The 49,447-nt window shown below is 72.1% G+C and carries 46 protein-coding genes; 21 read left to right on the top strand and 25 right to left on the bottom strand.

Going from position 1 to position 49,447, the window contains the following annotated elements; translation table 11 throughout:
* Positions 1-53: 53 nt before the first annotated feature.
* Entirely contained in the window at positions 54-1,583 is a 1,530-nt protein-coding gene (locus ACFXAE_RS29465) for an aldehyde dehydrogenase (NADP(+)) (protein ID WP_384720346.1), read from the bottom strand.
* A gap of 142 nt (positions 1,584-1,725) precedes the next feature.
* Here ACFXAE_RS29465 and ACFXAE_RS29460 point away from each other — a divergent pair, with 142 nt between their 5' ends.
* The 10 genes from ACFXAE_RS29460 to ACFXAE_RS29415 all read left to right on the top strand — a co-directional run bounded on the left by ACFXAE_RS29460 (position 1,726) and on the right by ACFXAE_RS29415 (position 11,654).
* Positions 1,726-2,499, top strand: a complete 774-nt coding sequence (locus ACFXAE_RS29460) for an IclR family transcriptional regulator (protein ID WP_384720343.1) — start codon at positions 1,726-1,728, stop codon at positions 2,497-2,499.
* 3 nt (positions 2,500-2,502) lie between these two features.
* Entirely contained in the window at positions 2,503-2,976 is a 474-nt protein-coding gene (locus ACFXAE_RS29455; RefSeq protein WP_384720340.1) for a GNAT family N-acetyltransferase, read from the top strand.
* Positions 2,977-3,057: 81 nt separating this feature from the next.
* Positions 3,058-4,071: a hypothetical protein gene (locus ACFXAE_RS29450; protein WP_384720337.1), complete on the top strand. Its 1,014-nt coding sequence runs from the start codon at positions 3,058-3,060 to the stop codon at positions 4,069-4,071.
* Complete coding sequence (locus ACFXAE_RS29445) at positions 4,068-5,366, top strand: sensor histidine kinase (protein ID WP_384720334.1); 1,299 nt, start codon at positions 4,068-4,070, stop codon at positions 5,364-5,366. The genes ACFXAE_RS29450 and ACFXAE_RS29445 overlap by 4 nt, the downstream gene beginning before the upstream one ends.
* The gene (locus tag ACFXAE_RS29440; protein WP_384720331.1) at positions 5,363-6,025 is read left to right on the top strand and encodes a response regulator; all 663 of its coding nucleotides are present in this window, start codon (positions 5,363-5,365) and stop codon (positions 6,023-6,025) included. Before ACFXAE_RS29445 ends, ACFXAE_RS29440 begins: the two co-directional genes overlap by 4 nt.
* A 141-nt stretch (positions 6,026-6,166) precedes the next feature.
* The gene (locus tag ACFXAE_RS29435) at positions 6,167-6,406 is read left to right on the top strand and encodes a hypothetical protein (RefSeq protein WP_384720357.1); all 240 of its coding nucleotides are present in this window, start codon (positions 6,167-6,169) and stop codon (positions 6,404-6,406) included.
* Positions 6,407-6,730: 324 nt separating this feature from the next.
* Positions 6,731-7,336 (top strand): SigE family RNA polymerase sigma factor, encoded by a 606-nt coding sequence (locus ACFXAE_RS29430; protein WP_384720328.1) that lies wholly within the window; start codon positions 6,731-6,733, stop codon positions 7,334-7,336.
* Positions 7,333-8,190, top strand: a complete 858-nt coding sequence (locus ACFXAE_RS29425) for a hypothetical protein (protein ID WP_384720325.1) — start codon at positions 7,333-7,335, stop codon at positions 8,188-8,190. The genes ACFXAE_RS29430 and ACFXAE_RS29425 overlap by 4 nt, the downstream gene beginning before the upstream one ends.
* Before the next feature lie 85 nt (positions 8,191-8,275).
* The gene (locus tag ACFXAE_RS29420; RefSeq protein ID WP_384720322.1) at positions 8,276-9,106 is read left to right on the top strand and encodes a pectate lyase; all 831 of its coding nucleotides are present in this window, start codon (positions 8,276-8,278) and stop codon (positions 9,104-9,106) included.
* A 340-nt stretch (positions 9,107-9,446) separates the two neighbouring features.
* Positions 9,447-11,654, top strand: coding sequence for a family 43 glycosylhydrolase (locus tag ACFXAE_RS29415; protein ID WP_384720319.1), 2,208 nt, complete (start codon positions 9,447-9,449; stop codon positions 11,652-11,654).
* Here the strand turns inward: ACFXAE_RS29415 and ACFXAE_RS29410 are convergent.
* The 15 genes from ACFXAE_RS29410 to ACFXAE_RS29340 form a co-directional block, all read right to left on the bottom strand.
* Complete coding sequence (locus tag ACFXAE_RS29410; protein ID WP_384720316.1) at positions 11,635-12,711, bottom strand: dienelactone hydrolase family protein; 1,077 nt, start codon at positions 12,709-12,711, stop codon at positions 11,635-11,637. The two genes, ACFXAE_RS29415 and ACFXAE_RS29410, sit on opposite strands and share 20 nt — an antisense overlap.
* Positions 12,695-13,816, bottom strand: coding sequence for a pectinesterase family protein (locus ACFXAE_RS29405; protein WP_384720313.1), 1,122 nt, complete (start codon positions 13,814-13,816; stop codon positions 12,695-12,697). The genes ACFXAE_RS29410 and ACFXAE_RS29405 overlap by 17 nt, the downstream gene beginning before the upstream one ends.
* Before the next feature lie 98 nt (positions 13,817-13,914).
* Positions 13,915-15,249 carry a polysaccharide lyase family 1 protein gene (locus tag ACFXAE_RS29400; protein WP_384720310.1) on the bottom strand — a complete coding sequence of 445 codons (1,335 nt, stop codon included), beginning with the start codon at positions 15,247-15,249 and terminating at the stop codon, positions 13,915-13,917.
* 32 nt (positions 15,250-15,281) lie between these two features.
* A complete protein-coding gene (locus ACFXAE_RS29395; protein WP_384720307.1) occupies positions 15,282-16,019 on the bottom strand; it encodes a rhamnogalacturonan acetylesterase in 738 nt (245 codons plus the stop codon).
* A gap of 212 nt (positions 16,020-16,231) precedes the next feature.
* Entirely contained in the window at positions 16,232-17,590 is a 1,359-nt protein-coding gene (locus ACFXAE_RS29390; RefSeq protein ID WP_384720304.1) for an ABC transporter substrate-binding protein, read from the bottom strand.
* A 72-nt stretch (positions 17,591-17,662) separates the two neighbouring features.
* Positions 17,663-19,228 carry a family 43 glycosylhydrolase gene (locus ACFXAE_RS29385; protein ID WP_384720301.1) on the bottom strand — a complete coding sequence of 522 codons (1,566 nt, stop codon included), beginning with the start codon at positions 19,226-19,228 and terminating at the stop codon, positions 17,663-17,665.
* Positions 19,225-20,070 carry a PmoA family protein gene (locus ACFXAE_RS29380; RefSeq protein WP_384720298.1) on the bottom strand — a complete coding sequence of 282 codons (846 nt, stop codon included), beginning with the start codon at positions 20,068-20,070 and terminating at the stop codon, positions 19,225-19,227. The genes ACFXAE_RS29385 and ACFXAE_RS29380 overlap by 4 nt, the downstream gene beginning before the upstream one ends.
* Positions 20,067-21,248: a Gfo/Idh/MocA family protein gene (locus tag ACFXAE_RS29375; protein WP_384720295.1), complete on the bottom strand. Its 1,182-nt coding sequence runs from the start codon at positions 21,246-21,248 to the stop codon at positions 20,067-20,069. Before ACFXAE_RS29375 ends, ACFXAE_RS29380 begins: the two co-directional genes overlap by 4 nt.
* Positions 21,245-22,141, bottom strand: coding sequence for a carbohydrate ABC transporter permease (locus tag ACFXAE_RS29370; RefSeq protein ID WP_384720292.1), 897 nt, complete (start codon positions 22,139-22,141; stop codon positions 21,245-21,247). The genes ACFXAE_RS29375 and ACFXAE_RS29370 overlap by 4 nt, the downstream gene beginning before the upstream one ends.
* Positions 22,138-23,070, bottom strand: coding sequence for a carbohydrate ABC transporter permease (locus tag ACFXAE_RS29365; RefSeq protein WP_384720289.1), 933 nt, complete (start codon positions 23,068-23,070; stop codon positions 22,138-22,140). The genes ACFXAE_RS29370 and ACFXAE_RS29365 overlap by 4 nt, the downstream gene beginning before the upstream one ends.
* 95 nt (positions 23,071-23,165) lie before the next feature.
* The gene (gene araD, locus ACFXAE_RS29360; protein WP_384720286.1) at positions 23,166-24,887 is read right to left on the bottom strand and encodes an L-arabinonate dehydratase; all 1,722 of its coding nucleotides are present in this window, start codon (positions 24,885-24,887) and stop codon (positions 23,166-23,168) included.
* The gene (locus tag ACFXAE_RS29355; protein ID WP_384720283.1) at positions 24,884-25,792 is read right to left on the bottom strand and encodes a dihydrodipicolinate synthase family protein; all 909 of its coding nucleotides are present in this window, start codon (positions 25,790-25,792) and stop codon (positions 24,884-24,886) included. Before ACFXAE_RS29355 ends, araD begins: the two co-directional genes overlap by 4 nt.
* On the bottom strand, positions 25,789-26,475 hold the full coding sequence (locus tag ACFXAE_RS29350) for a GntR family transcriptional regulator (protein ID WP_384720280.1): 687 nt from the start codon (positions 26,473-26,475) through the stop codon (positions 25,789-25,791). The genes ACFXAE_RS29355 and ACFXAE_RS29350 overlap by 4 nt, the downstream gene beginning before the upstream one ends.
* A 148-nt stretch (positions 26,476-26,623) precedes the next feature.
* On the bottom strand, positions 26,624-27,382 hold the full coding sequence (locus ACFXAE_RS29345) for an MBL fold metallo-hydrolase (protein WP_384720277.1): 759 nt from the start codon (positions 27,380-27,382) through the stop codon (positions 26,624-26,626).
* A gap of 93 nt (positions 27,383-27,475) precedes the next feature.
* Positions 27,476-28,069 (bottom strand): TIGR03086 family metal-binding protein, encoded by a 594-nt coding sequence (locus tag ACFXAE_RS29340; RefSeq protein ID WP_384720274.1) that lies wholly within the window; start codon positions 28,067-28,069, stop codon positions 27,476-27,478.
* A 132-nt stretch (positions 28,070-28,201) separates the two neighbouring features.
* Here ACFXAE_RS29340 and ACFXAE_RS29335 point away from each other — a divergent pair, with 132 nt between their 5' ends.
* Positions 28,202-29,401 (top strand): MFS transporter, encoded by a 1,200-nt coding sequence (locus tag ACFXAE_RS29335; protein WP_384720271.1) that lies wholly within the window; start codon positions 28,202-28,204, stop codon positions 29,399-29,401.
* A 203-nt stretch (positions 29,402-29,604) separates the two neighbouring features.
* Here the strand turns inward: ACFXAE_RS29335 and ACFXAE_RS29330 are convergent, their stop codons facing one another.
* A complete protein-coding gene (locus ACFXAE_RS29330) occupies positions 29,605-30,768 on the bottom strand; it encodes a hypothetical protein (RefSeq protein WP_384720268.1) in 1,164 nt (387 codons plus the stop codon).
* Entirely contained in the window at positions 30,765-31,724 is a 960-nt protein-coding gene (locus tag ACFXAE_RS29325) for a 5-dehydro-4-deoxyglucarate dehydratase (protein WP_384720265.1), read from the bottom strand. The genes ACFXAE_RS29330 and ACFXAE_RS29325 overlap by 4 nt, the downstream gene beginning before the upstream one ends.
* Before the next feature lie 237 nt (positions 31,725-31,961).
* On the opposite strand from ACFXAE_RS29325, the gene ACFXAE_RS29320 reads away from it, so the two are divergent.
* The 8 genes from ACFXAE_RS29320 to ACFXAE_RS29285 all read left to right on the top strand — a co-directional run bounded on the left by ACFXAE_RS29320 (position 31,962) and on the right by ACFXAE_RS29285 (position 39,785).
* The gene (locus ACFXAE_RS29320) at positions 31,962-32,771 is read left to right on the top strand and encodes an NAD-dependent epimerase/dehydratase family protein (RefSeq protein ID WP_384720262.1); all 810 of its coding nucleotides are present in this window, start codon (positions 31,962-31,964) and stop codon (positions 32,769-32,771) included.
* Between the two features lie 287 nt (positions 32,772-33,058).
* On the top strand, positions 33,059-33,829 hold the full coding sequence (locus tag ACFXAE_RS29315) for a DeoR/GlpR family DNA-binding transcription regulator (protein ID WP_384720259.1): 771 nt from the start codon (positions 33,059-33,061) through the stop codon (positions 33,827-33,829).
* Between the two features lie 93 nt (positions 33,830-33,922).
* Positions 33,923-35,293: an ABC transporter substrate-binding protein gene (locus ACFXAE_RS29310; protein ID WP_384720256.1), complete on the top strand. Its 1,371-nt coding sequence runs from the start codon at positions 33,923-33,925 to the stop codon at positions 35,291-35,293.
* Positions 35,290-36,231: a carbohydrate ABC transporter permease gene (locus ACFXAE_RS29305; RefSeq protein ID WP_384720253.1), complete on the top strand. Its 942-nt coding sequence runs from the start codon at positions 35,290-35,292 to the stop codon at positions 36,229-36,231. Before ACFXAE_RS29310 ends, ACFXAE_RS29305 begins: the two co-directional genes overlap by 4 nt.
* Positions 36,228-37,079, top strand: a complete 852-nt coding sequence (locus tag ACFXAE_RS29300; protein ID WP_384720250.1) for a carbohydrate ABC transporter permease — start codon at positions 36,228-36,230, stop codon at positions 37,077-37,079. Before ACFXAE_RS29305 ends, ACFXAE_RS29300 begins: the two co-directional genes overlap by 4 nt.
* The gene (locus ACFXAE_RS29295) at positions 37,076-38,065 is read left to right on the top strand and encodes a zinc-dependent alcohol dehydrogenase family protein (RefSeq protein WP_384720247.1); all 990 of its coding nucleotides are present in this window, start codon (positions 37,076-37,078) and stop codon (positions 38,063-38,065) included. Before ACFXAE_RS29300 ends, ACFXAE_RS29295 begins: the two co-directional genes overlap by 4 nt.
* A 213-nt stretch (positions 38,066-38,278) precedes the next feature.
* Positions 38,279-38,503 (top strand): hypothetical protein, encoded by a 225-nt coding sequence (locus tag ACFXAE_RS29290; protein ID WP_384720244.1) that lies wholly within the window; start codon positions 38,279-38,281, stop codon positions 38,501-38,503.
* An 85-nt stretch (positions 38,504-38,588) separates the two neighbouring features.
* Positions 38,589-39,785 carry a TerD family protein gene (locus ACFXAE_RS29285; protein ID WP_384720349.1) on the top strand — a complete coding sequence of 399 codons (1,197 nt, stop codon included), beginning with the start codon at positions 38,589-38,591 and terminating at the stop codon, positions 39,783-39,785.
* Positions 39,786-39,837: 52 nt separating this feature from the next.
* Here ACFXAE_RS29285 and ACFXAE_RS29280 read toward each other — a convergent pair whose 3' ends face one another.
* From ACFXAE_RS29280 to ACFXAE_RS29270, 3 genes are all read right to left on the bottom strand, one after another.
* On the bottom strand, positions 39,838-40,392 hold the full coding sequence (locus ACFXAE_RS29280; protein WP_384720241.1) for a TetR/AcrR family transcriptional regulator: 555 nt from the start codon (positions 40,390-40,392) through the stop codon (positions 39,838-39,840).
* Positions 40,393-40,502: 110 nt separating this feature from the next.
* Positions 40,503-41,960: an alkaline phosphatase PhoX gene (locus tag ACFXAE_RS29275; RefSeq protein ID WP_384720238.1), complete on the bottom strand. Its 1,458-nt coding sequence runs from the start codon at positions 41,958-41,960 to the stop codon at positions 40,503-40,505.
* Positions 41,961-42,105: 145 nt separating this feature from the next.
* Complete coding sequence (locus tag ACFXAE_RS29270) at positions 42,106-43,536, bottom strand: hypothetical protein (protein WP_384720235.1); 1,431 nt, start codon at positions 43,534-43,536, stop codon at positions 42,106-42,108.
* A gap of 185 nt (positions 43,537-43,721) precedes the next feature.
* On the opposite strand from ACFXAE_RS29270, the gene ACFXAE_RS29265 reads away from it, so the two are divergent.
* Positions 43,722-45,536, top strand: a complete 1,815-nt coding sequence (locus ACFXAE_RS29265; RefSeq protein ID WP_384720232.1) for an endonuclease/exonuclease/phosphatase family protein — start codon at positions 43,722-43,724, stop codon at positions 45,534-45,536.
* A 193-nt stretch (positions 45,537-45,729) separates the two neighbouring features.
* Here the strand turns inward: ACFXAE_RS29265 and ACFXAE_RS29260 are convergent, their stop codons facing one another.
* Both ACFXAE_RS29260 and ACFXAE_RS29255 read right to left on the bottom strand, forming a co-directional pair.
* Positions 45,730-46,092 carry a DUF3618 domain-containing protein gene (locus tag ACFXAE_RS29260; protein WP_384720229.1) on the bottom strand — a complete coding sequence of 121 codons (363 nt, stop codon included), beginning with the start codon at positions 46,090-46,092 and terminating at the stop codon, positions 45,730-45,732.
* Positions 46,089-46,505 carry a phage holin family protein gene (locus ACFXAE_RS29255; protein WP_384720227.1) on the bottom strand — a complete coding sequence of 139 codons (417 nt, stop codon included), beginning with the start codon at positions 46,503-46,505 and terminating at the stop codon, positions 46,089-46,091. Before ACFXAE_RS29255 ends, ACFXAE_RS29260 begins: the two co-directional genes overlap by 4 nt.
* A gap of 131 nt (positions 46,506-46,636) precedes the next feature.
* Here ACFXAE_RS29255 and dapA point away from each other — a divergent pair, with 131 nt between their 5' ends.
* On the top strand, positions 46,637-47,533 hold the full coding sequence (gene dapA / locus ACFXAE_RS29250; protein WP_384720224.1) for a 4-hydroxy-tetrahydrodipicolinate synthase: 897 nt from the start codon (positions 46,637-46,639) through the stop codon (positions 47,531-47,533).
* Here dapA and ACFXAE_RS29245 read toward each other — a convergent pair.
* On the bottom strand, positions 47,530-48,753 hold the full coding sequence (locus ACFXAE_RS29245; protein ID WP_384720221.1) for a WD40 repeat domain-containing protein: 1,224 nt from the start codon (positions 48,751-48,753) through the stop codon (positions 47,530-47,532). The genes dapA and ACFXAE_RS29245 overlap by 4 nt on opposite strands.
* Entirely contained in the window at positions 48,750-49,310 is a 561-nt protein-coding gene (locus ACFXAE_RS29240) for a SigE family RNA polymerase sigma factor (protein WP_384720218.1), read from the bottom strand. Before ACFXAE_RS29240 ends, ACFXAE_RS29245 begins: the two co-directional genes overlap by 4 nt.
* Positions 49,311-49,447: the final 137 nt, after the last annotated feature.

The raw sequence follows: 49,447 nt of genomic DNA, 5'->3' as shown, positions 1-49,447 counted from the left end.
GCCCCGGAGCGGGTCCGGGGCCACGGCCCGACCGGGCGCGGGGCGAGCGGCCTCTAGCGCTCCAGCCTGCCGTTGAACCTCCGGGGCAGCCCCAGCGGGTTGTCGTCCTTCAGCTCCGCGGGCAGCAGGGCCTCGGGCGTCCCCTGGTAAGCGACCGGCCGCATCCACCGCTCGATGGCCGTGCCGCCCACCGACGTGGACGTGGAGGTCGTCGCCGGGTACGGCCCACCGTGGTGCTGGGCCGGGGCGACCGCGACCCCCGTCGGCCAGCCGTTGACCAGGACGCGCCCGGCCAGCGGCGTCAGCTCCGCAAGGATCTCCGCGCCACGCCCCTCCCCGGCCGCCTCCTCGGCGGACAGCTGCACGGTCGCCGTGAGGTTGCCCGGCAGCCGCGACAGCACACCCCGCACCTCGGCGTCGTCCTCGTAGCGGGCCACGACGGTGACCGGCCCGAAGCACTCCTCGAGCAGCAGGTCGTGCTCGCCCTCCTGGGCCAGCCGGCTCGCGGGGACGGTGAGGAAGCCCGCGCTGACGGTGTGCTCGCCGCCCGCGCCCGGGGTGACCGGGGACTCCACGTCGGGCAGCTGGGCGCGCTCGGCAACCCCGGCGACGAAGTTGTCGCGCATGCGGTGGTCGAGCAGGACACCGGCGTCGGTGTCGCTGACGGCGTCCGTCAGCGACTTGACCAGCGCGTCACCGGCCGCGCCGGCCGGCGCGAGGACGAGGCCCGGCTTCACGCAGAACTGGCCGACGCCCAGCGTCATCGAACCGGCGAGCCCGGCGCCGATCGCCTCGCCGCGCTCGGCGGCGGCGGCCTCGGTGACCACGACCGGGTTCAGGGAGCCCAGCTCACCGTGGAAGGGGATCGGGACGGGCCGGGCGGCGGCCGCGTCGAAGAGGGCGCGGCCCCCGCGGATCGACCCGGTGAAGCCGGCCGCCGAGACCAGCGGGTGCCTGATGAGCTCGATGCCGGCCTCGAAGCCGTGTACCAGGCCGAGCACGCCCTCGGGGAGGTCGTGGCGGGCGGCGGCCCGGCGCAGGACCTTGGCGACCAGCTCGGACAGTCCGGGGTGGTCGGGGTGGGCCTTGACGACGACCGGGCAGCCGGCCGCGAGGGCGCTCGCGGTGTCGCCGCCGGCCACGGAGAAGGCGAAGGGGAAGTTGGACGCCGAGTAGACGGCGACGGCGCCCAGCGGGATCTTGTAGCGGCGCAGGTCCGGGACGGGCGGGGTGGCGGTGTCGTCGGGGTGGTCGATGACGACGTCGAGGAAGGCGCCCTCCTCGACGATGCCCGCGAAGGCCCGCAGCTGGTAGCAGGTGCGGGCGAGTTCGCCGGTGAGCCGGACCGGGCCGAGCGCGGTCTCCGCGTCGGCGACCTCGACGAGCTGGTCCCTGGCCGCTTCCAGCTCGTCGGCGGCCGTGCGCAGGAAGGCCGCGCGGACGGTGCGGTCCGTCAGCGTGCCGCGCGCGTCGTGCGCGGCACGGACGGCGGCGTCGACCTCCTGGGCTGTGGCCTCCACCGCAACCTGTTCACGCTGCTTCCCGGTTCGGGGGTCGACACTCCAGACTGGTGCTGCTGCCACCGCGGGTCCCTCCACTTGATTGCCGCATGCAATGCCGCAGTATGTACGTCATCCACCAGGGTTGTTCGATATACTGAACGCTGTCTCTGTCGGTGAATGTGCTTCGGAGACTATTTCCAGGCGAACGAAGGGGTCAAGGGCGATGTCGGCTGGCGAGACGGGCGGCGGGGCACAGGTCAAGTCCGCGGTACGGACCGTTGAACTGCTCGAATACTTCGCCGGGCGCCCCGGTATGCACTCCCTGGCGGCGGTCCAGGAGGCCGTCGGCTACCCCAAGTCGAGCCTCTACATGCTGCTGCGCACCCTCGTGGACCTCGGCTGGGTGGAGACGGACGCGACGGGCACCCGGTACGGCATCGGCGTGCGGGCGCTGCTGGTGGGCACGTCGTACATCGACGGCGACGAGGTCGTCGCGGCGTCCCGCCCCACCCTGGACCGGCTCTCCGACGACACCACGGAGACCATCCACCTCGCCCGGCTCGACGGCACCAACGTGGTCTATCTCGCCACCCGCCAGTCGCAGCACTACCTGCGCCCGTTCACCCGGGTCGGCCGCCGGCTGCCCGCGCACTCGACGTCGCTGGGCAAGGCGCTGCTGAGCACGTACCCGGACGAGCAGGTGCGCAAGATGCTCCCTCAGACGCTGCCCGCGCTGACCGAGCACACCATCACGGACCGGGAGAAGCTCATCGAGGAGCTGCACCTGGTGCGGGAGCAGGGCTTCGCCGTGGACCGCGAGGAGAACACGCTGGGGCTGCGCTGCTTCGGTGTGGCGATCCCGTACCGCACCCCCGCGCGGGACGCGATCAGCTGCTCGGTGCCGGTGGCGCGGCTCACGCCCGCGCACGAGCAGATGGTCAAGGACGCCCTGTTCGACGCGCGCGACCGGCTGACCCTGGCCACCCGGAGGCTCTGACCCGTGGACATCGCCCTGCGGCCGGTGCACGACAGCGACCTGCCGGTCTTCTACCGGCAGCTGAACGACCCGGAGGCGCTGCGCATGGCGGCCTTCACCCCCGACGACCCCGCCGACCGGGCCGGCTTCGACGCCCACTGGGCGCGCATCCGCAGCTCGCCGGGGATCGTGGTGCGCACGGTCCTAGGCGACGGCGACGTGGTGGGGCACGCGGCGGTGTACGGGGAGCCGGGCGAGCGCGAGGTGACCTACTGGGTCGACCGCGCCTACTGGGGCAAGGGCATCGCCACCACCGCGCTGCGCGGGCTGCTGGCGGAGGTGGGCGAACGCCCGCTGTACGCGCGCGTGGCCGCGGACAACGCGGGGTCGCGGCGGGTGCTGGAGCGGTGCGGCTTCGAGGTCTCCGCGCGGGCCACGGCGTACGCGCCCGCGCGGGGTGCGGAGATCGACGAGCTGGTGCTCACGCTGGACGGGTGACCCGGTCCTCCCCCGCGCGGCGGAGGCGGATCGTCGCCGTGCAGGATGTGCGGGCAGATCGCCGCGCGGGAGTGTGAGGGCATGTCACAGACACTCGCCTCCGCCGTCGTCACCGGCGGCCCCGCGCTCCCCCGCTCCCGCAGGCTGCTGCGTGCCGTCGCCGTCGTGGCCTGCCTGCCGTACATCGCTCTCAAGATCGCATGGGTGGCGGGCAGTCACGTAGGCGTGCCGGAGGGCAGCCCGCTCCTCGACCACCCCACCGCGATGGCCGTCGCCAACATCCTCACGGTACTGATGGACGGCGCGGTGATCGTGCTCGTGCTGCTGCTGACCCGGCCGTGGGGCCGCGCGGTGCCCGCCTGGCTGCTCGCGGTGCCGATGTGGGTGGCGACGGGGCTGCTGGCGCCGGTCATGGCCGGTTATCCGGTCCAGATGCTGGTGCGCGCGTTCGGCGGGAGCGCCGCGGGCACCTCCGGCGGCGAGGGCGAACCCTTCCTGCGCGAGTGGGTGTTCGCCGTCGTCTACACCGGGTTCATCGTCCAGGGCCTGGCGCTGGGCGCGCTGTTCGTGCTGTACGCCCGGGACCGCTGGGGCCGTCTGTGGCGCGGCCGGATGTGGGACCTGCCCGCCCGTCCCGCGGGGACGGCGCAGCGGGCCCCGGCGGTGGCGGCCGCCGTGCTCGCGCTGTTCCCGCTGACCCTGCGGACGGTGTGGGCCTGCGGTGGCACCACCGGGCTGCCCGAGGGCGTCGTCGCGGACCGGGGCAGCGACTTCCATGTACTGGAGTCCCTGTACGTCGGCTTCCTCCTGGCCGCGGTCGCCGGGGGCGTGGTGCTGGCCTTCCGGTGGGTTCCGGCGCTGCCGGTGCGGGTGCCGCTGGCCCTCGTGGGAATCGGTTCGGGTGCCGTCGCCTGCTGGGGCGGCTGGATGGCGGCCGCCGCGCTGCTCTCCGGTGGGGATCCCGCCGACCGGCCGACAGGGCTGATGCTGCTGACCTACGCTGGCCAGATGATCGTCGGCCTCCTCGTCGCCACCGTCGGCGCCCGCTTCCTCGCGGCGCGGTCCGCCGGGGCCGCGCGGCAGCCGGTGGCGTGAGGGCGTTCCTGCGGCCGCTGTTCGGCCGGCGGGCGCGGCCGCGCTGGATCCATCTGATCCTGGGCGGCGCGCTCGCCATGCCGTACGTCCTGGTCGGCGCGGTCGTCGTCGGCCCCGTGACCGGCTCCACCGAGGTCTTCTCGTCGATCGCCCTCCAGCTCGCCTCCTTCGCCCTGGGTCTGCCGCTCGCCGCCGTCTCCTCGCTCTTCCCGCTGACCCGGCCGCTGGAGAGCGCCGCCGTGCGCTGGCTGTGCGGAGTGGACGGCGCCCTGCTCGCCGACGGCCCCGCCCGCGGCCGGGCGGCCAAGGGCCGTACGGCGTTGTGGTTCACGCTGCACCTGGGGGTCGGCGGGATCGTCGCCGGGATGTCGCTGGCGCTGCCGCCGTTCGCCGCCGTGCTGATCGTGCTGCCGCTCGCCGCGGGGCTGCGGGACACCCGGCTCGGACTGCCGGACGTCTTCGAGCACACGTGGGCACTGGCGCTCGCGCCTGTCGCGGGCGTGGCGTCGCTCCTCGCGCTGGCGGGCTGTGCGGCGGGGGCGGGCGCGCTGCTGGCCCGCTGGGCGCCCGCGCTGCTCGGTCCGACCCCCGAGGACCGGCTCGCCGCCGCCGAGGCACGCGCCGCCGACCTCGCCGTACGCAACCGGCTGGCGCGCGAGTTGCACGACTCGGTGGGGCACGCACTGAGCGCGGTGACCCTGCAGGCGAGCGCGGCCCGCCGGGTCCTCGGCACCGACCCGGAGTTCGTCCGGGAGGCCCTCGCCGCGATCGAGGAGACCACCCGGCGCACGGTCGGCGAACTCGACGCGGTGCTCGGTGTGCTGCGGGACGGCGACGCGCCCGGTACGGCTCCGGCGCCCACGCTCGCCGCCGACCTGGACGGCCTGCTGCGCCGCACCCGGGCCGCCGGGCCGACGGTGACGGCCACGATCGGCGCGCCGCTGGAGAGCCTGCCGCCGGTGCTCTCCCGCGAGGCCTACCGCATCGTCCAGGAGGGCCTGACCAACGCCCTCAAGCACGCCGGTGAGAGGGTCACGGTGACCGTACGCGTCGAACCGCGCGCCGGCCACCTGGAGATCACCGTCGAGAACCCCCTCACGGCACCTCCCGCGGCCCGCCCCGGCGGCGGCCACGGACTGACCGGCATCGAGTCCCGCACCCGCCTGCTGGGCGGCACGGCACGGGCGGGCCCGGCGGACGGCACCTGGCGTCTCCGTGTACGGCTGCCCCTGACGCCCCCGTCGGCCGCACCCGGTCCTCCCGGACCGCGTCACCCTCTCGAGGAGCCCTCATGACCGGCCCCGCCCCGATCCGTGTCGTCCTCGCCGACGACGAGCGCATGGTGCGCACCGCCCTGCGGGCCATCCTGTCCGCCGAGCCGGATCTGGAGGTGGTCGGTGAGGCCGCCACGGGGGCGGAGGCGGTGGCCGTGGTGCGGGAACAACGGCCGGACATCGTGCTGATGGACGTACGGATGCCGGAGATCGACGGCATCCGCGCCACCGAGCAGATCCTCGCCGGTCTCGACGAGCCGCCCCGGATCGTCGTCGTCACCACCTTCGAGAACGACTCCTACGTGTACGACGCCCTGCGCGCCGGAGCCGCCGGGTTCCTCCTCAAGCGGGCGCGGGCCGACGCGTTGATCGGGGCGGTACGGCTGGTGGCCCGCAGCGACACGCTGCTGTTCCCGGCGGCGGTCCGCGCCCTCGCCACCGAGCACGCGCGCGCGTCCCCCGCGCCTCCCCCGTGGGTGGCGCGGCTGACCGGGCGGGAGAGCGAGGTGCTGCGGCTCATGGCGGCCGGGCTGACCAACGCGGAGATCGCCCGGCGGATGGAGGTCGGCGCCGCGACGGTGAAGACGCACGTGGCCTCGGTGCTGGCCAAGACGGGCGCCCGGGACCGCACCCAGGCCGTCATCGCGGCGTACGAGTCGGGCTTCCTGCGCGACACATGACTCCGTGTCCGGCGCGGGGCCGGCTTGGTGAACGCCCGATGAGAAACCGGGCGGAAGGGAACGATCCGACGCCTCCCGTCCGTCTGCCCGAACGGAACGAACAGGACGATCGGGCGTGCCTCCGTCTTCACGCCGCTCCTGGTGTTCGCCCTGCCGGTCAGGGTGACCCAGGTGCAGTTCCACGAGGGCCGGGCGCTCGCGGACGACAGTGACAACCGGCGCAACGCGAGCGAGACGTACGCGAAGCCGGACTCCTCGGGCGCGGAGGTCGCCGTGGCGGTCGTGGTGGAGCAGTCCGACGCGGCCCGCTCGGAGGTCGGCGGCAACGGTCCGGCGGCCCCGGTGGCCAAGGCGGCGATGGAGGCGGCGCTGCGGGACTGAACCTTGCCCGCCGAAAGGCCGTCTGTACGGACGGGCCGCCCCCTCCCCCCGGGGGCGGCCCGTCTCCTCGCGCGGACGGCTGTTTCACGCCGATCGTCCGTCCGGCCGGATCCGCGTTGAACCCCCCTTTGCCACGGCTCGTGTTACGGATGCGCACGCCGACCGGTCAGACGCCGTTCGACCCTCCGCACCGGGCTGTGAATGATCACTGCTACGCTCCGGAACTCACGCCGGTCACTCCGGATTTTCACGTGTCATCTACATGACACACATTGTCACCGGTGCCCGTCGGGCGCCCGACGTCACTGCGAGGGGAGGTCGCCCGTGGGCACCGTCGTCGACGACGCCGCCTCCGTGGAGTTCCACGCGTTCTTCGAACGCCACTACGCCGAACTGTCCCGGCTGGCACATCTGCTGACGGGTGAGGCGGACGCCGCCGACGATCTGGCGGCCGACGCGCTGCTGGCGCTGTGGCACCGCTGGGACCGGGTGCGCGCCGCCGACCATCCGGCGGCCTACGCCCGGGGCGTGGTGGCCAACCTGGCCCGTACCCGGATCCGCAGCGCGGTGCGCGAACGGCGGCGGATCGCGCTGTTCTGGTCGCCGCGCGAGGAACGGATCGAGAACCCCGACGTGCCCGGGGTGGTGGACGTGCAGGAGGCGCTGCGCCGGCTGCCGTTCCGCAAGCGGGCGTGCGTGGTGCTCCGACACGCCTTCGACCTGTCCGAGAAGGACACCGCGCTGGCTCTGGGCGTCTCGGTGGGTACGGTGAAGAGCCAGACCTCGAAGGGGATGACCGAACTGCAGCGGCTGCTGGGCACGCGGGAGGTACCGCGTCAGGTGCACGCGGCGGTGGCGGCGACCGCGGGCGGGGAGACGGCCGGGAACGTGCGCAAACGCCCCGGCAGGGCCACGGGAAGGAACCGATGACGATGCGGCGGGACGTGCACGAGGAGCTGCGCGCCCGGCTGCACGAGGCGGCCGGGGCGCACGAGCCCGACCGGGAGCGCATGCTGGCCCGGGTGGAGCGGGGCATGGCCGGACCGGCCCGCCCGGAGCACCGGGCCACGCGTCCGCCGGTGTTCGGCTGGTTCCGGGTGGCGGGCGCGACGGCCGCGGTGGCCGGGGTACTGGCGGTGGGCGGCTACGCGGTCGCGTCGTCGGTGCAGGACGAGAAGCCGCCGCAGCGGCAGGTGGCCGTCTCGCCGACGCCCACGCCGTCCCCGGAGGCGACGAGCCGGCCGCCCGAGCCGTCGGTGGACCCCGTACCGGACGCCCCGGAGCGGCCCCGGAACACGGCCACCCCGCCCGCGGGGACGCCGAATCCGTCCGGCGGCTCCGCCCGGCCGCCGGCCGGGGTCGAGGACGGGCCGCTGTGGTCGGACGGCTCGGTGGACCCGCACAGCAACGAGTTCTGGGCGCAGAGCAACGTCACCCTGAAGACCACCGAGCGGCTGACCTCGCTCACCGTGGAGCTGCGGATCGCGCAGACCGGCGGGGTGACCTCCACGGGTGCCTGGCGCTCGCTGCCCGAGGACGAGTTCGAGCTCTCGGTGGACGAGCGGGACGGCTTCCTCGTCTACGTCTGGACGCTCAAGGACGGCCGCACGATCGAACCCGGCGAGTGGGTCTTCGCCGGGCAGTACGACCACGAGCGGGGCGGCCGGGACGCCGGGGAGGACACCTACACGGCGAGGGCCGGCACCGGCTCCGAAGAGCTCGCGGTCGGCGGTGACTTCGCGGCGCAGGACGACGAGGACGCGGCGGACGACGAGGAGTCCTGAAAAAAGATCGTCAAAGACGGCAACCCTTTCCGGGGCGGCGGCGACCAGGAGACGCAAAGACCCTCTCCACACAAGGACATCGCGCATGACTGCACGACCCGAACAGCCCGCCTCCCACCGCCGCCGGACCACCAAGCGGCGGGCCCTGATCGCCGGTGTCTCCGCGCTCGGCGTCACGGGCGCGGCGATCGTCACCACGACGATGCTCTCCACGGCGGGCGCCGCGTCGTCCTGGCCCTCCGACACCGGCAGCAAGCCGGTGTCCAAGACCGTTCCGGTCTCCGGAACGTACGACGGCGGCATGAAGAAGTTCTACGGCACCGGCGCCCTCGGCGGCGACAGCCAGGACGAGGGCCAGGACCCGGTCTTCGAGCTGGCCGACGGCGCCACGCTGAAGAACGTGATCATCGGCACCCCGGCCGCCGACGGCGTGCACTGCAAGGGCAGCTGCACGCTGCAGAACGTGTGGTGGCTGGACGTCGGCGAGGACGCCGCCAGCTTCAAGGGGAAGTCCTCGTCGGCCCAGTACAAGGTGATCGGCGGCGGCGCGAGGAAGGCCGACGACAAGGTGCTGCAGTTCAACGGCGCCGGCACGCTGACCGTGAGCGGCTTCCGGGTCGAGGACTTCGGCAAGCTGGTGCGCTCCTGCGGCAACTGCTCGACGCAGTACAAGCGCACGATCGTGCTGAAGGACATCGACGTCGTCGCGCCCGGCAAGTCGCTCGTCGGCATCAACACCAACTACGGCGACACCGCCACGCTGTCGCAGATCCGCATCCAGGGCGACAGCAAGAAGAAGATCAAGACCTGCACCCGCTTCCAGGGCAACAACACGGGCAAGGAGCCGAAGGACCTCGGCTCCGGTGCCGACGGGAAGTACTGCAAGTTCTCCTCCTCGGACATCACCTACAAGTGATCCCTCCGGGCCCATGACCCCGGGCCGCCGTCTCGACGTCCGGCGGCCCGGTGACCGGTACCGTCCGAGCCCCCCTCGGACGGCCGGTGACCGGTCTCGCCCGAGCCCCCCTCGGGCGGCCGGTGCCCCCGGCGGTCCGGACCCCCATCCGGACCGCCACCAGGACGCCCCGCCGGCTCACCTCCGGCGGGGCGTCCGCCGTTCGTCCGAGGCCCCGAACAGCGAAAACACCCGAAAACTTTCGGCGCTCTCCGTCCCACTCGCAGCTGTTGACGCCCCGCACTCCACTGGTGACACTCCGAGAAACAACAGAATCCCTCAGACTCCGACAGGAAGTGTCATGCGCCGCCCCACTGCCCGTCGCACGCTTCTCGTCCCGTTCCTCGCCCTTCTCCTCGCCCTGCTCGCCGCCCCGCCGGGCACCGCACACCCCGGAGCACCGCCCGTGAAGAAGTCCCCGTACGCCGGTTACCTCTTCGCCTACTTCACCGGCGAGGGCACCGCCGACGGCGAACAGATCCGCTACGCCCTCAGCCGCGGCAACGACGCCCTGCACTGGCGCGAGCTGAACGCGGGCAAGCCGGTGCTGACCTCCACGATCGGCGAGAAGGGGCTGCGCGACCCGTTCGTGATCCGCTCCCCCGAGGGCGACAGGTTCTACATGATCGCCACCGACCTGCGGATGTACCGGAGCAGCAGCGGCAGCTGGGACGAGGTCCAGCGGCACGGCAGCAAGTCGATCATGGTGTGGGAGTCCACCGACCTGGTCCACTGGACCGACCGGCGCCTGGTGAAGGTCTCCCCGGACAATGCGGGCAACACCTGGGCGCCGGAGGCCTACTGGGACGACGAACTCGACGCGTACGTCGTCTTCTGGGCGTCCAAGCTGTACGCCGACGACGACCCGGACCACACCGGATCGACGTACAACAGGATGCTGTACGCGACCACGAAGGACTTCCGCACCTTCAGCGAGCCGAAGGTCTGGAACGACCCGGGCTACTCGGTCATCGACTCGACCGTCGTCGAGCACGAGGACACGTACTACCGCTACACCAAGGACGAGCGCGACCCGTCCTCCGGCTCGCCCTGCTCGAAGTTCGTCACCGGCGAGAAGTCGGCGTCGCTGACCGACACCTCCTACGACTTCGTCTCCGACTGCATCGGCAGCGGCGCGATGAGCCGGGGCGAGGGGCCGACGGTGTTCAAGTCGAACACCGAGGAGAAGTGGTACCTGTTCATCGACGAGTACGGCGGCCGGGGCTACCTCCCCTTCGAGACCACCGACCTCGACTCGGGCGAGTGGACCCCGTCGACGGACCACCAGCTGCCCGCGAGCCCGCGGCACGGCACCGTCATCCCGGTGACGCAGGCCGAGTACGACCGGTTGCTCGCCGCGTACCCGGAGAGCCCCGCGTCGCTCGTGGACGCCACGGCCCCCGGCCAGAAGGGGTACGCCGTCGTCAGCGAGGAGACGGGCAGGGTCGTGCTGCCGATGGAGCCGGACGCGGACCTGCGGCGCCTCGCGCCGAAGCTGTGGCCGGCCGAGGGCGCGACGGTCGGCCCGAGGTCCGGCGCGCGCCGTGACTTCCGCGAGCCGCAGGTATACACGGTGACGGCCGCCGACGGCACGAGGCGCACCTGGACCGTCGAGGCAGTGCCCACCCGCAGCCCCGTGCTGCCCGGCCTGTACGCGGACCCCGACGTGCGGTACATGGACGGCCGGTACTGGATCTACCCGACCACGGACGGTTTCCCCGGCTGGGGCGGGACACGGTTCAAGGCGTTCTCGTCGAAGGACCTGGTCCACTGGAAGGACCACGGCGTGATCCTCGACCTCGGGCCCGACGTGTCCTGGGCCGACAAGAACGCCTGGGCGCCCGCGATCGCGGAACGCGACGGGAAGTACTACTTCTACTTCTGCGCCGAACAGCAGATCGGCGTCGCGGTGGCCGACTCCCCGGCCGGCCCGTTCACAGACGCGCTCGGCAAGCCGCTGATCGGCAAGACGCAGTTCGGCGGCCAGATGATCGATCCGTCCGTGTTCACCGACGACGACGGCCGGTCGTACCTGTACTGGGGCAACGGCCACGGCTATGTGGTGCCGCTGAACGACGACATGGTGTCGTTCGACGCCTCCGAGGTGAAGGACATCACCCCGGGCGACTTCCGCGAGGGCTCCTTCGTGATCAAGCGCGACGGCACGTACTACTTCATGTGGTCCGAGGACGACACCCGCAGCGAGAACTACCACGTGGCCTATGCGACCGGCCCGTCCCCGCTCGGCCCCTGGACCGAGCGGGGCACGATCCTGTCCAAGCGCCCCGAGTACGGCATCCTCGGCACCGGTCACCACTCCGTGGTGAAAACCCCCGGCACGGACGACTGGTACATCGTCTACCACCGGTTCGCGCTGAACGGCCCCGGGAGGTCCGGCGGGGACGGCACGCACCGGGAGACCACCATCGACCGCCTGGAGTTCGCCGCCGACGGCACCATCGAGCCGGTCGTGCCGACCCTGGAGTCGGTCAGGCCGGCGCGGCGGTGACCGACTCCAGCCAGGCGTAGGCCTCGTCCTGCATCACGGCGTCGAAGACGTGGCCGCGCTCCGGCCACGTCTTCAGCCGCAGCCGCTCCCCGGCACCGCGCGAGCACCAGACGGCACGCAGCCTGTCGTACGCGACCCGCACCCCGTCGGCGGGGAACAGGGCGTCGAGCCCGCCGTGGAAGAACAGCATCGGCTTCGGTGCGGCGATGCTCGCCACGTCGGGGATGTCGAGGTGCCGGGCGAGCCCTGGGTGGAGCATGTGGAACGCGGACTGCCCGCGCAGGGTGTTGTTACCCGGCACCATCATCTCCTTGAGGCCGGTCATCCAGCACACGCTCGCCGCGGCCGCGATGTCGTCGCTGAGCGCGGCGGCCTGCCAGGCGCGGTAGCCGCCCATGGAGAAGCCGACGGCGGCGATCCGCCGGGCATCGACGCGGTCGAGGCCGGCCAGGAAGCCGGCGGCACGCACGTCCTCCCGGGCCAGCAGACCGGCGAGGGAGCCGCCGAGGTGGAAGAGGGTGCTCGCCAGGGCCTGCTGCCGCTCGTAGGTGAGCGGCTCACGGTCGCCCCAGCCGAGGGCGTCCGCGCAGAACACCACATACCCCCGCCGGGCCAGTTCGTCCCCGACGAAGCGCCCGCCGAAGTACCGGCCGGCCCACTCCTCGGCGGAGGCAAGGCGGGTGTCGTCGTACCAGGGCCAAACGCCCTTCTCCTTGCCGATGTCGAACCGGGACCCGTGGTCGTGCAGCAGCAGGACCGCCGGGAACGGGCCGGCGCCCCGCGGGGTGAGCAGGGCGCCGCGGACCCGCCCGTAGCGGGTGAGGGAGAGGGTGACCAGCTCCCGCGTGTACCCGTCGCCGTCCGCACGGGCGGTGAACTCCGGGGCGTACGGCGTCCCGTCCTGCCGGCCGACGAGGAGGTGTTCCTCGACCACCGCGCGGGCCGTGCGCCGCCACGCCTCGAAGTCCCGGACCGGCGAGGTGCCCCAGGCGAGCGGGAAGGTCAGCTCGCCCTTGAGCACCGGGTGGAAGCCGGGCAGGTCACCGGTGGCGGGCATACGGCCGCCAGTCGCCGAGGTACGTCTCCCGGGTGTGCGAGGCGGCCTGCGCGCGGGTGAGCTGGGGCCTGTTCCCGGGCACGGTGATCACCGCGCCGGGGCCGGTGTTGCGGTACTCGGCGAACCGCTGGTCCTGCCAGGGGTAGCCGCTGGCCATGTTGGTGTACGGCGCGACCGCGTCGATGCCGGCGCCGAGCCGGGTCTCCCGGACGGTGAGCATCGGGCGGGCGGTGCGGTCGGAGCTGGGCACCCAGGGGCGGGCCAGTTTGTAGTGGCCGTCGGGGGCCTCGCTGCTGATCCTGCTCCGGGTGACCAGGTAGCCGTGCGGGTTGGCGCCGGCGGTGGAGGGTGCGAAGACGAAGCCGTACGGCGCGGCCGTCAGGTCGGGGCGGACCAGGGTGCGGAAGTGACAGTGCTCGAAGACGGCGGTGGCCCGGCCGAAGACGAAGTCGACGTCGCCCTCGGCGTAGCAGTGGGCGAAGTACTGGCGGGCGAAGGTGTCCAGGGACAGGGAGTCGGCGTACAGGGTGTCCTGGTGGCCGAGGAACCGGCAGTGGGTGAAGGCGCTGCGGTCGCCCTGCACCTTGAGGGCGACGGCCTGGGTGCCGCTGGTGCCGGGGAGGTCGGTGCGCAGCCAGTCGTTGGCGAAGGTGATCCAGCGGGCGGTGAAGCCGTCGGGGCGCACGGTGGTGGTGGCCGAGCCGGAGGTGCCGTGGGTGCCGGAGCCGTCCGGCTTGGGGGTGCCGGCCGCGTTGTCGTAGACGATCACCACGTCACGGGGGTCCTCGGAGGCGCCGAGCCAGGTCATGCCGGTGCGGTCGGCGTCGACGGAGACCGTCTCGCGGTAGGTGCCCGGGGCGATGACGAGGGTGCGTCCGGTGCCGGTGGCGGCGGTGACGGCGGCCTGGACGGCAGTGAAGTCACCGGCGCCGCGCGGATGGACGTACAGGGTCCTGGGGGTGAGGCGGGCGGACGGTGAGCCGTACCGGCCGAACGGGCCGCGGGGCCGGTGGCCCGCCTGCGCCGGGGCGGCAAAGAGGGCGAGCGCGGCGGAGGCCGTGGCGCCGGTGAGCAGGAAGTTCCTTCTGGACAGGGGCGAGGACATGCGGAAACTCCTTCGGCGACGAGCGACGAGCGACGAGCGACGAGCGACGGGTGACGGGCCGGGGCGGGGCGGACCGCCCCGCCCCGTGCTCGCGGGTGTCAGCGGATACGGCCGGCGCCCGCGCCGTACTCGACCAGGAACGGGACGACCCGGGCCGGGTGGACGGCGGTGCGCAGGGTGGGGGTCCAGCCGGCGCCGGACCGCAGGGTCTCGGCCGGGATCTCCGCGTTGTGCACGGCGATCAGGTCGACCCGCTCGCCGTTGACCAGGTTGTGCCCGGCGGTGACCGGCGAGTCGTTCCACCGCTTGAGGATCTTCGCCGGGCTGATGCCCTTCGCCAGGGTGAACGCGTTGTGCTCGGCGACGAGCTGGGACTCCTTGCCGACGCCGAAGCTGTAGGAGTAGCCCTCGGTGGCCACGAAGTGGTTGTTGTAGACGTCGACCTGGCCGAAGCGGACGCGGGGCGCGCGCTCGACCAGGCCCGAGAACAGGTTGTGGTGGAAGGTCGCCTTCAGCTTGCCCCGGTCGCCGACGGCGGTGGACTCGCCGTCGCTGTTGCCGATGAGGATCGTCTTGTCGTGCTCGGTGAAGACGTTCCAGGAGGCGGTGACGTGGTTCGCGCCCCGGACGATGTCCAGCTCGCCGTCGTGCTGCTGGTACAGCATGCCGAAGTGGGTCGGGGCCGCGCTGTCGGGGTGGTCCCCGTCGGTGAAGGTGTTGTGGTCCAGCCAGACGTGCGTGGAGCCGTACACCACCGCGGTGTCGTACTCGGAGTTCCAGTTGCCCCGGCTGCCGTCGGTCGGGTCCCACTGCGGGAAGCAGTCGACCGGGCTCTCGAGGGTGAGGTTGCGGACGATGACGTTGTCCACGCCCTTGATCTGCAGGCTGGCGCCCTTGATGCCGGCGTTCCGGCCGACACCGATGATCGTGGTGTTGGAGGGGACGGTCGCCTTGATGGCGGTGTCCTGGGCGGCGGCGGAGGCCCTGCGCAGCCCCTCCGGGCTGTCGTCCGGCTCGGCGCTCAGGTCCTGCTCCAGGCCCCAGGTCTCCGGCGCGTACGTCTCGAGGTAGGCGTCGAAGTCGTAGCCGGGCGCGGCGAACGCCTCGCATCCCTCGGAGACCGCGTCGATGGTCCCCTTCACCTTGATGATCTTCGGGGCGTCCCCGCCGGCCGCCAGGGCCGCCTTGAACTCGGCCCAGGTGCGCACGGTGTGGACGTGCTCGCGGTCGGCGGCGGCGCCTCCGGTGGTGCCGGTGCCGTAGGAGGCCCAGCCGTCGCCCGCGCCCAGCGTCTGCCGGGCGGGGTCACGGTGGTGGTGCGACGGGGAGTGCGCCTGGGCGCCGGTGCCGGTCAGGGCCAGGACGAGGGCGGTGCAGCCGGTCAGCGAGGCGGCTCTCATTGTGGCATGCACATGCCATCCGGATCTGTTCATGGTGCGGCTCTCCTTCTCATGGTCCAGGGGTGTTACGCGACGGCCTCCGGCCAGGTGATCCACGACTGGGGGATCTCGTCGTCCAGCCGGCGCACGTCGCGCGGTGCGAGCACCCGGGTGCGCAGCAGCTCCCGGGCGACCAGCCGTGCCACGGCGATCGCGCCCGGCGGGTTGAAGTGCGTGTTGTCCTGCTCGGCCGCCGTCCAGTTGAAGTACTTCTTGGTCTCCTCGGCCCCGAGCTCCTGCCACAACGCCAGCGACAGCGCCTGGACGTCGAGCAGCGCGACCCGCTCCTCGGCGGCCAGCTCCCGCATCGCCGCCGGGTACTCCCCGTGGCTCGGCACGGCCCGCCCGTCCGCGTCGAACCGCCGCCGCTCCACGGCGGTGGCCAGCACGGGCCGCGCGCCACGGGCCCGGGCCCCGTCGACGTACATCCGCAGGTACTCCTGGTACGTCGACCAGGGCTCGGTGTGGCGGGCGGGGTCGGCGGTCTTCTCGTCGTTGTGCGCGAACTGGACGAGGAGGAGGTCACCGGGCCGGACCGAGGAGAGGATCGCCTCCAGCCGCCCCTCGTCGACGAAGCTCTTGGAACTCCGCCCGTTCACGGCGTGGTTGGCGACGGTGAGGTGCCGGTGGAGCAGGAAGGGCAACGCCATTCCCCACCCGGTCTCGGGCGCGGCGTCGGCGTACTTCTGGGCGGCGGTGGAATCACCGGCGATGTGGAGAGTGCGGGAACGCCGGCCGGGCGTTGCCTGCGCGGTCCCGCTCATGGCAAGAGCGAGAGGAACGCCGATCCCGGCGACGGCAGCCTGTCTACGCGTGAGGGACACGAACTGTGCCTTTCGACAGGGGGCGACAGGAACGCCCCGAAGGGGCGCGGGACTGTTTCGATGTGCGGCTCCGCCGCGTGGGCGCGACAAGCCGGGGACGGCCCGCGGCCCGAAGCGAATCGGGCCGCCCCACGGCGAGGAGGGACCCGGTGTCAGCCCATCTGCTCCTGCCACTCGGCCTGCGCCTCGTTCAGCTGCCCGGCCATCGTGTCCAGGAAGTCCTTCGCGCTCATCTTCCCGAGCAGGACCTTCTGGAAGTTCGGCTCGTTGTCCGCCTTGGAGATCGTGTTCCAGTCCGGCAGGTAGTACGGCAGCTGGACGATGGTCGTGGAACCGTCGTTCAGCGCCTCGGCCGCCAGCTTCGTGGGCTCCGCCTTACTGATCCACTCGTCCTTCGCGGCGTCCGTGTGCGCCGGCACCTGCCCGGCCGACTCGTTGAACTTCGAGCTCGACTGCGCCGACGTGGCGAACTCGATGAACTTCCAGGCGGCCTCCTTGTTCTTGGAGCCCTTGAACAGGCCGACGCCGTCGACCGGGTTGGAGACCTGGACCCGCTTGCCGCCGGGTCCGGTCGGCTGCGGGATGCCCCGGAACTTGTCGGTGGTGAGCGCCTTGACGTGGTCCTGGTACGAACCGAGGTTGTGGTTCAGCATGCCGATCGTGCCGGAGTCCCACTGCGCGACCATCTTGGTGAAGTCGTTGTTCAGGTCGGCCGCGGGGGTGACCTTCTTGAACAGGCCCGCGTACTTCTCCAGGGCCTCGACGTTCTTCGGGTCGTTGACCGTGGTCTTCTTGCCGGAGGAGTCCCAGAACGAGGTGATGCCGGACTGCCCGTACATCGCGTCCAGGGCCTGGGCGATGGAGCCGGCGCCGCCGCGGATGGTGTAGCCGAACTCGTTCTTGCCCTTGTTCGTCAGCTTCTCGGCGGCCTCGTAGAACCGGTCCCAGGTGGTCGGCTCCTCCAGGCCCGCCTTCTCGAACAGGTCGGTGCGGTAGTACAGGACACCGTTGTTCGCCGAGGTCGGGATCGAGTACAGCTTGTCGTCCCCGCCGCCGGCGGCCCGCAAGGACTCGATCATGTCCTTGTTGAGCTTGCCGTTCAGCGGCGACTTGGCCAGCCGGAAGTCCAGCGTGTCGAGCGCGTCCTGGGCGGCGAAGCCCGCGAGCATCGAGGCGCTGATGCCGCCGACGTCCGGCAGGCCGCCGCCCTGGATGGCGGTGTCGACCTTGGACTGGTACTCGGTGGAGGCGATACCGACGTACTGGACGTCGATGTCCGGGTTCGCCTTCTCGAAGTCGGCGATGACCTCCTTCCAGATCTCGGTGCGGACACCGCCGTTGTTGTCCCAGAAGACGATCTTGCCCTTGCCGTCGCCCTCGGCGCCGTCGCCACCCGTGCTGCCGCCGTCGTCGCCGCAGGCGGTGGTGGTCAGGGCGAGCACGGCCCCCAGGGCGACGGCGGCCGACGCCCGGCGTCCGCCCTTGCTGTTTCTGAGAATGCTGATCTTCATTGGTCGGCTCTCTTCTTCTGGATCCAACGGACTGTGAAGTTGTGGGGGGTCGGTCGGGGCGTACGGCGGTGTTCAGCCGTACGCCGGGGTGCTGATCCGGAACCGCGTGAACGTGGCGGTACCGGCGTGTCCCTGGCCGGTGGGTGCCACGGCGACCAGGCCGAGCAGGGCCCCGACCCAGCGCCAGGGAGTGGCGGCGAAGACCTGGCCGGAGGGGCGGAAGCCGTCCCCGGTGTCGCAGGAGAAGCGGCAGCGCGCCCCGGCGCCGATGTCGACGCGCAGCAGGGCCCGGCCGCCGGGAGCGGGCCTCGGGTGGTCGGCGTCGCGTTCCTTGTCGGCGACCGTCTCGGCGAACCGGTGCACCAGGTGCACCGTGCCGTCCGCACCGCGCTGGAGCCCGATCCAGCGGTACGCGTCCCCGAGGACGGCGAGCCCGGCACGTGCCCCGGGTTCCTCGCTGTCGAGCCGCAGTTCCACCTCGACGGTGCACGGGGTGCCGGGCAGCCGCTGGGTCAGGACGTGGGGCAGTGCGCGCAGGTCGTGCGCGTCGGCGGAGCGGACGCAGGTCAGTCGCAGCCCGTCGGCGGAGTGCTGGGTGGCCCAGCCCTCCTTCGGGTTGGCGGTCCACTGCCACTGGCGGCCGAACCGTCCGCCGGGGAAGTCGTCGTCGGTGGCCGGCGCGGCGGGCGGCTGCGGCGGCAGGTCCGGGCGGCGGTGGACGGCGACGGGGGCGCCGTCGTCCCCGAGCACCGGCCAGCCTCCCCCGCTCTCGGCTTCGCTCGAGCGGGAGGTGCCCCCACCGCCCCAGCTCATCGGCTGGAGGTGCACGACACGGCCGTACGGTCCGCGCTGCTGGAAGTGCAGGAACCAGTCCTCGCCGGACGGGGTGCGCACCCAGCCGCCCTGGTGGGGGCCGTTGACGTCGGTGTCCTTCTGCTCCAGGACGACCTTCTCCTCGTACGGTCCGAAGAACGCGCGGGAGCGGAAGGCGCCCTGCCAGCCGGTCTCCACTCCCCCGGCGGGGGCGAGGATCCAGAACCAGCCGTCGTGCCGGTAGAGCTTGGGGCCCTCCAGGGTGAACCAGCCGGGGATGCGGTCGGCGTCGACGATCACCTTGCCCTCGTCGAGGAGTTCGGTGCCGTGCGGGTGCATCCGGTGGCCGGTGAGGCGGTTCTTGACGCCGGAGCGGGACTTGGCCCAGGCGTGCACGAGATAGGCCTCGCCGGTCTCGTCGTCCCACAGGGGACACGGGTCGATCAGGCCCTTGCCGGCCTTCACCAGCAGCGGCCGGGTCCAGGGGCCGCGGATCTCGGGGGCGTTGACCTGGAAGATGCCCTGGTCGGGGTCGCCCCAGAAGATCCAGAACCGGTCGTCGTGGTGGCGCAGGGACGGGGCCCAGACCCCGCAGTCGTGCCGGGGCGTCGTGAACTCGGCTTCCGGCTCCAGGCGTTCGAGGGCGTGGCCGACGAGGGTCCAGTTGACCAGGTCGCGGGAGTGCAGCAGGGGCAGTCCGGGGGCGCGGCCGAAGCTGGAGGCGGTCAGGTAGAAGTCGTCGCCGACCCGGATCACGTCCGGGTCGGACCAGTCGGCGTCCAGGACCGGGTTGCGGTAGGTGAGGTCGGTCTGCTCGGCGGTCACGGGCTCACCGCCTTGCGGACCAGGGCGGCGGCGGCGCTCCGGTCGAGGCGGCCGTCGGCGACGACGGTGACGATCCGGCGGACCGCGGTCTCGCCGGGCGGGAGGGGCAGCCGGTCGGCGTGGGCGAGGGAGGAGCCGACGCCCGGGTATTCGGCGGTGCGCACGAACCAGGGGTCCCGCCTGGTCTGTTCGGTGGCCCCCGCGAAGACGAGCGTCCAGGTGGATCCGGCGAGCGCGACCCAGTCGGCGGGCCGGCCGTGCACCTCGCTCTCGCCCTCGGCGTGGGCGGTGAAGACGTCCGGTGCCGTCTCCTCCTTGCGGGCCCGCCAGAAGAAGCCGCCGTACGCGGCTCCGGGGCGGCCGTTGGTGGCGGGGCTGCCGACGGAGAGCGGCGCACCGGTGACGTTGGTGAGGGAGAAGGTGAAGTCCAGCGCCCAGGCGGCGCCGGTGAGTTCGGTGACGGCGACCGTGCGGCGCTCGCGCAGCAGCTCGCCCGGCGCGGCCATCCAGCGCAGCTCCTCGACGAACCCGTCGGGGTCGCGCAGCTGGTAGGCGGTGTGCCGCTGGGAGCCGTGGTTGTCCAGCTCGGTCGGCCCCCGGTCGCGGACGTAGGTGCGTCCGCCCCAGAAGTTGAACCCCTCGACGTCGGGAACGGCGACACCGACGCCGAGGTGGTGGGTGTGGTCGGCGGGGCTCAGCTCGGTGACCGCCGTGCCGGCCAGGGTGGTGACGGGGTGCAGGTACGGCCGCGGGGAGAGCCGGGCCGGCAGTTCGGGCCGGGTGACGTACCGGCCGACGGGCCGGCCCGCGACGCGCAGCACCACGGAGTCGTTGCCGGTCATCGGGTGCTCACCTCTTTCGGCAGGTGGTGGGCGGGCAGGGCCCAGGAGGCGCCCAGCTCGGAGTAGAGGGACAGGGTGTCGGCGGCGGCCGCGACCAGACCGTCGACGCCGGGCACGACCCGGCGGTTCTCCCCGGGGACGTGCCGCCAGGCTCCCTCGGGCAGCGGGGCCGGGTCGGGGGCCCGGCGGATCGCCTCGACGACCCGCATGAAGGCGCCCGTCCCGTCCGGGGTGACCAGCAGGGGGGTGCCGTCGGTGAGGTGGGCGACGAGGTTCTCCAGCAGGTCGGTGCGATCGAACCGCATCTCCTCGGGGCCGTGGTCCGCGCGCTGGAGCAGGACGCGGTCCTGCTTGTACCAGAAGGTGATCCGGCCGGTGGTGCCGTGCACCAGGACGTACGGCTCGTCGGCCCGCTCGGCGCACAGGGTCGCGGCGACGGTGACCGAACCGCCCCGCGCGGTGGTGATCCGTACGCAGGAGGTGTCGTCGGACTCGATGTCGTTGGCGCGCAGCAGCTCGGTCTCGATGCCGGCGACGTCCTCGGCGCGGGTGCTGCCGGCGAGCGCGAGGGCGGTGGCGACGGCGTGGGCGAGCGGGTTGGTGAGCGCCCCGTCGACCACGTCGACGCCGTTCAGCCGGCGCCGGCCCGCCCAGGGCGCCCGCCGGAAGTACTCCTCGGGCCGCACCCAGGCACCGGCTCCGCCGATCCCCACCACCCGGCCGACGGCCCCCTCGGCGACCAGTTCGCGGATCGCGGGCACGGCGTGCGAGCCCAGCGACTGGAAGCCGATCTGGCAGGCGACCTTGGCCGCGGCGACCCCGTCGGCCATCCGGCGGTACTCGGCGTACGACGGCGCCGGGGGCTTCTCCAGCAGGATGTGCACGCCCCGCTCGGCCGCCGCGAGGGCGAGGTCGGTGTGGGTCGGGATCGGGGTGCAGATCACCGCGATCCGGGCGCCGGTGGAGTCCAGCAGCGCGCCGAAGTCGGCGGACTGCTCGGGGAGTTCACCGCCGAACTCGTCCTCGGTGAGCGGGGTGAGCTCGCAGATCCCGGCGAGCCGTACGAGGCCCTCCGCCTCCAGGCGGCGGATGTTCGCCACGTGCCAGCGACCGTGGCCGCGGGCGCCGGCGAGGACGACGGGCAGCGGGGTGCCGGGCGCGGTCCGAGGTGCGGTCATCCCTTCACCGCCCCCGCGCTGAACCCGGTGATCAGCCACTTCTGGATGAAGGCGAAGACGAGCACGACGGGGACGGCCGCGATGATGCCGCCCGCGGCGAGCGCGCCGAGGTCGACGCTGTCCGCACTCATCAGGGTGTTGAGGCCGACCGGGATGGTCTGCTTCTCCTGGTTGTTGAGGAACATCAGGGCGAACAGGAAGTGGTTCCAGGAGTGGACGAAGGCGAAGGAGCCGACGGCGATCAGACCGGGCCGCAGCAGCGGCAGGACGACCACCCGGAAGGCCTTGAACCGGTTGCAGCCGTCGACCCAGGCGGCCTCCTCCAGGGAGTACGGCACGTTCTTGATGAAGTTGCTGATCAGGATGATCGACAGCGGCAGCTGGAAGACCGTCTCGGCGATGATGACGCTGCCGAGCGAGTTGATCATCTGCAGTTCGGCGAAGATCTCGAACAGCGGGACAAGGAGCAGCGCGCCGGGCACGAACTGGGAGCAGAGCAGGGCGAGCATGAAGCCCCGCTTGATCCTGAAGTCGAACCGGGCGAGGGCGTAGCCGCCGGCCAGGGCGACCAGGGTCGTCATGATCAGGGTGGCGACGCCGACCAGCACGCTGTTGTAGAAGAAGGTGCCGAAGCTGCGGTCCGTCCAGACCTTCTCGAAGTGGACGAAGGTCATCGGCCAGGGGACGAGCGAGGTGGAGCCGGCCGGGCGGAGCGCGAAGAGCAGGATCCAGTAGAAGGGGATGAGGGTGAAGACGAGGTAGATGCCCAGGGGCAGGTAGATCTGCCAGCGGGGTGCCTCGTCCCAGGCCCGGCGCTTCTTGTTCGGCCGCGGCGGCTCGGGGTCGGTGCGCGCGGGGGCGGGGGCGGCCACGGTGGCCTCCTTGGTGATCACTTCTCGCCTCCGAACTTGCTCAGCCGCAGGTAGACCATCGAGCAGAAGAGCAGGATGACGAACGCGACCGTGGTCAGGGCCGACGCGTAACCGAAGTTGTGGGCGTCCACCGAGGTGTTGGCGATGTACAGCGGCAGTGTCGTGGTCTCGCCCGCGGGTCCGCCGCCGGTCAGCGTGTAGAGCAGGTCGACGTTGTTGAACTCCCACACCGCGCGCAGCAGCGTGGACAGGATGATGGCGTCCTTCAGGTGCGGCAGCGTGATGTGCCAGAACTGCTTGATGCGGCTGGCCCCGTCGACCTCGGCGGCCTCGTAGAGGTCCTTCGAGACGGACTGGAGGTCGGCGAGGATGAGGATCGCGAAGAAGGGGACGCCGCGCCACAGGTCGGCGACGACCACCGCCGGGAAGACGGTGGAGGTGTCCGACAGCCAGCTGACGCCGTAGTCGCCGATGCCCATGTCCGCGAGGTAACGGGTGATGCCGGTCTGGGAGTTGTAGAGCAGCACCCAGATCGCGGAGGTCAGCACGCCGGAGACGGCCCACGGCGAGAAGACCATGGCGCGGCCCAGGGCGCGGCCGACGAAGGTCTGGTTGACGATGAGGGCGAGGGCCAGGCCGAACAGCAGCTGCAGTCCGACTTCGACGAAGACCCACTTGGCGCTGAAGACGAGGGTGTCCCAGAACAGCGGGTCCTCGGTGAAGATGTGGGTGAAGTTGTCGAAGCCCGCGTAGCCGTTCCGCCAGGGCTTGGTGGGGTTGTAGTTCTGCAGGCTGTAGTAGAAGACGCTGATGACCGGGTAGGCGATGAAACCCAGCATGAGCAGGGCGGCCGGCGCGATCAGCAGGTACGGGAGCCTGCGGGGCGTGGCGGAGGCACGGCGCCGCCGGGGTGGCCTGGGCGGTTTCGCCACGGCTGCGGCATGGGCCATGACTGTTCTCCGTTTCTCGGTACGTCGTGCTGTGTGGTGCGCGAGCGGGTGAAGCGCTTTCTTCGTAGGTGTGCGGGAGTCCGGGGGACGGCCGGTCAGCCGGCGTACGGGTCCTGGACCGTGCCCGGGCGGGCGAGGAACTCGAAGTCGCAGCCGGTGTCGGCCTGCGTGATCTGCTCGTTGTAGAGCGCGCCGTAGCCGCGCTCGTAGCGCACGGGCGGCGGCGTCCACCGCTCCCGGCGGCGCTGAAGCTCCTCGTCGTCGACGTTGAGCCGAAGGAGGCGGTTGGCGACGTCGAGGGTGATCGAGTCACCGGTGCGCACCAGGGCGAGCGGACCGCCGACGTACGACTCGGGGGCGATGTGCAGGACGCACGCGCCGTAACTCGTCCCGCTCATCCGGGCGTCGGAGATCCGCACCATGTCCCGCACCCCCTGCTTGAGCAGGTGGTCGGGCAGGGGCAGCATCCCGTACTCGGGCATGCCCGGTCCCCCCTTGGGGCCGGCGTTGCGCAGCACCAGCACGCTGTCGGCGGTGATGTTCAGCGCCGGGTCGTTGATGGTCCGCTGCATCTGCTTGTAGTCGTCGAAGACGACGGCGGAACCGGTGTGCTGAAGCAGGTGCTGTTCGGCGGCGACGTGCTTGATGACGGCACCGTCCGGGCAGAGGTTGCCGCGCAGCACGGCGACCCCGCCCTCGTCCGCGACCGGGTTGTCGCGGGGCCGGATGACGTCGTCGTTGTGCACCTGCGCGCCGGCGATCTGCTCGCGCATCGTGTCGTGGCAGACGGTGGGACGGTCGAGGTGGAGCAGGTCCGGGATCCGGGAGAGGAACCCGGGCAGTCCGCCCGCGAAGTGGAAGTCCTCCATCAGGTACGTCTGGCCGCCGGGCCGCACGTTGGCCAGCACCGGGACGGTGCGGGCGATGCGGTCGAAGTCGTCGAGGGTGAGCTTGACGCCCGCGCGTCCGGCCATGGCGATCAGGTGGATGACGGCGTTGGTGGAGCCGCCGAGTCCGAGGACGGTCGTCACCGCGTCCTCGAACGCGTCCGCGGTGAGGATGTCGCTCAGCCTGCGGTCCTTGTGGACCAGACCGACGATCGCCAGGCCCGCCTTCGCGGCCATCCGGTCGTGCCCGGAGTCGACGGCCGGGATGCTGGACGCGCCCGGGACCGTGACCCCGAGGGCCTCGGCGGCGGCGGTCAGCGTGGACGCCGTACCCATCGTCATGCAGTGGCCGGGCGAACGGGCCAGGCCGCTCTCCAGCTCCTGCATCTCGCAGTCGCCGATCAGGCCGGCCCGCTTGTCGTCCCAGTACTTCCACATGTCGGTGCCGGAACCGAGGGTCTCGCCGCGCCAGTGCCCGGGGAGCATCGGCCCGGCGGGCACGAACACGGTGGGCAGGTCGGCGCTGGCGGCGCCCATCAGCAGGGCGGGCGTGGACTTGTCGCAGCCGCCCATCAGCACGGCGCCGTCGACCGGGTACGACCGCAGCAGCTCCTCGGTCTCCATGGCGAGGAGGTTGCGGTAGAGCATGGGGGTCGGCTTCTGGAAGGTCTCGCTGAGGGTGGAGACCGGGAATTCGAGGGGGAAACCGCCCGCCTGCCAGACACCCCGCTTGACGGCCTGCGCGCGGTCGCGCAGGTGGACGTGGCAGGGGTTGATGTCGGACCAGGTGTTGAGGATCGCGATGACGGGCTTGCCCAGGTGCTCCTCGGGCAGGTAGCCGAGCTGGCGGGTGCGGGCGCGGTGGCTGAAGGAGCGCAGGCCGTCGGTGCCGTACCACTGGTGGCTTCTGAGCTGCTCGGGGGACTTCATATCGACCACCCCGCGGCGATGGCGGCGACCTCGGCGCGCTCGCTCTCCGGCAGCGGTCTGCTCGGTGGGCGCACTTCGCGGCGGCACAGGCCGAGGGAGGCGAGGGCCTCCTTGACGACGGTGACGTTGTTGGCGGAGCCGTTGGCGGCGCGCAGTTCCTCGAAGCGGCGGATCTGCTCCCACACCTTCATGGCGGTCGGGTAGTCGCCGGAGCGCAGCGCCTCGATCATGTTCAGCGAGACGGACGGGGCGACGTTGACCAGGCCCGAGGTGAAACCGGTGGCGCCGGCCGAGAAGTAGGAGGGGGCGTACGGCTCGGCGAGCCCCGCGACCCACACGAACCGTTCCAGTCCCGCGTCCCGGGCGAAGGCGGCGAACTTCGACGCGTCCGGCACGGCGTACTTCACGCCGATCACGTTGGGGCAGGCGTCGGCGAGTTCGGCGAGCCGGGCGCCGGTGAGCTGCGCGTTGCGGAGGTAGGGGACGACGCCGAGCTCGGGCACGGCCTCGGCGATGGCACGGTGGTAGTCGACCCAGCCGCTCTGCGAGACGTAGGGGTGGACGGGCTGGTGCACCATCACCATCTGCGCGCCGAGTTCCCGGGCGTGCCGTGCGGAGTCGACGGCGGTGGGCACGTCGTGGCCCACGCCGACCAGGATCACCGAGCGGTCGCCGGCCTCCTCGACGGTCAGCTCGGTGACCAGCCGGCGCTCGTCGGGGGTCAGGGCGTAGAACTCGCCGGTGTTGCCGTTGGGGGTGAGGGTCGTGATGCCACCGTCGAGGAGACGACGCAGCAGGGCCCGGTAGGTGTCCGGTTCGACGGAGCCGTCCTCGGCGAACGGGGTCACCGGGATCGCCACCACGTCGGCCAGGGCCGCCCGCTGGGTCTCGAACGTCGTTGTCATGCCTGACCGTCCTCTTTCTGGGCTTCCGGGGCCGCCTCGAAGTCCGCTTCGACTTCGGGGAAGGCCCGTCGCACGAACGACGCGATGTGCGAGTGCAGGGCGCGCGCCGCGCCGTCCGCGTCCCCGTCGAGCGCGAGCCGCAGGATCTCGCGGTGCTCGCTCGCCTCCCGTTCCCAGGAGGGGTCGGCGGCCCAGGCGACGGCCGAGACGAGGGCGGCCTGGTCGCGGACCTCGTCGAGCATCCGGCCGAGCAGCGGGTTGCCGCAGGGCACGTAGAGGGCGCGGTGGAACGCGCGGTTGGCGAGCGACCGTTCGGCCGTGTCGTCGGCCTCGTCGGCCCGGGTCAGCGCGTCGCGTGCGGCGTCCAGGGAGGCGCCGCGGCGCACGGCGCGCTTGAGTGCCTCGGGTTCCAGGAGCAGCCGCACGTCGTAGACCGCGCGTGCCATGTCCGCGTCGACCATGCGCACCGTGACGCCCTTGTACTGGCTCATCACGACCAGGCCCGTGCCGGCCAGGGTCTTGAGCGCCTCGCGCACCGGGGTCTTGGACACCCCGAACTGTGCGGCGAGGTCGGCCTCGACCAGGGCCTGGCCCGGTGTGAACCGGCCGGTGAGTATGCGGCGTTTGATCTCCTCCAGCACGTACTGCGTGCGGGAGGGGATCGGCGTGGGCACAGAGGTCATGCGCGCCTCTCGGATCTCGCGTATCGGATCTCGTGTATGGGATCTCGCGTATCGCGTCTCATATATGACGTACGAAGTACGACGCCGATGACCGTAGGAGTGGCCCAGAGTTTCGTCAATGGTTCCGACAAAGGAACTTGCCGTTGCCTCACACGGCGTGCGTGCGGCCCTCCCGGGCGGTGGCGGTGGGTCCGCCGAAGGCGGAGGCGGCCCGGGCGGTCGCCGCCTCGGGGGTGAGCGTGGGGCCGACATGGGTGACGAGGAGTTCGCGCACGCCCGCCCGCCGGGCGATGCCACCGGCGTCCTCGGGCGTCAGGTGAACTCGTTCGCTTTCGCGATGCTCGTCGATGTCCGCCTCGCAGAGGAACAGGTCGGCGTCGCGGGCGAGTCCGGTGAGGGCGGCGCACGGTCCGCTGTCCCCGGAGTAGGCGAGGACGCGTCCCGCGCACTCGGCGCGCAGCCCGTAGGCCTCGACGTCGTGGACGACGGCGGTGGAGGTGAGGGTCAGACCGCCGTGACGGACGACCTGCCCGTCGTACAGCGGCCGGAAGTCGAAGACGCCGTCGAGGAAGCCGGTGTTCGGACGCCCGAGGAACCCGGCCAGTCTCTGTGCGCAGCCAGCGGGCGCGTGGACCGGGATCGGTGCGGGTGGGGTGAGCCCGCCATACGCGAGGCCGTACACGGCCGCGAGCAGATCGGCGCTGTGGTCGGCGTGCAGATGGGAGATCCAGATGGCGTCGAGCCGCGCGGGATCCGTGTGCCTCCGCAACTCGGCGAATGTCCCGAACCCCGCGTCGACCCACACCTCGGCACCCCCGCCGCGCAGGAGGTGTCCGGATGCGGGGCGGTCCGGGGCGGGGTGCGGGGAGGCGGTGCCGAGAACGGTGAGCGTGAGATCGGAAGTCATGCGGGGAGGCTAAGGGGGGCTCCCCGGCCCTCGCGCCGGCTTTTGTGCGGGCCTCGGTCGTGTACGGGCCTCGTCTTCATGCCGGCCTCGTCTTCATGCAGGCCTCGTCCATTCCGGGTCCCGGCCGCTGAGGCCGACCGTCCGGTCCAGGAGCGGGGCGTCGGACGGGACGGGGACGACGGGGCCGAAGATGCCGTCGCCCCGGTCGGGGTCCTCGGCGGCGGCCAGAAGGGAGGTGTGCGTGGCCTCCAGGGCGGCGGGGTCGGGCTCGTACGGCTGTCCGGTCGCGCGGGCCAGGTCCCAGCCGTGGATCACCAGCTCGTCGGTGACGACGGCGCCGGCGACCTCGCCCGGCAGGTCCACGCCACCCGCGCGGGTCGTGCCGGTCCAGGCCGCCGGATCCCGCCAGACCTCGGCGAGCTCGTCGAGCACCTTGGGCAGTTCCTCGCGCCAGCCGGGGCCGATGTCCGGCAGGACGGCTCCCGGGTCGGTGTCCGTGGTGACGCCCAGGTCCTTGCGGCCCGCGTCCCGGAAGGCCACGGCCAGTCCGAGGAGGTGGCCCAGCATGTTGCGTACGGCGTACTGCGGACAGGGTGTCCCGTCCTCCAGCCGCTCGTCCGTGACGGCCTCGGCGAGGCGCGCCACGATCCGGGTCTGCGGTCCGAGGTCGAGCGTGGTGTCGGTCATCGGGTTGCTCCTCTTGACGGTGGTCCTGGGAGGTAGACCGGCCGGCCCCGTGGAACTCATCGCTCGGCGGCCCTCCTTCTAAGGCACCTGCCCGATCCCCACGGAGGGTCCTTATGCCCACGATGAGCAGGCATGACGACGACATGGACGGCGGCCCGCGTGCTGCGGGACCGCAACTCGGGTCTCTGTCTCACCTCGGTGGTGATCTCCGGCTTCGGCACCTCCGCGCTGTGGCTGGCCTCCGGTGTGTGGGTGAAGGACCTCACCGGCTCGGACGGCCTCGCGGCCCTGTGCCTGCTGGCGATGTGGGCCCCCACCCTGGCCGGCCCGCTGCTGGGCACCCTGGCCGACCGGTTCCGCCGCAGACCGCTGCTGATCACCGCGAGCCTGCTCATGGCGGGCCTCCTGCTCACCCTCTGCGCCGTCGACTCACCGCGCGGACTGTGGCTGTTGTACGCGGTGCTGTTCGTGTACGGCGCGGCGGGCGTCGTCCACGACGCGGCCGAGTCGGCGCTGATCGCCACCGCCGTGGACCGCTCCCTGCTCGGCGACTTCAACGGCCTGCGGACGACCGTCGGCGAGGGCACGAAGCTGCTGGCGCCGCTGGCCGGAGCGGGCCTCTACGCGGCGTACGGCGGGGCGGGCGTCGCCGTCCTGGACTCGGCCACCTTCCTGCTCGCCACGGTCGTGTACGCGTTTCTGCGGGTACGGGAGGACCGGCCCGAGCCGCCAAGGGGCGGACGTCGTGAACGGACCGTGGAAGGCGCCCGTTTTCTGTGGGCGCACCCGGTACTGCGCCCGCTGGTGCTGGCGGGCGGTGCCTCGATGCTGTGCGCGGGCCTGAGCGGGGCGCTGGTCTACGCCGTGGTCGACGCCCTCGGTCACTCCCCCGCGTACGCCGGTGTGCTGTACGCCGTCCAGGGCGCGGGATCGGTGCTCGTCGGCCTGCTCTCCGGTCCCGCCCTGCGGCGCCTCGGCGAACGGCGCTTCGCGGCGTACGGCATCGCCCTGCTGGCCGTCGCGGTGGCGCTGCGCGCGGTGCCGGACGACCCGCTGGCGTGGGCGTGCAGCGCGGCGATCGGCGCGGGGCTGCCCGCCGTACTGATCGCCACGCTCACCGCCGTGCAGCACGAGACCCCAGGCCCGTTGCTGGGGCGGGTCACCGGCACCGCCAACACCCTGGTGTACACGCCGAACGTGCTCGGCCTGGCGGCGGGCGCGGCCCTGGTCGAACTCCTCGACCACCGCCTGCTTCTGGCCGCCCTCGGCTGCGCCCTGACGGCAACGGCGGCAACACTCCTCACCCACCGGCCGAACCCCACCCCGGCATGACACAACTGCGACCAACCGCGCCGCCGCCGCTGCGGGCAACCGCGCCGCCGCTGCTGCGGGCAATCGTGCCGCTGGGGCGGCACGGGTGGGCGGTGGGGTACCTCCCGCTCGAGCGGAGCCGAGAGTGGGGGAGGCACCCCGCAAACGCCGGGCTGCGCCACACACCCCCGGCCCAGCCCTCGCACCGTCACGCCCCCGGCGCCTCAGAGCCCGGCCAGCGCCGACCGCACCGCCTCCAGGTCCCCGTCCGACGCCAGCCCCGCGTGGTACAGGCGCAGTTCCGTGGCGCCCAGGCGGCGGGCCTCGGCCGCGTCCGCGGCGAGGGTGCCGGGGCTGCCGCCCATTCCGGAGACGACGGTGAAGTTGGCGGCGAGGACGGTGTCCGCGCCGGCCTCCCGGGCGAACGGGGTCAGCAGCCCGGCGCCTCCGGTGCACGGCACGACCACTCCGTCGGCGACGGAGAGGATGTGGGCCGGGTCGACACCGGCGTTGGCGCCGCAGTGGTAGGACACCGGGTCCGCGTGCAGCAGGACCTGGAAGCCCTCGGGGGCGGCCTGCCGTACGGCGGTGACCGCGGCCTCCTGGAGCGTGCGGGCCGTCTCGTCGCGCCACGCGCGGGTGGCGTTCGCCGTTTCCTCGCCGAGGAGTTTTCCGACGCCCGTCCAGCCCCCGTCGGAGGGCGCCCCCCGCCACACCGGTTCCAGCGCGGCGCGTACGGCGGCGGCGAGTTCGTCGGCGTCCAGGCCCCGGGTGCCGTAGCCCTCGCGGCAGGACGGGCAGAAGCACAGGGACATCAGGTACTGCCCGGCGTCCCCGAGCCCGACCCCGGCGGTCTTGTCGTGGGCGTGCAGATGGGCCAGTCCGTACCAGCCGAGGGACTCCAGCTCGGTGCCGCGCGCCCCGGGCCGTACCGCCGCCTCGGCGGCCAGGTCGGTCAGGTACGCGCGCGTGTCGGGCCGGGCGATGCACGGCGCCCAGGGGTAGCGGTCGCCGTAGGCGTTGACCACCGAGGTGTCCGGATGCTCCGCGCCGAGGCGGGAGTTGTGCGCGAGCACCACCCACGTGTGCACCTGAAGGCCCGCGTCCGCGAGCGCGGCGGCGGCCTCGCCGAAGGCGTCACCGGGCGCCCAGTCCCCGGCCGGGTACGGGCGCGGGGCGCGGCCGGACCAGTGGTCCCCCGCCGGGTACAGCACGGCCGCGTACTCGGCGGTGACGACGCGGTGGCGCGGGTGGCGGGGGGTCAGCGCGCGCGTGGAGTGGTAGGCGGAGGCGAGCGTCACCTGCGCCGTGCCGAGCGCGGCGATCCGCGCGGGTGCCTCCGGGTCCCCGTTGACGTCCCAGGGATAGACGAACGCCGACGCCTTCACTTGTCCTCCTCGAGCAGCGCGTGTCCCCGCTCGATCAGCCGAGCGAGCTGCTTGACATGGTCCCCGGCCGGTTCGTGCAGCGGCGGCCGCACCTCCCCCACGTCGAGGCCGCGCAGGCGTACGCCGGCCTTGACGAGGGAGACGGCGTAGCCGCGGCCCCGGGCGCGCAGTTCGACGAACGGCCGGTAGAAGCCGTCGATCAGGCGGTGCGCGGTGGCCGTGTCGCCGGTGCGGAAGGCCGTGTGGCAGGCGAGGGCGATCTCGGGCGCGAAGCAGAACGCCGCGGACGAGTAGAGGGTGATGCCGATGCCGCCGTAGGCGGGCTGGGTCAGCTCGGCGGTCGGCAGCCCGTTGAAGTACAGGAAGTCACCGGGGCCTTCGACGCGTACGGCGCTGACGATCCGCTGCATCAGGCCGAGGTCGCCGAGACCGTCCTTGAAGCCGACGATCCCCTCCGTGCGGGCCAGTCCGACGACGCTCTCGGGGGTGAAGACGGCGTTGTCGCGCTGGTAGACGATCACCGGCAGGGAGGTCGCGGCGGCCACCTGCCGGTAGTGCCGCAGCAGTCCCTCCTGCGCGGCCCGCACCAGGTACGGCGGCATCACGAGCAGCCCGTCGGCCCCGGCGCGCTCGGCGAGGCGGGCGTAGCGGACCGCGAGCGCGGTGCCGTAGCCGGCGCCCGCGACGACCGGGACGCGCCCGTCGGCGGCCTCCACGGCCGCCGTCACGCACAGCTCGAACTCCTCCGGCGTCAGCGCGTGGAACTCACCGGTGCCGCAGCAGGCGAACACGGCGGCGGCACCGGCCTCCACCCCGCGCCGCACATGGAGCCGGTAGGTGTCGAGATCGACGGAGCCGTCGGGTCCGTAGGCGGTGACCGGGAAGAACAGCGGCCCGCTGGGGACACCGAGTCGGGCGGTGAGAGGGGCTGACGTCACAAGCTCTCCCAGGTCCATATTCCTGATTCGCGTCCATACCTCTGAACATGTTCACGCTAAGACCCCCCGGGACCCCGGTCAAGCACTGCAACTCGTCACACACCAGCGAATTCTTTCGCTCCACAGGAAGTCGCGGAATACTTGACGCGTCACGTCCCGCCTCCTTAGCGTGTCCATGAATATGAATGCCGTGCATCCATATATATGGACTCATATGTACGGGCGGCACGGCCGACCATGCAAGGAGACCCGAGGATGCCCGCTCCCCGCACCGTTCTGCTCACCGGCGCCGCCGGCGGCCTCGGCACGCTGATGCGGGGCCTGCTCCCGGACCACGGCTACGAGTTGCGCCTGCTCGACCTGCGCCCCATCGACGGCGAACCGGACGCGATCGTCGCGGACCTCGCCGACAAGGACGCCGTGCGCGAGGCGGTCCGCGGCGTCGACGCGATCGTCCACCTGGCCGGCATCTCCCTGGAAGCCCCGTTCGAGAAGATCCTGAAGGCCAACATCGAGGGCACGTACAACCTGTACGAGGCCGCCCGCGAGGAGGGCGTCGGCCGCATCGTCTTCGCCTCCTCCAACCACGCCGTCGGCTACACCCCGCGCCCGCAGGGCGACGACCCCCTCATCCCGGTCGACACCCCGCGCCGCCCGGACACCTTCTACGGCCTGTCCAAGTGCTTCGGCGAGGACCTCGCCCAGCTCTACTGGGACAAGCACGGCCTGCAGACCGTCTCCGTGCGCATCGGCTCCTGCTTCCCCGAGCCGACCAGCGTGCGCATGCTCTCGGTGTGGATGAGCCCTGCCGACGGCGCCCGCCTCTTCCACGCCGCCCTGACCGCCGAGAACGTCGGCCACACCGTCGTCCACGGCTCCTCCGCCAACACCCGGCTGTGGTGGGACCTCACCTCCGCGCGGGCGCTCGGCTACGACCCGCAGGACGACTCCGAGCCGTACGCCGAGAAGCTGATCGCCGAACAGGGCGAGCTGGACCCGGACAACCCGGCGCACGCCCGTCTGGGCGGCCACTTCGTCACCGACCCGCCCGTCTGGCCGTACTGACGGCGGGACCCGGACGGAAACAGACGGAAAATCGACGCATCCCACGGCGGGCGGGCACCGAACGGGCCCGCCCGCCGCCGCATGCGGGCATCCGTGCTGCCCGCTCCCACCCGTTCGACCGCGCCCTCCCAGGTCCGAGCCGGGTACGGGACGAGCCGAACGGGCACAACCGGGCAGGAACGGGCCCGCAACAGACCTGGTCAGCATCGAAAGCCCGCTGTAAAACTTCCTGCATGGGTCCCACCGGGCCCGAACGGGCAGCGAGATCAGGAAGCGGGTGTCCGGCCATGAGCAACAGGACGGCCGAAGAGCGCCAGCGGGAGATCGTACGGGTGGCGCGCACCACCGGTTCGGTCGACGTCAGCGCGCTCGCCGCCGAACTGGGCGTGGCCAAGGAGACCGTACGGCGGGATCTGCGCGCCCTGGAGGACCACGGTCTGGTGCGCCGCACCCACGGCGGCGCCTATCCCGTGGAGAGCGCCGGCTTCGAGACGACGCTCGCCTTCCGCGCCACCAGCCACGTCCCCGAGAAGCGCAGGGTCGCGGCCGCCGCGGCCGAGCTGCTCGGGGACGCCGAGACGGTCTTCGTCGACGAGGGCTTCACCCCGCAGCTCATCGCCGAGGCCCTGCCCACCGACCGGCCGCTCACCGTGGTCACCGCCTCCCTGCCGGTCGCGGGCGCGCTCGCGGAGACCGGCACCGCGTCCGTCCTGCTGCTCGGCGGCCGGGTCCGCTCCGGAACCCTCGCCACCGTCGACCACTGGACGACGAAGATGCTCTCCGGTTTCGTCGTCGACCTGGCGTTCATCGGCGCCAACGGGATCTCCCGCGAACACGGACTGACCACGCCCGACCCGGCGGTCAGCGAGGTCAAGGCGCAGGCGGTGCGGGCCTCCCGCCGCGTGGTGTTCGCCGGCGTCCACACCAAGTTCGGGGCGGTCAGCTTCTGCCGGTTCGCCGAGGTCGGCGCGCTGGAGGCGATCGTCACGAGCACCCTGCTCCCGGCGTCCGAGGCCCATCGCTACTCCCTGCTGGGGCCGCAGGTCATCCGGGTCTGAAAAAGATCAGCTCAGCACACTGTTTTACGTCCCCATCGGGCCTACCCCTACCAGGCGACGCCCGTTATACCCCTATATGTCCAGGAGCGATCCATGCGAACCCAGAGCCGACGGAGGCCGCGAGCCACACTCGCCGCGGTCGCCGCAGGGACGCTACTCGCCCCGCTGCTCTCCGGCTGCTGGGTCGGGGCGGGCGGGGCCGGATCCGGCGGTGACTCCATCAACGTCCTGATGGTCAACAACCCGCAGATGGTCGAGCTGCAGAAGCTGACCGCGGACCACTTCACCAAGGACACCGGCATCAAGGTGAACTTCACCGTGCTGCCGGAGAACGACGTCCGCGACAAGATCAGCCAGGACTTCGCCAACCAGGCCGGCCAGTACGACGTGGCCACGCTGTCCAACTACGAGATCCCCATCTACGCCCGCAACGGCTGGCTGAAGGAGATGGACTCCTACGTGGGCAAGGACGCCGCCTACGACGAGCAGGACGTCCTCAAGCCGATGCGCCAGTCCCTCACCGGCGACGACGGCAAGCTCTACGGCCAGCCCTTCTACGGCGAGTCCTCCTTCCTGATGTACCGCAAGGACATCTTCGAGAAGGAGGGCCTGACCATGCCCGACGCCCCCACCTGGCGGCAGGTGGCCGACCTCGCCGCCGAGCTCGACGGCGCCGAACCGGGCATGAAGGGCATCTGCCTGCGCGGCCTGCCCGGCTGGGGCGAGGTCATGGCCCCGCTGACCACGGTGGTCAACACCTTCGGCGGCACCTGGTTCGACAAGGACTGGAAGGCCCGCCTCGACTCCCCCGAGTGGAAGGAGGCGGTGGAGTTCTACGTCGGCCTGGTCCGCGAGCACGGTGAGGCCGGCGCGCCCCAGGCCGGCTTCGCCGAGTGCCTGAACAACATGACCCAGGGCAAGGTCGCCATGTGGTACGACGCCACCTCCGCGGCCGGCGCCCTGGAGGCGGACAAGTCCCCCGTGAAGGGCAAGCTCGGCTACGCCCCGGCGCCGGTCGAGAAGACGGAGTCCTCCGGCTGGCTCTACACCTGGGCCTGGGGCATCCAGGACGCCTCCCGCAACCCCGGCAACGCCTGGAAGTTCGTCTCCTGGGCCTCCAGCAAGGAGTACGAGCAGCTGGTCGGCGACGAGTTCGGCTGGTCCAACGTCCCGGCCGGCAAGCGCGCCTCCACCTACGCCAACCCGGACTACCGTGCCGAGGCCGCCGCGTTCCAGGAGATGACCAAGGAAGCCATCGAACAGGCCAGGCCCGACGACCCCGGCGTGCAGCCGCGCCCCGCGCCCGGCATCCAGTTCGTCGGCATCCCCGAGTTCACCGACCTCGGCCTGAAGGTCTCCCAGGAGATCAGCGCGGCCATCGCCGGACGCCAGTCCGTCGACGCGGCCCTGAAGAAGTCCCAGCAGCTCGCAGAAGAGATCGCCGAGGAGTACGAGGGACGATGACCGCCACGACGACGGCCCCCGTGGCCGCACCAGAGACACGACCGGCTCCTCACCGGCCCTCCGCGCGGCTGCGTGCCTGGGCCACCCGGGCCCCGCTGCTGCCCGCCCTGATCTTCATGATCGCGGTCACCCAGCTGCCCTTCGTGGCGACGCTGGTGATCTCCTTCTTCGACTGGAACGCCCTCTACCCCGACGCCCGGCACTTCGCCGGCTTCGAGAACTACCAGGAGGTCCTCACCGACGAGGCCCTGCGCAAGTCGGTGTGGACGACGATCCTGCTGACGGTGGCGGTCGTGCTGGCCAGCCTCGTCCTCGGACTGCTCCTCGCCCTCCTGCTGGACCGGAAGTTCCGCGGCCGGGGCATCGTGCGCACCCTGCTCATCGCCCCGTTCCTGGTGGTCCCGGTGGCGGCGGCGCTGCTGTGGAAGCACGTCCTCTACAACCCCGAGTACGGCCTCCTCAACGGCCTGTTGCACTACGTGGGCGGTCCCCAGCCCGACTGGATCTCCGACACGCCGCTGCTCGCCGTCGAGGCCGCGCTGGTGTGGCAGTGGACCCCGTTCATGATGCTGATCCTGCTGGCCGGCCTGCAGAGCAGGGACCAGCAGCAGATGGAGGCCGCCCGGGTGGACGGGGCGAGCAACTGGCAGATCTTCCGCTACCTGACCCTGCCCCACCTGCGCCGCTACCTCGAACTGGGCGCCCTGCTCGGGTCGATCTACATCGTGCAGAACTTCGACGCGGTCTTCACGATCACGTCCGGCGGCCTGGGCACCGCGAACCTGCCCTACACCGTCTACCAGACCTTCTACCAGGCTCACGAGAACGGCCTCGCCTCGGCGGCCGGCGTCCTGGTCGTCATCGGCTCGCTCGTCATCGCGACCCTCGCCCTGCGCGTGGTGTCGTCCCTGTTCCGTGAGGAGGCGTCCCGCGCATGAGCAACGTCGCCGTACGCACCAGCGGCCGGTTCCGGAGCGGAGCGGGCCTCGGCCTGGTCGCCTGGCTGGCCGGCATCGTGTTCTTCCTGCCCATCGCCTGGATGGCCCTGACGTCCTTCCACTCCGAGGCGGACGCCGCCACCAATCCCCCGTCCTTCGGGGCCGCCCTCACCCTCGACGGCTACCGCGAGTTCTTCGGCGCGGGCGGCGGCGCGAGCCCCTGGCCGTCCCTGATCAACTCCATGGTCGCGTCCGTCACCTCGACGCTCCTGGTCCTGCTGCTGGCCCTCCCCGCGGCCTACGCCCTGTCCATCCGCCCGGTGAAGAAGTGGACGGACGTCCTGTTCTTCTTCCTCTCCACCAAGATGCTGCCGGTGGTGGCGGGCCTGCTGCCGATCTACCTGTTCGCCAAGAACACGGACATGCTGGACAACATCTGGCTGCTGGTCATCCTCTACACCTCGATGAACCTGCCGATCGCGGTGTGGATGATGCAGTCCTTCCTCGCCGAGGTCCCGGTCGCGATCATCGAGGCGGCACGGGTGGACGGCGCGAAGCTGCCGACCGTCCTGACCCGGGTCGTCGCGCCCATCGCGCTCCCCGGCATCGCCGCCACCTCCCTCATCTGCTTCATCTTCAGCTGGAACGAGCTGCTGTTCGCCCGGGTCCTGACGGGCGTGGTCGCCGAGACCGCCCCCGTCTTCCTGACCGGCTTCATCACCAGCCAGGGCCTGTTCCTGGCCAAGGTGTGCGCCGCGTCGCTCGTCATCTCCCTGCCGGTGCTCGCCGCGGGGTTCGCCGCCCAGGACAAACTGGTCCAGGGCCTGTCGTTGGGAGCCGTGAAATGAAGGCCGCCGTCATCGAGTCCGTGGGCAAGGCCGTCGTCACCGAGGTCCCGGACCCGACGCCGGGGCCGCGCGACGTCGTCGTCGAGGTCGCCGCGTGCGGGCTGTGCGGCACGGACCTGCACATCCTCCAGGGCGAGTTCGCGCCGAAGCTGCCGATCGTGCCCGGACACGAGTTCGCCGGCGAGGTGGTCGGGATCGGCTCCCAGGTCACGGAGGTGTCGCTCGGCGACCGGGTCGCGGTCGACCCCTCCCTGTACTGCCACGAGTGCCGCTACTGCCGCAACGGCCACAACAACCTCTGCGAACGCTGGGCGGCGATCGGCGTCACCACGGCGGGCGGCGCGGCACAGTACGCGGTGGCGCCGGTGGCGAACTGCGTGAAGCTCCCCGAGCACGTCCGCACCCAGGACGCGGCGCTGATCGAGCCCCTGTCGTGCGCGGTGCGCGGCTACGACGTGCTGCAGTCGCGGCTCGGCGCGCACGTGCTGATCTACGGGTCCGGGACCATGGGCCTGATGATGCTGGAGCTGGCGAAGCGGACCGGTGCGGCGAGTGTGGACATGGTGGACCTGAACCCGGCGCGGCTGGAGACGGCGCGGCGGCTGGGGGTCTCCGCGTCGGCGGCGAACCCGGACGAACTCGACCGCCCCCAGGGCTGGGACCTCGTCATCGACGCGACGGGCAACGCGGCCGCGATCCAGGACGGCCTGGACCGGGTGGCCAAGGCCGGTACGTTCCTGCAGTTCGGGGTCGCCGACTACGCGACGCGGGTGACGATCGATCCGTACCGGATCTACAACCAGGAGATCACCATCACCGGCTCGATGGCCGTCCTGCACAGCTACGAGCGGGCGGCGGAGCTCTTCGCGAACGGCGTCCTGGACCCGGACGTCTTCATCAGCGACCGTCTGCCTCTCGACCAGTACCCCCAGGCCCTGGACCAGTTCGCGGCGGGCGTGGGCCGGAAGATCGTGGTGGTGCCGTAGGCGTTTTTCGCCCCCGCCGCCCTGCCCGTTCCCGTCCCCCGGGCCCCCTCGGCACGGGACGGGCCTCGTCCTCGAGCGCCGGACAGGCCGGCTTCAGTCCCTCCGGCGTTTGAGGAGCGGGGGTCCGGGGCGGAGCCCCGGAAGGGGACGGACAGGGGCGGCGGGGGGCGAAAACCTCTGGGGCTCCCCGCCCCGCCCCCGTACCATTCCCGCATGCCCGGACCGAGCGGCTTCGTCTACGAGGCCCACGCCACCGGCACCGTCCGCATCACTCGTCACAACCGCCCGGCGACCACCCTCCACGGCGACCGGGCCGCCCGCTTCCTCACCGAGGTCACCACCGCCCCCGACCCCCAGTTCGTCATGGCCCGCTGGACGGGGAACTACAAACGCGGCAACGAACGAACCGCCCGTGACCACCCCCGCAACCGCCGCTGAGCCCGGCCGAAAACCGACTGCGCCAAACGGGCCACAGGTAAGGGAACGGCAAAACGGTCCCGCTCGTTCACCGGGCATGACAGCTATGACCCCCGGCTCGAACATCCCTCTCCCCACCGCCCGCGTGACGGTGGACGTCGCCGCTCCGGTGCGGCTCGACGTATCGGGCCTGCTGCTCACCGCCGACGGCAAGGTGCGCTCCGACGACGACTTCATCTTCTACAACCAGCCCGTCGGCCCCGGTGTGACCCACCGCTCCGGCGGTGGCACCGCCCCCGACGCCATCACGATCGACACCGCGGCCGTCCCGCCCGGCATCGAGAAGATCGTCGTCACCGCGAGCCCCGACGCCGCCGGTCAGACCTTCCAGGGCATCGAACCGACCGCCACCATCCGCGGCGCGGACGACAACGCGGTCCTGGCCACGTTCACTCCCCCGCGCCTCGGCACCGAGACGGCCCTCGTGATCGTCGAGATCTATCTGCGCAACGGCGCCTGGAAGGCCCGAGCGGTCGGCCAGGGCTACGCGAACGGCCTGGCCGGCATCGCCACCGACTTCGGCGTCACCGTCGAGGAACCCGCCGCGCCCGCCGCGCCCGCCACCCAGCCGGTCACTCCGCCGCCCGCCCCGCCGGTGTCCGCGCCGCAGGCGCCCCCCGCCCCCGCCATGCCCCCGGCTCCGCCCGCCGCCGCCCCCGGCACCGGGAAGATCAACCTCGACAAGGGCCGGGTCAGCCTCCAGAAGAACCAGACCGTCTCCCTGATGAAGGGCGGCCGCCCGCTGCTCTCCCAGGTCAAGATGGGCCTCGGCTGGGAGCCGGCCTACCGCGGCAAGGACATCGACCTGGACGCCTCGGTCATCGCCTACGGCCCGCAGCGCAACCACATCGACAGCTGCTACTTCGGCAAGCTGCAGATCGTGAACGGCGCGATCAAGCACTCCGGCGACAACCTCACCGGCGAGGGCGGCGGGGACGACGAGGTGATCACCGTGGACCTCGGACGCCTCCCCCAGGAGGTCTCCGGCCTGGTCTTCACGGTCAACTCCTTCTCCGGCCAGAAGTTCACCGAGGTCGCCAAGGCCTACTGCCGCCTCATGGACGCCACCACGGGCGAGGAGCTGGTCCGCTTCGACCTCACCAGCGCCGAACCGCAGACGGGCGTGATGATGGCGAAGCTGATCCGCCAGTTCTCCGGCGAGTGGGAGATGACCGCGATGGGCGACTTCGTGAAGTCCCGCACGGTGCGGGGGATGGTGAAGCCGGCCGGCCAGGCACTGTAGCCACTCGGACGAGCCGTCGGGCGTCCCCCGCCCAGGGGCGCCCGGACAGGCCCTACGCCCGCAGCCCGTCCATCAGCAACCCCAGGTAGCGGCGGATCTGCGTGCCCTCCCCGCCCGCCAGCTCCGAGGCCGTCGCCACGCCGTGGGCCAGCCGCAGCACATCGACGGACCCGACGTCCCGCCGCAGGACGCCCGCCTCCCACGCCGCCCCGACCAGCCGGTCCACCGCGCTCTTCAGCGGATCGCAGCACTCCGTGCCGCCGTCCCCGACGGCGGCACCCAGCAGCGCCCGCAGCCCCCGGATCCGGAGCATCCCGGCGCCGAGTTCGTTCAGCCATTCCACCAGCGCCTCGCCCGGCGGCAGCCGCTCGGCCAGTTCGCCGGCCCGCGCCGCGATCGACTCGATGCGGTCGACGTACGCGGCCTCCAGCAGCGCCCGACGGGTCGGGAAGTGCCGGTAGAGCGTGCCGGACCCGACGCCCGCCCGCTTGGCGATGTCGTCGAGCGAGGCACCCTCACCGTGCGCGGCGAACGCCTCCACCGCGGCCTCCAGCAGCAGCTCCCGATTGCGGCGGGCGTCCGCGCGCATGGACCTGACCTGCGCCATCACCCACTCCTCACCCCGGGACCCTCCCCGTACCCTACCGAGCGGGCAGCGGGGAGGGTCCCGGACCGGAGCGGCCCTTCACCGGGTCGTGCTCCGGGCGAGCGAATCGGTCACCGGCGCTTCTGCCGCTTCCACGGGCCGGTGATGGCGAGCATGATGCCGGGTTCCTGGATGTTGGCGTACAGGGTCTTCCCGTCGGGCGAGAAGGTGACGCCGGTGAATTCGCTGAACTCCGGCTCGTCCTCGGTGCCGATGTTCAGTTCGTTGCGGGCGATGGGGTAGGTGCGTCCGCTGTCGGTGGCGCCGAACAGGTGCTGCACGCCCTCGCCGTCCTCGGCGATGATCAGACCGCCGTACGGCGAGACGGTGATGTTGTCCGGGCCGTCGAAGGCGCCGTCCTTCGCCGGATTCCGGTTGACGCCGAGCAGGACCTTCAGGGTCAGCGTGCGGCGCCTGGGGTCGTAGAACCAGACCTGGCCGTCGTGCTGCACGGGGCTCTCCTCGCGGGCGTAGGAGGAGACGATGTACGCCCCGCCGTCGCCCCACCACATGCCCTCCAGCTTGCGGGCGCGGGTGACCTCTCCGTCCCCGAACTGCTCGCGCACGTCGACGGTCCGCGCGTCGCGGTCGGGTACGTCCACCCAGTCGACGCCGTACACCGTGCCGGTCCTCGTGGCGCGGGAGAGGTCGTCGACGTACCGGCCGCCGGAGTCGTAGCACTTGGGTGCCTGGAGGACGCCGGCGTCGTCGGCGAGCCTGCGGAGGGCGCCGGGACCGTAGCGGAAGCCCTCCGGCGGGGTCCAGCGGTAGAAGAGGCCGTTGGGCTCGTCGGCGTCCTCGGTGAGGTAGGCGTGGCCGCGCTTGGTGTCGATGACGACGGCCTCGTGGTCGTAACGGCCGAAGAACTTCAGCGGCTTGGGGTCGCGGTTGGCGCGCCGGTCGGCGGGGTCGACCTCGAAGACGTAGCCGTGGTCCTTGGTCATGCCGTTCTCGCCGGCCCGGTCGGAGTTCTCCTCGCAGGTGAGCCAGGTGCCCCAGGGGGTGCTGCCGCCGGCGCAGTTGTTGGCGGTGCCGGCGATGCCGACCCATTCGGCGACGCCGCCGTCGGGGCGGACCTCGACGACCGTGCAGCCGCCGGGTGCGGCCGGGTCGTAGACGAGGCCCTCGGTGAGCGGGACCGGGAACTCGGCCTCGTCGCGCGGGCCGTCCATCTCGTGGTTGTTGACCAGGAGGGTGCTGCCGCGCGGGCCGGGGAAGGCGGCCGTGCCGTCGTGCTCGGCGGGCGTGAACTCGCCCGACTCCAGCCGGGTCCTGCCGGTGTGGGTGAGGACGCGGTAGGTGAACCCCGCGGGCAGGGCGAGGAGTCCGTCCGGGTCGGCGAGCAGCGGCCCGTACCCGACCCCGCCGTGCCGCCCCGCCGCTTCCTCGGTGCCCTCGTCCGTGCTCTCGGCGTCGGCGGTCGCAAGGGCGTTGGGCGCGGAGGCGAGGGCGGCCACGCTGCCCGTCAGCGCGACACCGGCGCCGGCGATCGCGGACGTTCTGGCGAAGTCCCTGCGGGTGAGCGACATGCTGTCTCCTGTGACGTGGCTGGGCCGTGGAGGGTGGCGAACCCCGTGCGCCCGCCACGCTCCCGCCCGCGCCTGAACGCCGGTTGAACACCGAGGGTCACGGGGGTTCTCCCTTCCGTGAACCGCACGGGTCCCGTCGAGGAGCTCAGCCCCCGTGCTGCGACCGGGCCTTGAACGCCGCCTTCCGTGCCTCCTTCGCGATCCGCTTGTCGGGGTGCAGCCGCCCCATGGCCTCCAGCACGTCGGCGGTGGCCGGATGCTCCACCCGCCAGGCCGTGTCGAAGAAGCCGCTGTGCTGCCGCGCCAGCCCCTCCACCAGGGAGCGCAGTTCCTCGGAGTTGCCCTCGGCGGCGAGCTGGGCGGCGACCGTGTCGACGGTCAGCCAGAAGATCAGGGCCTCGGACGGCGGCGGTACGTCGGTCGCCCCGTGCTCGGCCAGCCACACCCGGGCCAGTCCGCCGAGTTCGGGATCGTCCAGCACCTCCCGCAGCGCGGGCTCCGCCGCCGCGCCGACCAGCGACAGCGCCTGCTGGCACCGCAGCCGCCGCAGCGGCGCACCCTGGTCCGCCCCGCGTGCCGCCGCCAGCAACTCGCGTGCGGCCCGCAGCGGTTCACGCCGGTCCAGCCACCGCTCGGTCTCCGCGTGGGCGGCGGCCGGCGGGAAGAGGGCCGTACCGTCGAGCAGCGCGTCCGCGCCCTTGTCCACGAGGTCGCCCACGGCCGGCGCCTCGAACCCGGCCTCCAGCAGCCGGGCGCGCAGTCCGTACAGCCCGAGCGGGGTCAGCCGCACCATGCCGTAACGGGAGACGTCGGTGTCGTCGACCGGCCCGGCGGGCTCCTCGTCGGTCATCAGCGCCTCGTCCACCGGCCGGTACTCCACGAGCCCGACCGGCTCCAGCATGCGGAACCGGTCGTCCAACCGCATCATCGCGTCGGACACCTGCTCCAGGACGTCGTTGGTGGGCTCGGCCATGTCACCGGGCACGATCACCGACGCGGCCAGCCCGGGCAACGGCACCATCGCCCCGTCGACGCCCTCCCCGCCCACGGTCAGCAGGTAGAGATTGCCGAGCACCCCGTCCAGGAACTCCGCCTCGGCCTCCGGATCCCAGTCCAGCGCGTCGAGATCGAACTCCCCGGACTCCTCGCCCTCGGCGATGGCGTCGACCAGCCCGCCCAGGTCCGGAACGCTCGCGTCACCGATCACCGTCTCCAGGGCCGCGAGCCACACCTCGAGCACGTCCTGCGGCGAACCGCCGGTGAGCAGCGCCAGAGCGTCCCCCGCGGCGACGGTCCCCTCCTCCTCGTCGACCACCTCGACGAGCCCGGCGTCCACGGCGACGCGCCAGGCCTCACTGGCGTCGGCCGCGGCGTCCTCCCCGGTCAGGCCCAGCTCCGCGGCAGCCGCCGGCACCTGCTCGTCGACGAGGCCGCCCCCGGCGTCGACCCTGGTGTCCGGCCCTGCCCAGCGGGCGAGCCCGGCGGCCCGGGAGAGCAGCGGGGTGGACAGGGCGTCGCGCGCCAGCTCCGCTTCGGGACGCAGCCGCGCAGGCGGCAGGATGGAGCTGTCTGACATCGGCTGTTTCTCCTCGGCCCGTTAACGACTCAGCCGCTCAGCCTAGACGGATTTCCACCCATGCCACCCGCTTCATCTCCCCTTCAGCCGCCGTACATGGCTGAAACCTTGACAAGTGGCCCGGCTCGGCTGGAGATTGACGCGCGTAGAAATGGGCGGGTCACACGTTTCCCGGAGGAAGTCCGTTGCCGAGCAAGTCGTCCGCGCGCCTCGCCGCGCTCACCGTCGCCGCCGTGTGTTCCGCGGCATCCACCGTCGTCCTCACGTCACCCGCGCACGCCGACACGGTGCGCATCCATGACGTCCAGGGCGACACCCGCACCTCACCGCTGGCGGGCAAGCAGGTCACGGACGTGGCCGGAATCGTCACCGGCGTCCGCACCTACGGCTCGTCCCGCGGCTTCTGGATCCAGGACCCCGCCCCGGACGCCGACCCGGCCACCAGCGAGGGCGTCTTCGTCTTCACGAGCTCCACCCCCAAGGGTGTCTCCGTGGGCGACGCCGTCACGGTCTCGGGCACGATATCCGAGTACGTCCCAGGAGGCGCGTCCTCGGGCAACCAGTCCCTGACGCAGATCACCCGTCCGGCCTTCACAGTCGTCTCCAGCGGCAACCCGCTCCCGGCCGCCACCACCATCGACGCCCACTCCGTTCCCGCCGCCTACACCCCCGAGCCGAACGGCTCGATCAACGCGCTCCCCCTGCGCCCCGCCGCGTACGCCCTGGACCTCTATGAGTCCCTGGAGGGCATGAACGTCCGGGTCTCCGACACCCGGGTGGTGGGCGCCACCGACCCGTACACCGAACTCTGGGTCACGGTGAAGCCGTACGAGCACCGCAACCGCCGGGGCGGCACGGTCTACGGCTCCTACGACGCCCAGAACACCGGCCGCCTCCAGATCCAGTCGCTGGGCAAGGCGTCCGAGTTCCCCGACGCGAACGTCGGCGACACCCTCACCGGCGCCACCACGGGTCCCCTGGACTACAACCAGTACGGCGGCTACACCCTCGTGGCCAACGAGCTGGGCACCCTCGAGAGCGGGGGTCTCCGGCGTGAGACGACCCGCGAGCAGCACGGCACCGAACTGGCCGTCGCCACCTACAACGTCGAGAACCTCGACCCCGCCGACGACACCTTCGCCGCCCACGCCGCCGCGATCGTGAACAACCTCCGGTCCCCCGACATCGTGTCCTTGGAGGAGATCCAGGACAACAACGGCGCCACCGACGACGGCACGGTCGCCGCCGACCTGACGATGACCAGGCTGATCGACGCCATCGAGGCGGCGGGCGGCCCCCGCTACGACTGGCGCTCCGTCGACCCCGCCGACAAGCAGGACGGCGGCGAACCCGGCGGCAACATCCGCCAGGCCTTCCTCTTCAACCCCGCCCGGGTCTCCTTCACCGACCGTCCGGGCGGCGACGCCACGACCGCCACCGACGTCACGAAGATCCGCGGCAAGGCGGCCCTGACGCTCTCCCCCGGCCGGATCGACCCGGCCTCCGAGGCCTTCGACAACAGCCGCAAGCCGCTCGCCGGCGAGTTCACCTTCCGGGGCCGCACGGTCGTCGTCATCGCCAACCACTTCGCGTCGAAGGGGGGCGACCAGGGCCTGACCGCCCAGTACCAGCCCCCGTCCCGCGGTTCGGAGACCCAGCGCCACCTCCAGGCCGAGGCGGTCCACGACTTCACGGCGAAGATCCTCAAGACCCAGAAGAACGCCGATGTGGTGGTCCTGGGCGACATCAACGACTTCGAGTTCTCGCGGACCACCGAACTGCTCGAAGGTGAGGGCACCCTCTGGTCGGCGATCAAGTCCCTCCCGAAGTCGGAGCGCTACTCGTACGTCTACCAGGGCAACAGCCAGACCCTGGACCAGATCCTGATCAGCCCGTCCATCCGCCGCGGCGGCTTCGCGTACGACAGCGTGCACATCAACGCGGAGTTCCACGACCAGATCAGCGACCACGACCCGCAGGTACTGCGCTTCCGCCCGTAGCGAGAGGCCGCCCACGGCGGCGAGAGGGCGGGACGGGGGTACCCGCCCGCAGCGGCCGGCGCGTCGACTCGGGCACATGCGAACGCCCGATCGCGCGCCGGACCGAGGGCGGCCACCCCGCCCCGCCCCACCGGATCGAAGGCGCCGCGCGCACCCGCTCGGCGGAACGCCGCACCGCGGGGGCGCGGGCACCTCAGCAGCGATGGCGCCGCACCATCACCGCACCCACGACGACCGCGACCACCGCACCGGCGATCACCGCCGGCTTCCGGTACCGCGCCCCGACCTCCCCGGCGTGTGCCGCGCTGCTCCGCATCTGCACGGTCATCGCCCCGGCCCGGTCCCGGAGATCGTCGGCCCGCGCCCGTGCCCGCGCCTTGACATCCATCTTTCCGGCCAACTCCTCGACGGTGTCGCCGAGTTCATGCCGCGTCTGCTCGATCTGCCGCCGCAGTTCGTCCGGCCCCTTGGCCCCGCGCCCCGGCGCAGCCGCCTCCGCGTCCGCATCCACATGGGCCCCCGCCCGGGACCCCGCGCGCCTCACGTCGTGCGTCATCGGTGCGCCCTTCCCTTGATCTCCTCGACATCGGCCTTCACACTGCCCAAGGTCCGCTCGGGCTTGGGCGGCGTGGCCCGGCGCAGCTGCCCACGACCGGCAAGAGCGAGCACACCGGCGATGGCGAACAGCAGCCCCGTCACGATGAGCGCCGCCGCCCACAGCGGCAGCACCAGGTCCAGCGCGGCGACACCCGTACCGGCGAGCGCGAGCAGTCCCGCATAGCCGAACGCCCCGGCCGCACCCAGCATCCCGCCGCCGCGCCCCGCACGACGCCCCTTCTCCGCCAGCTCCTCCTTGGCGAGCGCCACTTCCTGCCGTGCCAGCCGGGAGATCTGCTCGGTGGCCTGCCCGACGAGCTCGCCCACGCTGTGCTCGTCGCGAACCGGCCGTCGCTCGATGGTTCCGGTCACGATGCGCCTCCTCTCGGGTCGGGAAACCCGAGTACCCCCACCGCCCCGGCGCTATCCATAAAGCAACGCTTACTCATACCGGACACGACATTTAAGTAGACCTTCACAACCCATCGGCGGACACTACCCCCATGACCCCCAGGACCCCACCCCTCGGCCGCACCCTGTGTGCGATGATCACCCCGTTCACCCCCGCCGGCACACTCGACCTGGACGGCGCCCAGCACCTGGCCGACCACCTGGTCACCCACGGCTGCGACGGCCTGGTCCTCTCCGGCACCACGGGCGAGTCCCCCACCACCACCGACGCGGAGAAGTCGTCCCTCGTCAAGGCGGTACGCCAGGCCGTCGGCGCCCGGGCGACGATCGTCGCGGGCATCGGCACTCCCGACACCCGCCACACCGCGGAGCTGGCCCGTGCGGCGGAAAAGGCCGGCGCGGACGCCCTGCTGGTGGTGGCCCCGTACTACAGCAGACCCCCGCAGGACGCGATCGAGGCCCACTTCCTCGACGTCGCGGAGTCGACGGACCTCCCCCTCGCCCTGTACGACATCCCGTCCCGCACCGGAGTCCGCATCGAACCGGACACCCTCCTCCGCCTGGCGGAACACCCCCGCATCCGGGCGGTCAAGGACTGCTCGTACGACTTCCTGGCCGCCCAGAAGGTCATGTCCCGCACCGGCCTCGCGTACTACGCGGGCTGCGACGAACACAACCTGGCCCTCTACGCCGTCGGCGGCGCCGGCTGCGTCAGCACGGTCGCCAACGTGGTCCCGGCCCACATCCGCGCCGTCCTGGACGCCTTCGACGCGGGCGACACCACCCGCGCGGCACACCTCCAGCAGCGGGTGACCCCCCTCATCGAGGCGATGATGGCGGACGGCCTCCCCGGCACGGTCACCGCGAAGGCCCTCCTCACCACCCTGAACCTCCCCGCGGGCCCGCTCCGCCCACCGCTGAGGCCCGCCGGCCGGAAGACGGCCGACGGGCTCAGAGCGGTGTACGAGAACCTGACCGGGCTCGGCTAGGAACGGCGCTCGGCGAAGACCGGCTCCCACTCCACCGTCTCGAAGGCCTCGCCCGGCTCACGCACCCCGCTGAGCGGCACGGCCTTCTCGCTGCCGATGGTGACCAGGACCAGCCGCGGCCGGTACTCCTTTGACCCGGGAGCTCTTTCCCAGGCGATCAGCCGCCGGTCGTCCACCCAGGCGAGCAGCTGCGCCCCGCGCACCCGGGTGACCTCCTCGCCCGTGCGTGGATCGCGGATCGAGGACCAGGACGTGTCCTTGGCCTCGGCCGTCAGACCCAGCGCGGCCAGCTTGCCGTCGGGGGACAGCCGCGCGGAGACGTCGGACCGCAGGTGCCGTTCGTTCGCGGGCGCGGGAACCGTGTTCCCGGCGAGGTCGTGGAACTGCTGCAGCCCGTCCTTGCCCCCGATGACCTGCGAGTACACGAGCCGGCCGTCCCGGGAGAACGCGAAGTCCTGCCGTCCGTTGATGTCCGGGCGGGCCGCGACCGGGCTCCAGTCGCCCCGGCCGTCGGCCACGTCCAGGACGTAGAAGCCGCTCCGGGAGGAGTCGCCGTCGAACGGCGGCAGCCAGGCCACGGCCCCGGAGGAACCCTCCGTCCGCTCCAGCAGATCGGGGTGCTCACCATAGGTCGTGGCGACGAGCCTGCCCCCGTCGTGCGAGTAGGCGAGGCCGCCGACCCCGCGGTCGGTGGTGATCCACCGGTCGACCCGGCCCGTGGCCAGGTCCAGGATGCCGATCCGCCGGGCGGGCAGCTTCCGCTCCAGCACGGCCGCGGTACGCGCACCGGGCGCCACGGCGACGAACGACCACCGGTCGTCCTTCCCGTACGTCCCGGTCTCCGGGTCGAGCAGCCAGTAGGTGCGGGTCAGCACCCCTTCGTCGGCCGACCTGGCCACGGCTTCCGCCCTGTAGTAGGCGGCCAGCACGGACCGGCCGGCCGCGATCAGATCGCGCGGCGGCGACTGGTCCGGGTGCGCGGAGACACCCCTCCCGTCCAGGACGGAGGCGGGACGGACGTCCTCCTTCCCCGTGTCCAGCAGTGGCACGCCGACGGCGACCGCGACGACGGCCGCCGTCGCGGCGGCCACGGTGGCGAGCCCGCGGACCCGGCGCCGCCGTCGTGCCGCCAGCACCCGGTCGGCGAATCCCGGTCCGGGCGCCGTCAGTTCCGCCGCCTGTTCACGCAACGCGTCACGCACGAGTTCGTCGACGTTCACGACCGCACCTCCACGGGCGAGTAGTCACCGGACGGCCGTCGCTCGTCCTCGGACGGGCCCAGGGAGCGCAGTTCGGGCGCGAGAGCGCGCAGCCGGGCCAGGGAACGGTGGGTGGTGGACCGTACGGTGCCCACCGAGCAGCCGAGGATGCGGGCCACCTCGGCCTCGGGCAGGTCCTCGAAGTAGCGCAGCACCAGCGTGGTCCGCTGGCGCGCGGTCAACCGGGCCAGCGCACCCCGCATCAGCAGGCGCAGCTCCACGTCGGCCGAGGCGGTGTCCCCGTCCGCACCGGGTTCCGGCGGCTCGGCCACGCTGAGTTCACGCCCGCGCCGTTTCAGCCGCCAGCGGCCGATCTGCTGCCGGTAGAGGATCTGCCGTACGTACGCCTCGGGTTCGTCGATGCGGTGCCAGCGGCCCGCCGCCTTGATCAGCGCGTTCTGCAGCAGGTCCTCGCCCGCGTGCCGGTCGCCGCCACTCAGCAGGACCGCGGTCTTCAGCAGTGCGGGCGACCGGTTCGCCACGAACTCCCGGAAACTCTCCTGCGCTTCGGCATCCATCGCCACCTTCTCTTCACCCGGGAGCGGGCCCTGTGTCCCCTCCCCACGCCCTTGAGGACGCGCCCGGACGGCTCCCGCTATGCCACCGCTCAGCAACTTCACAAAAAAGCGGGCCGGGCCGCGTCGCGTTTCCACGC

This window comes from Streptomyces sp. NPDC059454, assembly GCF_042749965.1.
Taxonomy (GTDB): Bacteria; Actinomycetota; Actinomycetes; order Streptomycetales; family Streptomycetaceae; genus Streptomyces.
This window is presented reverse-complemented; position numbering and strand designations above follow the sequence as displayed.

Excerpts from the sequence above, each read along its gene's own strand:
- ACFXAE_RS29290 (WP_384720244.1), top strand. The coding sequence starts at position 38,279 with ATGCCCGGACCGAGCGGCTTCGTCTACGAGGCCCACGCCACCGGCACC.
- ACFXAE_RS29390 (WP_384720304.1), bottom strand. The coding sequence starts at position 17,590 with ATGAAGATCAGCATTCTCAGAAACAGCAAGGGCGGACGCCGGGCGTCG.
- ACFXAE_RS29355 (WP_384720283.1), bottom strand. The coding sequence starts at position 25,792 with ATGACAACGACGTTCGAGACCCAGCGGGCGGCCCTGGCCGACGTGGTG.
- ACFXAE_RS29460 (WP_384720343.1), top strand. The coding sequence starts at position 1,726 with ATGTCGGCTGGCGAGACGGGCGGCGGGGCACAGGTCAAGTCCGCGGTA.
- ACFXAE_RS29375 (WP_384720295.1), bottom strand. The coding sequence starts at position 21,248 with ATGACCGCACCTCGGACCGCGCCCGGCACCCCGCTGCCCGTCGTCCTC.
- ACFXAE_RS29310 (WP_384720256.1), top strand. The coding sequence starts at position 33,923 with ATGCGAACCCAGAGCCGACGGAGGCCGCGAGCCACACTCGCCGCGGTC.
- ACFXAE_RS29240 (WP_384720218.1), bottom strand. The coding sequence starts at position 49,310 with ATGGATGCCGAAGCGCAGGAGAGTTTCCGGGAGTTCGTGGCGAACCGG.
- ACFXAE_RS29305 (WP_384720253.1), top strand. The coding sequence starts at position 35,290 with ATGACCGCCACGACGACGGCCCCCGTGGCCGCACCAGAGACACGACCG.
- ACFXAE_RS29420 (WP_384720322.1), top strand. The coding sequence starts at position 8,276 with ATGACTGCACGACCCGAACAGCCCGCCTCCCACCGCCGCCGGACCACC.
- ACFXAE_RS29350 (WP_384720280.1), bottom strand. The coding sequence starts at position 26,475 with ATGACCTCTGTGCCCACGCCGATCCCCTCCCGCACGCAGTACGTGCTG.
- ACFXAE_RS29415 (WP_384720319.1), top strand. The coding sequence starts at position 9,447 with ATGCGCCGCCCCACTGCCCGTCGCACGCTTCTCGTCCCGTTCCTCGCC.
- ACFXAE_RS29410 (WP_384720316.1), bottom strand. The coding sequence starts at position 12,711 with ATGCCCGCCACCGGTGACCTGCCCGGCTTCCACCCGGTGCTCAAGGGC.
- ACFXAE_RS29400 (WP_384720310.1), bottom strand. The coding sequence starts at position 15,249 with ATGAACAGATCCGGATGGCATGTGCATGCCACAATGAGAGCCGCCTCG.
- ACFXAE_RS29380 (WP_384720298.1), bottom strand. The coding sequence starts at position 20,070 with ATGACCGGCAACGACTCCGTGGTGCTGCGCGTCGCGGGCCGGCCCGTC.
- ACFXAE_RS29340 (WP_384720274.1), bottom strand. The coding sequence starts at position 28,069 with ATGACCGACACCACGCTCGACCTCGGACCGCAGACCCGGATCGTGGCG.
- ACFXAE_RS29275 (WP_384720238.1), bottom strand. The coding sequence starts at position 41,960 with ATGTCGCTCACCCGCAGGGACTTCGCCAGAACGTCCGCGATCGCCGGC.
- ACFXAE_RS29450 (WP_384720337.1), top strand. The coding sequence starts at position 3,058 with ATGTCACAGACACTCGCCTCCGCCGTCGTCACCGGCGGCCCCGCGCTC.
- ACFXAE_RS29405 (WP_384720313.1), bottom strand. The coding sequence starts at position 13,816 with ATGTCCTCGCCCCTGTCCAGAAGGAACTTCCTGCTCACCGGCGCCACG.
- ACFXAE_RS29320 (WP_384720262.1), top strand. The coding sequence starts at position 31,962 with ATGCCCGCTCCCCGCACCGTTCTGCTCACCGGCGCCGCCGGCGGCCTC.
- ACFXAE_RS29270 (WP_384720235.1), bottom strand. The coding sequence starts at position 43,536 with ATGTCAGACAGCTCCATCCTGCCGCCTGCGCGGCTGCGTCCCGAAGCG.
- ACFXAE_RS29425 (WP_384720325.1), top strand. The coding sequence starts at position 7,333 with ATGACGATGCGGCGGGACGTGCACGAGGAGCTGCGCGCCCGGCTGCAC.
- ACFXAE_RS29440 (WP_384720331.1), top strand. The coding sequence starts at position 5,363 with ATGACCGGCCCCGCCCCGATCCGTGTCGTCCTCGCCGACGACGAGCGC.
- ACFXAE_RS29260 (WP_384720229.1), bottom strand. The coding sequence starts at position 46,092 with ATGACGCACGACGTGAGGCGCGCGGGGTCCCGGGCGGGGGCCCATGTG.
- ACFXAE_RS29345 (WP_384720277.1), bottom strand. The coding sequence starts at position 27,382 with ATGACTTCCGATCTCACGCTCACCGTTCTCGGCACCGCCTCCCCGCAC.
- ACFXAE_RS29365 (WP_384720289.1), bottom strand. The coding sequence starts at position 23,070 with ATGGCCCATGCCGCAGCCGTGGCGAAACCGCCCAGGCCACCCCGGCGG.
- dapA (WP_384720224.1), top strand. The coding sequence starts at position 46,637 with ATGACCCCCAGGACCCCACCCCTCGGCCGCACCCTGTGTGCGATGATC.
- ACFXAE_RS29280 (WP_384720241.1), bottom strand. The coding sequence starts at position 40,392 with ATGGCGCAGGTCAGGTCCATGCGCGCGGACGCCCGCCGCAATCGGGAG.
- ACFXAE_RS29285 (WP_384720349.1), top strand. The coding sequence starts at position 38,589 with ATGACCCCCGGCTCGAACATCCCTCTCCCCACCGCCCGCGTGACGGTG.
- araD (WP_384720286.1), bottom strand. The coding sequence starts at position 24,887 with ATGAAGTCCCCCGAGCAGCTCAGAAGCCACCAGTGGTACGGCACCGAC.
- ACFXAE_RS29325 (WP_384720265.1), bottom strand. The coding sequence starts at position 31,724 with ATGGACCTGGGAGAGCTTGTGACGTCAGCCCCTCTCACCGCCCGACTC.
- ACFXAE_RS29295 (WP_384720247.1), top strand. The coding sequence starts at position 37,076 with ATGAAGGCCGCCGTCATCGAGTCCGTGGGCAAGGCCGTCGTCACCGAG.
- ACFXAE_RS29395 (WP_384720307.1), bottom strand. The coding sequence starts at position 16,019 with ATGAGCGGGACCGCGCAGGCAACGCCCGGCCGGCGTTCCCGCACTCTC.
- ACFXAE_RS29335 (WP_384720271.1), top strand. The coding sequence starts at position 28,202 with ATGACGACGACATGGACGGCGGCCCGCGTGCTGCGGGACCGCAACTCG.
- ACFXAE_RS29315 (WP_384720259.1), top strand. The coding sequence starts at position 33,059 with ATGAGCAACAGGACGGCCGAAGAGCGCCAGCGGGAGATCGTACGGGTG.
- ACFXAE_RS29300 (WP_384720250.1), top strand. The coding sequence starts at position 36,228 with ATGAGCAACGTCGCCGTACGCACCAGCGGCCGGTTCCGGAGCGGAGCG.